This is a genomic window from Phenylobacterium deserti, from assembly GCF_003254705.1.
Classification (GTDB): Bacteria; Pseudomonadota; Alphaproteobacteria; order Caulobacterales; family Caulobacteraceae; genus Phenylobacterium; species Phenylobacterium deserti.
The window spans coordinates 229001-285411 of the sequence record NZ_QFYR01000004.1 but is presented as its reverse complement, the minus strand read 5'-3'; the positions used below and the strand labels follow the sequence as shown (position 1 = coordinate 285411).

The window sequence follows — 56411 nt, the reverse complement described above, 5'->3', positions numbered from 1 at the left end:
CCAGGCGCTGCGGGAATCCCGCGGCGAGCTCAAGTGATATATCAAACGAGATAGACAACAGGCCGCGGTGTCGGGCAGCTTTGCTGTACGGGAGCCGCCAACATGTCGGACGATCGCGACATCTATCGGATCAACGCCGCCACAAGCGCGCGGGCCGCCGCGGAAGCGAGGACGCAAAGCGCGCGCGAGCTGCACCGTGAAGAAGAGGAGCTGTGGCTGGCTCTGGCAGAAAGGTCCGACGCCATCGACGGCTTCGCCAAGTCCGCCATCGCCGCGCTGGACACCGACGACTAGCATTTCGCGCCGAGGCGGCCCGCGGCTGAGCCGGGACCGCCAGGGCGCTGAAGATCCCTAGAATTCTTCCCAGCTGTCGGGTTGAGACTGGGCGTCGGCCTTGCGCAGGGCGCCGCCGCCGCCCGCGTGGGTGGAAAGCGTCTTCATGGCAGGCTGTGGCGCGTGCGCCGGGCGGTGAGCGGCAGGTGCGCGCTGGCCTGGCGAGACCACGTGTGAGCCGCCCACTTCGAAGCGGCCCATCAGGCGCGAGAGCTCCTGCGTTTCCTTGGCCAGGCTGTGGGCGGCTGCGGTGGATTCCTCGACCATGGCGGCGTTCTGCTGGGTCACCTGGTCCATCTGGTTCACCGCGGTGTTGACCTGCTGCAGGCCGGTGGCCTGCTCCTGGGCCGAGGCGGCGATCTCCGAGACCACGCTGTTGATGTCCGTGACCTGGGCGACGATCCGGGTCAGGGCCTCGCCGGTCTGGCCAACTAGGGCGACGCCCTGTTCGACCTGAGCACTGGAGGCGGAGATCAGGGTCTTGATCTCCTTGGCGGCGTCGGCGGAGCGCTGGGCCAGCGCGCGCACCTCGGAGGCGACCACGGCGAAGCCCTTGCCGGCGTCGCCCGCGCGGGCCGCTTCCACCCCGGCGTTCAGGGCCAGGAGGTTGGTCTGGAAGGCGATCTCGTCGATCACTCCGATGATGTTGCCGATCTGGCTGGACGACTGCTCGATGCCCGACATGGCGGCCATGGCGTCGCGCACCACCCGGCCGGAGTGTTCGGCGTCCTGTTTGGCGGTGGAGACCACGGCGCGGGCGTGGGTCGCCCCTTCCGAAGTCTTGCGGACCGTGGCGGTGATCTCGTCCAGGGCTGCGGCGGTCTCTTCCAGGCTGGCGGCCTGCTGCTCGGTGCGCTTGGACAGGTCGTCAGACGCCTGGGTGATCTCGTCGGCGCCGGAGCGGATGCCCAGAGTCGCGCCGCTGATCACCTTCATGGTGTCCTGCAGGGTGGTCATGGCCCCGTTGAAGTCGGCGCGGAGCTTTTCGTACTCGGGCGCGAAGGCCTCGTTCAGGCGGAAGGTCAGCTCGCCCGAGGACAGCTTCTCCAGGCCGGTGGCGATGCTATCCACCACCTGCGCCTGCTGGCGGGCGGCTTCGGCCTTCGCGGCTTCCTGGCGGCGGCGGTCTTCTTCGGCGGCCTTGGCCTGCTCGGCGGTCATGCCCTGGAGGCGCAGCTTCTCGATGGCCGCATCCTTGAAGCTCTGAACCGTGCGGGCCATGGCGCCCACCTCGTCGCGGCGGTCCGCGCCCGGGGCTTCGGCGTCGAGGTCGCCCTCGGCCAGCCGCTGCATGGCGCGGTTGAGGCCGTTGATGGGCGTGGCGATGGCGCGGCTCATCACCCAGGCGATGCCGATCGCGGCGAGAACGCCGGCGATGCCGCCGATGATCAGGGTGAGTTCGGCCCGCGCCTGGTCGGCCTGCTGAGCCGCCGCACGTTTGGTCAGCAGGTCCTGCTCGACCGCGCTGATCTCGGCGAGTGTCGCGCGGACCTGGTCCATGTAGGCCTTGCCGGCGCTGGAGGCTTCCATGCGGCGGGCCCCCTCGACGGTGGCGGGATCCTTCATGGCCTGGATCTCGACCTGGGCGACCTTTTGCAGCCAGCCGTCCGCGGCCTTGGCCAGGGTGTCGATGCGGGCCTGCTGGGCGGCGTTGTCGGCCGTCAGGTTCTTCAGCTCGGCCAGCGCCTCGCCATAGGTCTTACGGCCGGCCTCGAAGGGCTCCAGGAACTTGTCGTCGCCCGCGATCAGGTAGCCGCGCACGCCGGTCTCCTGGTCCACCAGGCTGGCGCCCACCTTAGCGGCGGCGGCGAGAACCTCGTGCGTGTGGTTGTTCCAGCGGGTCGCCTGCGCAACGCCACGCATGTTGGTGATGCTGGCTGCCGAAGAGATGACGCTGATCGCCACAAGCACGGCGAACGCACCCGTCAGTTTGCGTGAAATGGACAGGTCGGACAGACGCATGAGTTGAGCCCCGGAAACCAAACTTTCACGCGAGTGCTTGTGGCGGCTGCGCTTAGTCGGAGTATTCTTATGGTGCAGCTTTCAGAAGTGCTAAGCCCGTAACTTCAGGTTGCCAGGTTGTGGCCGAAAAGCTGGAATGAGTCCGCAAGGGCAATGCACGGTGCAGCGCCTCGGCTTTGCATCTATTCGAGATTTCATCGCAAAGGAGCAAAGGCTGCGGCGGATGCGCGCAGGTCCGTTATTGCAACTTGAGATCGGGCGGCTCGGAAGAGTGGCTTTCGAAGCTTGCAATCTACTCGGGTGTTTCGACCTTGAAACCGCGGGCGCGAAGACGATCCAAGACCCCATCTTCAGCGAGCAGGGGGCGGAATTCCACCAACGCCACGGACTTGCCCGGAGTTTTCAGGGCGTCGGCGATCGCCGCCGTGGAGGCCACAATGCCGGCGCGGATCTCGCCGGCGATACGGGGCGTGTTGGCCAGGCAGCGCCCGAAGCCTCGGTCGGCCTGGGACAGGAAGGCGGCGTCGCCCACGGCCCAGCGCTGGCTGACTTCGCGCAGGCCGCCGGCGCCGCTTTCCGCCTGCCGCAAACCGTCTTCCAGGCAGGCCCGCTGCTGGGCCGGCGGCAGGCCGGCCAGGGCTGACAGGTTGGCCGGCAGGTCGTAGCCATCGAGCTTCCGGATGCGCGGCCTGTCCCGGATCTTCGACGAGCGGGCGATCTTCTCGACCTTGCGGCTGACGCCCGACAGCTCGATCTGGATGAAACGATCGTCGCCGCTGTTGGCCAGGACGAAGCCGGCGAAGGCGGGCTTCAGGTTGTCCATCTCGTCGGGTTCGGCGCCCATGGCCCTGAGGCGGGCCTCGAGCCTCTGGCGCAGCTCGGGCGGCAAGGTGCGGGACATCGGCTCCTTGGAGGCGAACGTCTTGCGGCCGGTCATCAGCAGGGCCATCAGCCGGACCGGGTGAGGCTCGATCTGCCCGCCGATGATCAGGTGCTCGGCGCCTTCCAGGCAGCGCTCCAGCACGGAGGTGTCGAAGGTCAGGTCCTTGGTCGCCAGGGCCGGCGTGGCCATGACGTAGACGGTGCTGTCTTCGTCGCTGACCTTCCACCAAGCCGGGCCGGTCAGGCGGGCGCTGACGACCAGCTCTTCCACCAGGACGCCTTCCGGGTCGAGCGGCGCGGGCTGGGCGAGCGCGGGCGTCGATCCGACCAGCAGGGCGGCCGCCACCATCCACTCCCATCCACGCATGTGACGCCCCCCAACGCTTCGTTTGCAGTGGAGCCGGGGAGGGGCGGGCGGGCAACTTAAGGATCGGCAATCCACGGCGCCGCTTGACTCGCCTGGCCGAAGCTCCAACACTTAAGCGAATGCTACAGTATCAATCCGAACCGCTCGACCTGGCGTTCCAGGCCCTTTCCGATCCGGGCCGCCGCGCCATGGTGGAGCGCCTGAGCTTTGGTCCGGCCTCGGTCAGCGAACTGGCGAAGCCGCTGCCGATGACCCTGTCCGCGGTGGTCCAGCACCTGAAGGTCTTGGAAGAGGCCGGGCTGGTGAAAAGCGAGAAGGTGGGCCGCGTGCGCACCTGCACGCTGGAGATCAAGACGATGACCCAGGTCGAGCGCTGGATCGCCGAGCGCAAGCGCTTCTGGGAGCAGCAGTACGACCAGCTGGAGGCCTATCTGGCCCAGACTGCCGCGGAGGAGAACGACCGATGAGCATCACCAACGCCACCTTCGTCATCGAGCGGGTGCTGAACGCATCGCCGGCACGGGTCTTCGCCGCCTACGCGAGCCTTGAGGCCAAGAGCGCCTGGTTCAAGGCGCCTTCCGACATCGTGACCCTGGACCGCGACTTCGATTTCCGGGTCGGCGGCAAGGAACGCTTCCGCGCCCGCTGGCCCAGCGGCATGACCAGCGACTTCCAGGCGACCTACCACGACATCGTGGAGAACGAGCGGATCATCTTGGTCTATGACCTGTTCCACAACGACGAGAAGCTGTCGGTGTCGCTGCAGACGCTGGAGCTTCGCCCCGAGGGCGGGCGGACCCGCCTGATCCACACCGAACAGGGCTCGTACTTCAGCGGCGGCATGGAGGCGGTGAAGGGTCGCGAGCACGGCACGGCCTGGCACGTCGACAACCTGGTCGCATTGCTGGAAGGCAAGGATGCGAGGGCTTTCACGTGAGCCTGGAGCTCTTCGCCCATCCGTTCTCGTCGTACTGCCAGAAGGCGCTGATCGCCTTCTATGAGAACGACGTGCCGTTCACCTATCGGATGCTGGAGGAGCCTGGGGTCGGCGAAGAGTTCGCCGCCCTGTGGCCGATGAAGCGGTTTCCGATCCTGCGCGACGAGGGGCGCGTGGTGCTGGAGGCCTCCACGATCATTGAGCACCTGCAGGTGCGTCACGCCGGGCCTGTGAAGCTGATCCCGCAGGACCCCGACCTCGCAGTCGAAGCGCGGATGCTCGACCGGGTGTTCGACAACTACGTCATGACCCCGCAAGGCAAGTTCGTCTACGACGCCCTGCGGCCGGCGGACCAGCGCGACCCGTTCGGGGTCGAGGAAGCGCGCAAGATGCTGGACACCAGCTATGCGTGGCTGGACGCGCGTATGGCGGGGCGCACCTGGACGGTGGGCGAGACCTTCACCCTGGCCGACTGCGCCGCCGCGCCGTCGCTGTTCTATGCCGATTGGACCTATGAGATCCCGGCGCGGTTCGAGCACCTGCGGGCCTATCGCGCGCGGCTGTTGCAGCGGCCGTCCTTCGCCCGGGCGGTGGATGAGGCGCGGCGCTTCCGCCACTACTTCCCGCTGGGGGCGCCGGACCGGGACTAGGCGCGAACCCGGGCAGGGTTGCCGACGGCGGTGGCGCCTGGGGGAACGTCGCGGGTGACCACGGCGCCGGCCCCGATCAGGGCGTCATCGCCGATGGTGACGCCTGGCAGGATGATCGCTCCGGCCCCGATCCAGACATTGCGGCCGATCCGGATGGGGCGGCCGAACTCCAGGCCGGAAGCCCGCTCGGCCGGATCGCGCGGGTGGTCAGCGGTGAGGATCTGCACGCCGGGGCCGATCTGGGTTCCGTCGCCGATGACCACCTCCACCACGTCCAGGATGACGCAGTTGAAGTTGAGGAAGACGCCGGCGCCGATGCGGATGTTGAAGCCGTAGTCGCAGTGGAAGGGCGGGCGGATCACCGCCCCTTCGCCGACCTCGCCAAACAGCTCGCGAAGGAGTTCGCGCTGAGCCTGCGCACCGGCCGCCAGTGAGGCGTTGTAGCGCGCCAGCCATGCGTGGCAGGCGGCCTGGTCCGCCTGAACTTCCGGCGAGTTGGCGTTGTAGAGCTCGCCGGCGAGCATCTTTTCCTTCTCGGTACGCATCAGCGTGTTCCCTCTTTTTGCAGATCGGAACGCGTCATTGGTTTAGCGATAAACCACAAGCGGCTGTTCAGGCGGACGCACGTTCCACCAGCGTGAACTCGAGGACCACGTCGCGCTGACGAGGGGCGCCCCCGAGCTCCTGCGTCATCAGCTGGAGCGCCTCACGAGCCATGGCCGCGACCGGCTGCCGGATAGTGGTCAGGGCCGGCCAGACCCGAGTGGCCAGCAGGGTGTCGTCAAAACCCGCAACCGCCAGATCGTCAGGAAGAGAGAGGCCGCGCTGGTGCGCGGCCCAAAGCGCGCCTGCGGCCATGTCGTCGTTGGCTGCGACGATGGCGGAGGGGCGAGGCGCTCGGTCGAGCAGCCGCTCGGCGGCGGCGCGGCCGGTCTCGAAGGTGAACGCGCCCTCGACCACCAGGTCCGGATCATGAGCCAGACCAAAGGCGCGCAGGGCGGCCCGATGGCCGGCTTGCCGAGCAAGGCTGTCGGAATGATCCGGCGGCCCGGCGATCAGCCCGATAAGGGTGTGACCCTGGCTGATCAAACGGGCGGTGAGGGCACGTGCCGCCGCGGTGTTATCGATGCGAACCGTCGCCATGTCGGGCAGGGCGCTGGCGGTCGCCATGGCGGCCACAGCGACGTTCAGGCGGGCGAGCCGCTCGCTTCCGCTTAGCCGTTCGGCGAATGGCGGGATGAGCAGCAGGGCGTCCGCCCCTGAGCGCACCAGATCTTCGGCGGCCCCTTCAGCGGAAGCCCTCGACGGGTCCTCCAGCCGACGGATCATCAGCTGCAATCCCGCTTCGGCCGCCTCCATCGCGACCGCCGCGATGGCCGAGTTGATGAACACGCCGTTCGTGCTGGGGCAGATCAGGCCCAGGCGCGTGGCGCGCGCACCGACCAACCTACGCGCGGCAAGGTTCGGCACGTAGCCAAGCGAGTGAATGGCCGCCAGCACCCGCTCCCGGGTCTCCTTGCCGACACGCCCGGAGCCATTGACGACGTTCGAGACAGTCATGGCGGAGACGCCGGCCACATCCGCGACGGCCTGAAGCGTGCTGCGGCTCGCCCGTGTTCGCCTGTTCATCGGATTTGCCCGCCACGCGCTCGCCACCGCCGAAAGCTGGTGTAGCGCTAAAGCAATCGAGCGCGAAACGCCCGCGCCACATCGGAGGTGGCGGCTGAAGCTGAAGTTCGGTCGTGAGCTTGATCCCGCATTCATTGAATCGCGCCATACTTCGACCGTAAGTGGCGGCGAGCGTGGTTTTGAGTAGCCTGTCCGGGGGGATGGATGCAGGGGTATGGAGTTGCGGCTGCGGCCGCGGCGGTGCTGGCCGGTCCGATGGCGCACGCACAGGCTCAGAGCACGGGGCAGGCTACGACGCCGGCGCGTCCGACGACCCCGGCGCCCGCCAGCTCGAACGCTCAGCGCGCGGCCGAGCCCGGCACCGTCAGCGGGATCACCGTGACGGCGCAGGGGAACGAGACCCGCACCTCCATCGATCGACGCAGCTACAGTCTGGCCAACGACCTGCAGGCGACCGCCGGATCCATCGGCGACGCCCTGCGCAACGTGCCCTCGGTGCAGGTGGACCTGGAAGGCAACCTGACGCTGCGCGGCGACGCCAACGTCACCATCATGATCGACGGCAAGCCGTCCGGCATGTTCCGAGGCGAGAGCCGCGCGACCGCCCTGCAGCAGCTGCCGGCCGACCAGTTCGAGCGGGTGGAGGTGATGACCAATCCCTCCGCCGCCATCCGGCCGGACGGCTCGGGCGGGGTGATCAACCTGATCACCAAGAAGGGGCGGGGCGGCGGGCAGACGGGCTCGGTCCGGGTCGCCCAGGGCAACGAGGGCCGCTACAACGGCGGCGTCAGCTACGCCTACAATTCCAAGAAGATCGGCTTCAGCGCCGATGCGGGCGTGTGGCACGACGAGCGGGACGTCACGTACCTGGACGAGCGCACGCGGCTCTACAACAACCGCTTCTTCGACAACCGCAACCTCACCGACATCCGCAGCCGCAGCGACAGCCGCAACGCCCGCGCGAGCCTCGACTACGACAAGGACGACCTTACCCGCTTCAGCGGCGAAATCCGGCTCACCACCAACGAGAACGAGAGCACCTCCCTGGGCGTCGGCGCGGGCCTGGACAACGAAGGCCAGCTGTTCAACTCGGCGACCACCGAAGGCCTGACCCAGAACCGGTTCTCCAACGGCGAGCTGTCGGCCGGCTACCGCCGCAAGTTCTCCGGCGACGAGCACCTCTTCACCTTCGACGTCAGCCAGGAGCGGACCACCCGCAAGTTCCGCGCGGCCTATTTCACCGACGCCACGCCGGCGCTGGCCGGGCCCTACGCCCAGTTCTACCGCACCGATGACCTCGACAAGACCGAGGCCAAGGCCGAGTACAAGCGGCCGGTGGGCGAGGCGGACCGGCTGGTGGCGGGCTACAATCTCGAGATCAGCCGCTCCGACTACGACAACTACCAGTTCCGGGGGACCGAGCCGCTGCCGCGCACGGCGGACCTTCGCTACACCTACCGCTTCAAGGTCGACCAGCAGGTCCACGGGCTCTACGGCACCTACGAGCACCGGATGGGCGACTTCGGCGTCCTGGGCGGCTTGCGCGTCGAGCTGACCGAGCTGGACGCCGACCAGCTGACCGATCGAGTCAGCGGCGGCAACGACTACCTGATGGCCTATCCCAGCCTGCACCTGCAGTACCGGATCAGCGACGCACAGCAGGTCACGGCCAGCTACAGCCGGCGGATCCAGCGGCCGCAGCTGCAGGACCTCAATCCCGCCCGCCAGTTCCAGGACCCGTTCAACTACAGGCAGGGCAATCCTGGGCTGAAGCCGCAGGAGACCGACAGCTACGAGGCCATCTGGCAGTACCGCAAGAACGGCGCGTTCCTGCTGGGCACACTCTACTGGCGTGACAGCCGCAACGGGGTGACCGACGTCACCCGCGACATCGGCGACGGCATCCTGCTCACCCGGCGCGAGAACCTGACCGGCAGCCAGGCCGGCGGCCTGGAGCTGGTGGCCAATGGGCGTCGTGGGCCGAAGATCTTCTACAGCCTGAGCGGCAACGGCTACTGGACTGAGGTCGAGGGCACCACCTTCGGCTACACCCAGACCCAGTCCGGCTGGACCTACCAGGGCAACTTCTCGGTCAGCTGGCAGGTGACGGCGGCGGACCAGATCCAGGTCAATGGCTTTGGCCGGGGCAAGGTGTTCACGCCCCAGGGCTATCAGAAGCCCAGCGGGATGGTGATGGTCGCCTACCGGCACAAGTTCAACAAGAACTGGACCGGCGTGGTGCAGGTGCAGGACCTGTTCGAAACCATGCGCCAGGAGACGGTGATCGACACCCCGGTCCTGCGCGCCCGAACCAAAGTGGACTTCGCCAGCCGCGCCGTCTTCGTCAGCCTGCGCTACAGCTTCGGCTCGGGGACAAATTCGCGCCGACCGCAGCAGTCCATGGAAGAGGGGCCGCCGGCCGGGGGCATGGGGCCGTTCTAGCGGGGCTCCCCCGAGCCGGATCAGCCCACCGCCTGCAGCGTCTGGGCCGGCTTGGCGCTGGCCGGCAGGGGCATGCGGAAGTCGAAGCGGGTCTCGCGTTCGTCGGAGGTGACGTTCAGGGAGCCGCCATGCGCGGCGGCGATCTGGCTGCAGATGTAGAGGCCAAGGCCCAGCCCCTCGCGCACCTCGCCCGAGCCCTTGCGATTGAAGGGCTGGAACAGGCGGGGGCGGATGTGGTCGGGGATCGGTTGGCCGTGGTTGGCGACGGACAGCTCGAACAGGCGGTCGCCGGCGCGCACGTCAAGCCGAACCGGGTGGCGCGGATCGCCGTGGGTGACGGCGTTGGCCAACAGGTTGGACGTCAGCTGCGCCAGCCGGTCGGGATCGCCGGACACGGGCGAGGCGATCTCGATCGAGGTCAGGATGGTTGCGTGCGGATGGGCGGCCCGAACCTCCTCGACCACCTGCGCCAGCATCTGCGGCAGGTCGTCGGCGTGGCGGCGGCGAAGGCTCAAGCCCCCGCCCAGGCGGCCGCGGGCGAAGTCGAGCACGTCGTTGATCAGCCGCTCCATGCGCCGCACCGAGTTGCGCATCTCGCCCAGGATCGAGTCGGTCCTGCTCTCCGGCTCGGGCTGGGCGAGCAGGGCGGTTCCGGCGTCGATGGCGGCGAGCGGATTGCGCAGGTCGTGGCCGAGTACGGCGATGAACTGGTCGCGCAGGTCGGCGGTCTCGCGCGCATCGAGAAGGGCCGCTTCAGAGACCGCCAGGCGGCGGCTGGCCTCAAGCTGGGCGGCGATCAGCTTGGCGAACAGCTCGAACATCGCGACGGTTTCGGGCGCCGACGCTCGCGCCGGCTTGGGGTCGATGGCGCAAAGGGTGCCGAAGAACTCTCCGTCCGACAGGATGATCGGCACGGCGATATAGCTTTCCAGGCCGTAGGCCTTGGGCGTGTGGTGGTCGCGCCAGCGGGGGTCGGCCGAGGCGTGATCGAAGGCGATGGTCTCGCGGCCGGCGCGAACTTCGTCGCAGAGGGTCGTCTTGATGGGCAGTTCGCCGCCGACGGGCAGACCGAAATCTACCTCGTCTAGGACGGCGCAGGCGAGCCACCGCTTGTCCGTGACGTGCGCGACCACGGTGTAGCGCATGCCTGTCACCCGGGCGCAGACCTGCAGGATCGATTGCACATCCGGCAGGTGGGCGATGTCCTCCAGGGGAGACGACGCCGTGGCGGGTTCTGGCGAAGCGTTGCGATCTAGCACGAGTAGCACCCTAACGGCTTCGTCCGGTTGTTCAATCGTTTCACGGCCATAGCCGTTGGATGCGCCCCAGAAGCAACGCCGATGCCGCAGCCCCATGCACGTTGACCGCAGAGCGGCTAAATAGGCGCAATGCTGCGGATCTCGGAACTCAAGCTGCCCCTCGACCATGCACCGGAGGCTCTGCCGGCGGCGATCGCCAGCAAGCTGGGCGTGGGCGAACGCGACCTGCTGCGCTGGTCGGTGTGGAAGCGGGCGCATGACGCGCGCAAGAAGACGTCGATCCTGAAGGTCTACATCGTCGACGCCGAGGTGAAGGGCGAGGCGCAGGTGCTGAAGCGGCTTGCGGGCGACCCGCACGTGCGGCCGACGCCGGACACCGCCTATCGCCATGTGGCGAGCGCGCCGCCGGCCAGGAGCCTGCGGCCGGTGGTGATCGGGGCGGGGCCATGCGGCCTGTTCGCCGGCCTGATCCTGGCGGAGATGGGCTTTCGGCCGATCATCCTGGACCGGGGCAAGGTCGTGCGCGAGCGAACCAAGGACACCTGGGGCCTTTGGCGGCGCAGCGAGCTGAACCCCGAGAGCAACGTCCAGTTCGGCGAGGGCGGGGCGGGGACCTTCTCCGACGGCAAGCTCTACAGCCAGATCAAGGATCCGCGGTTCCTGGGCCGCAAGGTGCTGACCGAGTTCGTTCAGGCCGGCGCGCCTGAGGAGATCCTGACCGAGGCGCACCCGCACATCGGCACCTTCCGCCTAGTGACCATGGTGGAAAGCCTGCGAGCGAAGATCGAGGGGCTGGGCGGTGAGTACCGCTGGCAGAGCCGGGTCACGGACCTGGAGCTGGAACGTGGCCCGGACGGCCACAAGCGCGTGCGCGGCGTGCACCTGCAGACCGGCGAGTTCATCGAGGCCGATCAGGTGGTGATGGCGGTGGGCCATTCCTCACGCGACACCTTCCAGATGCTTTACGATCGGGGCGTCCACATCGAGGCCAAGTCGTTCTCCATTGGCTTCCGAATCGAGCACCCGCAGTCCTGGATCGACCGGGCGTTGTTCGGGCCCTGCGCCGGGCACCCGGACCTGGGCGCGGCGGCCTATTCGCTGTCGCACCACTGCCGCAACGGGAGGACGGTCTACAGCTTCTGCATGTGCCCGGGCGGGACGGTGGTGGCGGCGACAAGCGAGCCCGGCCGCGTTGTGACCAACGGCATGAGCCAGTATTCGCGCAACGAGCGGAACGCCAATTCCGGCTTCGTCGTGGGCATCTCGCCGGAGGACTATCCGAGCGACCATCCGCTGGCCGGGATCGAGCTGCAGCGGGAGCTGGAGAGCCGTGCCTTCGTGGCGGGCGGCGGAAACTATTTCGCGCCGGGCCAGCTGGTGGGCGACTTCCTGGCGGGCCGCCCTTCGACTGCGCTGGGCGAGGTGATCCCGAGCTACCGCCCGGGAGTGACGCCCACCGACCTCGCGGCCATCATGCCGGACTATGTGGTCGAGGCCATGCGCGAGGCGCTGCCGGTCTTCGGGCGCAAGATTCCCCGCTATGACGACGCCCAGGCGGTGCTGACGGGCGTGGAGACGCGTACCTCCGCGCCCGTGCGGATCACGCGCGGGGCGGACTTCCAGAGCCTGAACGTGCGCGGGCTGTTCCCGGCCGGCGAAGGCGCGGGCTACGCCGGCGGCATCCTTTCGGCGGCGGTCGACGGCATCAAGGTCGCCGAGGCGCTGGCCCGGGCTGTGGTGGGCGAAGCGGCCGCGGCCTGAGGGCGCCGCAGACGGGCTGAGCGTTGCTGCACCTGCCGGAGCTAGATACCTAGGAGCTGTCGGTTGGGGGAAGCCGTTCGCATGCGCGGGATCATCGTTCTGGCTTTCGCTCTGCTGGCCTTCGCGGGGCAGGCGCAGGCTGCGGGCCTCGAGGTGCGGATCGATTCGCGGGCGGCCCATGCGGTGCTCGCCGCTGTCCGGAACGAGAATCTGACGACCGCGCAGGCGTTGGAGATCGCCCGGCTGCCGGGCAATCAGGGCCTGATCCGCAAGGCGCTCGGTTATGGCCGTCCCGCGGACGAGACGATCTTCGCGCAGGCGCTGATGGCGGCCGCGCATCGGCAGGCGGGCGCGCCGGATCCTGGCGTTTTCCGTTTCGATCGGTTGCGTGACAACGCCGAACCTGTGGCCAAGGCGCTCGCCGACCTCGAGGACCCGGCCCAAGGGCTTCTCGAGCGGGGCAAAGCCGACATGGCGCCCTTTGTCCCCGCGGAAGCGACCGGGCAAGTCACCGGCTATCTGGTGGTCGGCGGCACGTCCGGCGGGTTCGCCTTCGGGGAGCCTGCGTTCTACCTCAACATGGAGCGGGTCCCGTCAGCGCGCCTGGCGGCGACGATCCTGATCCACGAGCTTTTCCACGCCGTTCAGACGCAGGCGCAGGCCGGGCGGGCTTCCACCGCCGAGGGAAAGGCGTGCGCTGTGCGTCGCGAGCAGAGCCCGGCGATGTCGGATCTTTTCACCGCCCTCGCCATGGAAGGCGTCGCCAGCCGCGTGGCGGACCTGATCGCCTTGCCGGACACGGTTGATCCCGCCACCGACGAGGAGCGGCGGCGCATGCTGCGCAATGTGCGGATGGTGGGGCGCAGCATCACGCAGTTGGAGCTGTCGGTGCATGGCCTCGCGACAGGCGCCAAGGTCAGCTACCAGGATATCTACGAGCTTGGGTTCTATGGCGACGAGGTGCTCTACGCGCTGGGGTATGTGATGGCCAAGGCGATCGCCGCGGAGCAGGGGGCGGGCGCCCTGGCGGATCTGACCGGCCGTCCGGGCGCTGCGTTTGTGGCCAGGTACGTGGGCCTGAAGTCTTATGGTGGCGAAGACGCGCCCCGGCTCGGAGAGGAAACCGTGAGCTGGGCGCGCCGCCTTTGGCCGTGCACCGGCGCCTGAAGGCGCCGACGTCTAACGGCCTTCCGAAACCCAGACGAAGCCGTCGCCTTGCGGCTTCACGCGGCCGACGCCCGGGTAAGGAAAGTGGATGGCGTATAGGCGCAGGTTCTGGTCGGCCGCACGCTGCAGCAGCGCCCGGCGGCTGGCCTCGGCGGTCGGCGCGTCGCGGTCGAACTGGATGGTCCAGTTGGGCTGGCGCACCGAGATCACGTGGTGATGGGCGCTGTCGCCGATGTAGAGCAGCCGCTCCGCGCCGGACGCGATCTCGTAAGCGCTGTGCCCCGGCGTGTGGCCGGTCACCGGCACGGCGGTGACGAGGCCGGGCAGGACGACCGCGCCTGGTGCGAAGGTCGCAACCTTGGGCGTGATGGCCGTCACCAGCCGCGCCTGTCGGGCGTCGGCCTGCAGCGCCGCCCATTCCGGCGCGGACATGCGGATCGCGGCGTTCGGGAAGGCGAGGGCGCCCGCAGGCGTCAGCAATCCGCCCACATGGTCGCCGTGGGCGTGCGAGATGAAGATGTCGGTGACCTGACCGGCGCTGGCGCCGGCGGCGCTCAGCGCGCTCTGCAGCCGACCCGTCGTCGGGGTGACGCCTTCGCCCATGCCGGCGTCGAACAGCAGGGTGCGGTCGCCGCTGCGCACCAGCAGCGGCTGAAGGCTGAGGTGCAGCTGATCGGCCTGCAGACCCGCCGCCTGCAGCGTCGCGGCGACGTCGGAGGTCGGCCGCCCCACGCCGAAGATCTTGCCGTTGTTGGGAACGGTCATGGTCCCGTCGAGCAGCGCCACGGCGTCCAGCGCGCCGATCTTGAAGCGGGCCGGCGCCTCGACAGGCGCGACCTGGGCCGCGACCTGCGCAGGCTGTGCGGCCGAGGAGACGGCGGGCGCCGAGATAGCGAGCAGGGCGGCCAGGGCCGCAGAGGTGGCGAGGCGGGGCATGGCGGCTCTCAACTGCAGAAGGACGTGCAGGGCGCGCCGCAGCGCGCCCTGGGGGTTTGGTCTACTTCTGCGCCTGGCGGTGGCGCTCGATGGCTTCTTCGATGGACTTGCGGGCGGCGTCGGCATCGCCCCAGCCCAGCACCTTCACCCACTTGCCGGGCTCCAGGTCCTTGTAGCTGGCGAAGAAGTGCTCGATCTGCTTCAGCGTGATCTCGGGCAGGTCGGTGTAGTTCTGCACGTTGTCGTAGCGCTTGGTCAGCCACGCGGACGGAACGCCCAGCAGCTTCTCGTCCTGGCCGCCTTCGTCTTCCATCAGCAGGACGCCGACGATGCGCACGCTGATGATCGAGCCGGGCATCAGGGCGCGGGTGTTGGCGACGATCACGTCGGCCGGGTCGCCGTCGCCTGACAGGGTGTGCGGGATGAAGCCGTAATTCCCCGGGTAGCGCATGGAGGTGTAGAGGAAGCGGTCGACGACCAGGGCGCCGGACTTCTTGTCCATCTCGTACTTGATCGGCTCGCCGCCGATCGGCACTTCGATGATGACGTTGACGTCGTGCGGCGCTTTGGAGCCGATCTCCACTGCATCCAGGATCATTCGTACTCTCGTCCCTGTCTTGGAAGGCGCGCGCAGACGACTGCCGACACCACACCTGTTGGTTGGCTCCCTAAGGGCGATTTCGCCCTCAAGCTAGTGGAGTCGTGCGACAATCCGTCACTTCAGCCTGCCGCCGAGGCGCAGCAGAGGCCAAAGACGCCTAGCGCCGCTGGCCCCAGCGCCACCGCCAGGGCTTGCCGTCGCCCTTCAGCAACACCACTGCGATCAGGGCCGCGGTCTCGGCTGCCAACGCCAGCGGCACGATCCACGAAGGGGCGCCTAGCCGAACCGCCAGCAACGGCGTCGCCGCAAGCGTGACCACATAGGCGAGCAGGGCCGCCCAGCCTTGGCCCGAAGTGGGCGAAAGGCCAATCCCGTAGCGCTTCACGCCGAACCAGGGCCTGCTCATGGAGGAACGATCCGTCGGCCGGAGCGGGAAGTCCAGCCCGTCTTGCCGTCGAGCCGGTCCGGCGCCCTTACGGCGCAAGGCAAAGGTGGGGCCCATGGGCGAGTCGGCGCATCGCAACGAGCATCTGGCGCAGGAACTGCTGGGCTGCGGCTATGGCGAGCTGAGCCCGGTCCAGAAAAGCGTCATCGACCTGATCGCCACAGAGCAGCCGACCGGCGTTTCGCGGGAGCTGAGGGTGGACGACCGCTCGTTCGGCGAGCGGCTGGCGGACAATGTCGCGGCGGTGGGCGGTTCATGGACCTTCATCGTCGCCTTCGCCGTGCTGCTCGCCGGCTGGATGGCCTGGAACGCCTGGGGCAAGGGCCACCACCTGGCGTTCGACCCGTTCCCCTTCATCTTCCTGAACCTGATGCTGTCGATGATCGCCGCCCTGCAGGCTCCGGTGATCATGATGAGCCAGAACCGTGCGGCGGCGCGGGACCGGCAGGCGGCCGAGCACGACTATGTGGTCAACCTGCGGGCCGAGCTGGAGATCATGCGCCTGCACGACAAGATCGACGTGCTGCGCCAGCGCGAGATCCTGGAGCTGCTGAAGCGGCAGAGCGAGACCATCCGATTGCTGCGCCAGCAGGTCCAACAGCTGACAAAGGACTAGAGGTGTCCGGCGATGCGGGTGGCAACAACCCTGCGGTGCGCTGTGATCTTCGAATTGTATTCAGCTGGTCTTGGAGGCTGACGCCCAATCGAGCTGCGACTTTCGCGAAGGCAATTGTTCACCCTCCTCCGGTAGAGCTTCGCTGAAGTTTTGTTCGGGTGGGGGCCCTTGCGAGTTGACCATCTCGGTTACTGAGGAATTAACCCGCCCGGTGGGCCACATGTCGCGCATGCGCCGCCTTACGGCGGAGTTGTGCCTAATCGGCCTGCTGTTGCTCACGGGCGGGGTGATCGCGCTTCAGCACGAGATCTTCGGCCGCGACATCGAGGTCGCGCCCGGGCGGACGAACGCCTTCAGCTTCAGCGGGTACGCCGACGAGGTGGGCGGCGGCGCCTCGACCATGACGAGCCCTGGTCCTCTGTCCTGGAACTGCGACGTGCGCGAGTCCGCGCTGTCGGCCCGCTACTGCGGCTACGAGGTGGTGCTGGACGGCAACGGCAGCCTCCCCGGCGTCGATTTGCGCAATCTCGAGAAGATCGCTCTGACGCTGGACTACCACGGTCCCGCCAAGACCCTCCGGTTCCAGCTGAAGAACGAGGATCCCCGCTACAGCACTCACGGCGACCGTTCGACCGCCAAGGTCAACAAGGTGGAGTTCACGGTTCGTGAGGGCCGCCAAACCATTGTCTTCGAACCGCAGGACTTCAGCGTCGCGGAGTGGTGGCTGATGGGCAAGAACATCCCCGTCGAGCTCGGCCGCCTTCAGCTGGACAATGTGGTGGCCGTGGAAGTCGCGACCGGCACGAGCCCGCCGTCCGGGCACTACAGCTTCCGCATCGAGTCCATGACGCTGCAGCGTTCAAGCGTTGGGCCAGCCCGACTGTACCTGATGATCATGGGCGTCTGGGCGGTCGTGATTGCGCTCTACATGCTGCTGCGCATGCGGCGCACGCGCCAGGACGCGCTGGAGAAAGATCTCGCCCAGGCCGAAGCGCGGGTCGCGCTGGCGAAGGCCAAGCAGGCCGCTGAGCGGGCAAGCGAGGCCAAGTCCGCGTTCCTGGCCAGCATGAGCCACGAACTGCGCACGCCCCTCAACGCGGTGCTGGGCTACGCGCAGCTGCTGGAGCGGGCGCGGCTTGCGCCGGAGCACCTGGCTTCGGTGCGGACCATTCACCGGAGCGGCGTGCACCTGTTGTCGCTGATCACCGACCTGCTGGACCTATCGAAGATCGAGGCCGGCAAGATGGAGCTGCATCCTGCGCCGGTCAGCGTTCGCGGCGCCATCGCCGCCGTCGCCGAGATGATCGAGGTGCGGGCCGAGGAAAAGGGACTGGCGTTCAACTGCGAGGTCGAGGACGCGGTGCCGGAGGCCGTGTCGGCGGACGACAAGCGCCTGCGCCAGATCCTGCTGAACCTGCTGAGCAACGCGGTGAAGTTCACCAACGAAGGGCGCGTGTCGCTGCGTGTCGGCCTGGTGGAGCGCACCCGTGAGACGGCGCGCCTGCGCTTCGAAGTGCAGGACAGTGGGACGGGCATCAGCGAAAACGAGCTCGAGCAGATCTTCCGGCCGTTCGAACAGGTGGGCGGGCTTGAGGGGCGGGAAGCCGGGGCGGGCCTTGGCCTGGCCATCAGCCGGCAGCTGGCCGGCCTGATGGGGGCCACCATCCAGGTGCAAAGCCGGGTCGGGCACGGCTCCAGCTTCTGGTTCGAGGCGAGCTTCCCGCTGGCCGACGCCGCGCCGGTGGAGGAGCACGTCGCTTCCAGCAAGATCGTCGGGTACGCGGGCGAGCGGCGCCGGGTGCTGGTGGTCGACGACAACCAGGACAACCGCGGCCTGTTGTGCGACCTGCTGGAGCAGTTGGGCTTCGCCACGGAAGTGGCTTGCGAGGGGCGCGAGGCCGTGCGGCTGGCGCAGCTCACCTCGCCGGACATCATCCTGATGGACCTGAAGATGCCGGGGATGGACGGGCTGGAGGCCACCCGACTGATCCGTGTGATCGAGCCGCTCAAGGCGGTGCCGATCGTGGCGGTGTCGGCCAACAACGCCGAGGAAGGCGAGGCGTCCGCCCGCGCCGCCGGCGCCGACGCCTATGTCAGCAAGCCCATCAACAACTGCGAGCTGCTGCGTACGGTGGGCGAGCTCCTGGCCGTGGAGTGGCTGTGGGAAGACGCCAAGGGCGGAAAGACTGCCGCGGGGGCGGCGTCGGCTGAGACGCCGACGGCTGCGGCCCAGCCCGGACGCGTCCTGCGCATCCTGGCGGCGGAGGACAACGCCATCAACCAGCGGGTCCTGCGGGCCATGCTGGACGCCCTGGACGTGGAGCTGGAAATCGCCGCCGATGGCGCCCAGGCCGTGCGCGCGGTGGAGACCGCCGCTTTCGACCTGGTGCTGATGGACATGCAGATGCCCGAGATGAACGGAACCGAGGCCACGCGCGCCATCCGGCAATGGGAAGCCAAGACCGGCCAGGCCCGCACGCCGATCATCGCGCTGTCGGCCGACGCCGGCGCCGAGCACGTGGCCGGCTACTTGGCGGCCGGCATGGACGGGCACCTGGCCAAGCCGATCGAGATTTCCGAACTCTACGGGCTGCTGGCGCAGTTCACGCCAGGCGCGCCCGTAGAGCTGAAGCTGGCCGGCTAGGGCCTTCAGGCGGCCGCTTCGGCCAGCGACGCGCTGTCGATGACGAAGCGGTACTTCACGTCGCTCTTGAGCATGCGCTCGTAGGCGTCGTTGATCTCCTGAGCCTTGATCATCTCGATGTCCGAGACGATCCCGTGCTGGGCGCAGAAATCGAGCATCTCCTGGGTTTCGGCGATGCCGCCGATCAGCGAGCCAGCGATCGACTTGCGGCCGAAGATCAGCACGCCGACGGTGGGGGAGGGGTGCGGATGCTCCGGCACGCCCACTAGGCACAGGGTGCCGTCGCGCTTCAGCAGGGCCGTGAAGGCGTCGAGGTTGTGGCTGGCGGCGACGGTGTCGAGGATGAAGTCGAAGGAGCCGGTGTGGGCTTCCATCTCCTGCGGATTGCGGGAGACGACCACTTCGTCGGCGCCCAGGTCCAGGGCGTCCTGGCGCTTGGACTCGGAGGTGGTGAAGGCCACCACGTGCGCGCCCATGGCGTGGGCGAGCTTCACCCCCATGTGGCCGAGACCGCCGATGCCGACGACGCCGACCTTCTTGCCCGGGCCGACGTTCCAATGGCGCAGGGGCGAGTAGGTGGTGATGCCGGCGCAGAGCAGGGGCGCCACCGCGGCGAGCTGGTCTTCCGGATGGGAGATCTTCAGGACGAAGCTGTCCTTGACCACGATGCGCTGGGAGTAGCCGCCCATGGTGTAGCCGGGGGCGTCTTCGGTCGGGCCGTTGTAGGTGCCGACGAAGCCGTGGGCGCAGTACTGCTCCAGCCCGTCGTCGCACTCGTGGCAGTGCTTGCAGCTATCGACCATGCAGCCGACGCCGACGATGTCGCCCACGGCGAACTTGGAGACTTCGCCGCCGACGGCGGACACGCGGCCGACGATTTCGTGGCCGGGAACGCAGGGGTAGAGCGTGCCTTCCCATTCCGAGCGGACGGTGTGCAGGTCCGAGTGGCAGACCCCGCAGTAGGCGATCTCGATCTGGACGTCGTGCGCCCCAACGGCGCGTCGCTCGATGTCGAGGGCTTGCAACGGCTTGTCGGCGGCGAAGGCGCCAAAGGCTTTCACGGGCATCGGATTGCTCTCGCTAGGTGATTGGGGCAGGCGGGGGAGGCCCGCAGCAGCGGTCTAGTCCAGCTCTCGTTCAGTGATTAGACGGCGAAGAGCGCATGTGGTTATGAGTGCAGCTCATCAATCCTCCTGGCTCACATGGCCCGCACCAACTTCGACGACCTCGCAGCGTTCCTTGCGGTGGCGCGCGAGCGCAGTTTCACGCGGGCGGCCGCCAGGTTGGGCGTCTCCCAGTCGGCCCTCAGCCACACGGTTCGCGGGCTTGAAGAGCGGCTGGGGCTGCGGCTGCTGACCCGCACGACGCGCAGCGTCACGCCGACGGAAGCGGGCGAGCGGCTGATGCAGACCCTCGCCCCCCGCCTGGAGGAGATCGAGAGCGAACTGGCGGTTCTGGTGGAGAACCGCGACAAGCCCGCCGGCAACATCCGGATCACCGCCGGCGAGTTCGCGCTGGAGACGGTGATCTGGCCGGCGCTGCGCAAGCTGTTGCCGGAGCACCCGGACATCAGCGTCGAGGTGTTCACCGACAACACGCTCACCGACATCGTGGCGGAGCGGTATGACGCCGGCGTGCGGTTCGGCGAGCTGGTGGCCAAGGACATGATCAGCGTCCGGATCGGGCCGGACATCAGCATGATCGCCGTGGCCACGCCGAGCTATTTCGCGACCCGGCCCAAGCCGAAGGTCCCTCAGGACCTCACGGCGCACAGCTGCATCAATCTGCGGCTGCCGACCTATGGCGGCCTCTACGCCTGGGAGTTCGAGAAGGACGGGCAGGAGCTGCGCGTACGGGTGGAAGGCCAGCTGGTGTTCAACAGCATCGGGCCGATCCTGACGGCGGCGCTGGACGGGCTGGGCATCGGCTTTCTGTTCGAGCCGCAGGTTCGCCCGTACATCGAACGGGGCGAGCTGGTGCAGGTGCTGGAGGACTGGTCGCCGCCGTTCTCCGGCTTCCACCTCTACTACCCGAGCCGGCGGCAGGTGACGCCCGCCTTCGCCCTATTGGTGGAGGCGCTTCGCTACCGTCCGGACGGCCGCTAGAGACTGGAGCTTTCGACCACGGGCGTCGCGGCGGCGAGGGCGAACGTCGGAGTCTTGCGGCGCTGCGGACGCTGTAGGTCCTGACGCGGCGAGACGCCGAACATGCGCGAATAGTCCCGGCTGAAGTGCGAGACGCTCTCGTAGCCCACGCCATAGGCCGCAAGGCTCGCCGACAGGCCCTCCGCCTGCATCAGCCGGCGCGCCTCCAGCAAGCGCAGTTGCTTCTGGAACTGCACCGGGGTGAGCGAGGTGACGGCCTTGAAGCGACGATGGAAGGCCGAAACGCTCATGCCTGCCGCGATCGCCAGCCGCTCCACCGGCACGGTTTCGGCATAGTCGGCGCGCAGAATGCGGACCGCCTTGGCGATCCGCTGCGCCTGGCTGTCAGGGCGAGCCAGGCGGCGGATCTCGGCTCCGTGGCGACCGGCCAGCAGCCAGTAATGGAGCTCCCGCGAGATCGCCGGGTAGAGCACGGAGGTCGCCTCCGGGCGGTCCAGAAGCCGCATGAGCCGCAGGGCGCAGTCGAGCACGGCCGCTTCGGTATCCTCCACGAATAGCGGCGAGAGGCTTTCGGAAGCGGGCTCAACGCCGTCGAGCTCCAGGGCGAGATCGCGCACCAGGCCCATGTCCAGCTCGATGGCCAAGGCGATGTAGGGCGCTTCGACCGACGCCTGCACCACCTGGGCGACCAGCGGCGTGTCGAGGGCGACCACCAGCGATTGGCCGGCGGAGAAGACCTGGGTCTCGGCGCCGATGGTGAACTGCTTGGCGCCCTGCAGGATCAGGCAGGCGAGGGGCTTGTAGACGCAAGGCATTGGTCCGCTCGGCCGGCGTCGGCACATGAGCCGCAAGCCGGGCAGCGGTGTCAGCGCGGAGCCCTCCGTATCTGCGTGCCGGTCGGCGTACCGGACGATGGCCTGCTTGAGGGTGTCCATGCAGCAGCCTCCTTGGCGCAGGTTCCACCATTCACGGTAGATAGAAAACGCGCCAGCGGCAGGATCAGGCAAGTCTTACGCAGACTTCGGCAAACAGCGCTCTGCGATCGCGAGTTATGGATTCTGGGGCGGCGGAGCTGCGTGCGGCGACCGTCCCGATGGGCCTCACCGCTGGGAGCTTGCGATCGTGGAGACGCCGAAGATTTCACGCCGCGGCCTGCTCGGCGCCTCGCCGGTGGTGGCGGTGAGCGCGAAGGCCGCTTCGGCGCAGACACCGGAGGCCGCCGCTCCGGCCTTACCTGATGCGCCGGTGCGCCGGCGCGTGGTGCTCAAGGTCAATGGCGAGAGCCGGGAGCTGGACCTCGACACCCGCACCACGTTGCTGGACGCCCTGCGCGAGCACCTGCATCTGGCCGGCACCAAGAAGGGCTGCGACCAGGGCCAGTGCGGCGCCTGCACGGTGCACCTGGACGGCGAGCGGGTGCTTTCGTGTCTGACGCTCGCCGCCCAGGCCGAGGGGCGCGAGGTGGTGACCATCGAGGGGCTTGCGCGGGGCGGCAAGCTGCATCCGATGCAACAGGCCTTCATCGACAACGACGCCTTCCAGTGCGGGTACTGCACGCCGGGCCAGATCATGTCGGCGGTCGCCTGCGTGCAGGAGGGCCACGCGCGCACGGACCATGAGATCCGCGAGTACATGAGCGGCAACCTGTGCCGCTGCGCCGCCTATCCAAACATCGTGGCGGCCATCAACCAGGCCAAGAGCCAGATGGGACGGGCCTGACATGCGCCCCTTCACCTATGAGCGACCGAAGGCCATCGCCGAAGCCGTGTCGATGGCCCGCAGCGAGGGGGCGGGACATGTGAACGCCCCGGTGCAGTATCTGGGCGGCGGCACCACCCTGCTCGACCTCATGAAGCTGGACGTCATGCAGCCGACGCGGCTGGTGGACATCAGCCGGCTCGACGATCGCCTGTTGCGGGGGGTGAGCCGCAACCGCGAAGGCCTGCGGATCGGCGCCCTGTCATCCATGGCCGAGCTGGCGGACAACGGCATGCTGGCCCGGGACTATCCCGTGCTGCAGCAGTCGTTGTGGCTGGCCGCCTCCCAGCAGTTGCGCAACATGGCGCGCGTGGGGGGCAACGTTCTCCAGCGGACCCGCTGCCCCTACTTCCGCGACACCAGCTACTCCGAGTGCAACAAGCGCATCCCGGGGTCGGGCTGCGCGGCCATGGACGGCGTGAACCGTCTTCACGCCGTGCTGGGCGTGTCCGACAAGTGCATCGCGGCCTATCCCGGAGACTGGGCTCAGGGGCTGGCGGCCCTGGATGCGGTGGTGGAGGTGCTGGGCCCCGGCGGCGCACGGAGCGTGCCGTTCGGCGAACTACACCGCCCGCCCGGCGAGACGCCGCACATCGAGACCAGCCTGCAGCCCGGCGAGCTGATCACCGGCTTTGTGGTTCCGGGCGAGCCCTGGCCGCGCTCGCTCTATCGCAAGGTTCGCGACCGGGAGAGCTACGCCTTCGCCAACGCCAGCGCCGCAGTGGCGCTGCGCATGCGCGGGGACGTAGCCGAAGACATCCGCATCGGCTTGGGCGGGGTGGCGACCACGCCTTGGCGGGCGCGCACCGCCGAAGGGATGCTGCGCGGCAAGCCCCTGACGGAGGCGGCGATCCGCGCGGCGGCCGAGGCCGAGTTCGCTCAGGCTCGGCCGCGGGAACACAACCGCTTCAAGGTGGCCCTCGGCCCGGCGACGATCACGCGAGCGCTTCTGGAAGCCAAGGCGATGGAGGTCTGAAGATGCTGCAGCCCACTCCGCCCGTGCCGCAGCCCCTGGAGAACATGGGGCAGGCCATCCCGCGATACGAAGCGACCGCCAAGGTGACAGGACAGCCGCTCTACGCCGCCGACGAGCCGATCGCACGGCCGCTGTACGCCTTCTTCAAGACCAGCGGCGTGGCGCGCGGGACAATCGCAAGCCTCGACGTGCGCAAGGCCGAAGCCATGCCGGGCGTGATGAAGGTCTACACGCACCGCAACGCTCCGCCCCGCAAGGCGGTCAAGCACATCATGACCGGCGGTTACATGTCGGACACCAATATCCCGTTGGCTGACAATCGCGTGCGCCACGACGGCGACATCGTCGCCATGGTGGTGGCCGACAGCTACGAGATCGCTCGCGACGCGGCCAACCGAATCGAGGTCCGCTACGCCGCGCAGGCGCCGGCGGCGACGTTCGGCAGCCCTGGAGCGGTGAAGAAGGTTCCGGAGCAGGCGCAGAAGAACGCCAAGAAGGCGGGCGACTTCGCTGCGGGCTGGAGCCGTGCGCCGGTGAAGGTGGATGCGCGCTATTCCACGCCGACCCAGCACCACAACCCCATCGAGCTCTACGCCACCACGGCGGTGTGGAACGGCGACCAGCTGACGTTCTACGAACCGAGCCAGTTCGTTTATTCAACGGCCAACGGACTGGCCGAGCAGATTGGGGTGGATCCGGCCAAAGTCCATCTGGTGAACCCCTATGTGGGCGGCGGTTTCGGCGGCAAGGGCATCCTGACCCAGCGGACCGCTCTGGTGGCGCTGGCGGCGCGGGACCTTGGCCGTCCGGTGAAGCTCGTCCTCCATCGCAAGCAGGCCTACGGACTGACCACCTACCGGGCCGAAACGCGCCAGCGGGTGCGCCTGGGCGCTGATCGGAACGGCAAGCTCGTGGCCTTCGCCCATGACGGCGAGGAGGTCACCAGCCGGGCCGACGACTACATGGTGGGCGGCGTTGAGAACACCGTCGAGATGTACGCGTGCCCGAACATCGCCACCTCCGTCACCCTGGTGAAGGCCGACCGCAACACACCGGGCTTCATGCGCTCCCCGCCCGAGACGCCCTACATGTTCGGCCTGGAAAGCGCGATGGACGAGCTTGCCGTCGCCTTGAACATGGATCCGGTTGAGCTGCGCCGGATCAACGACACGCAGAAGAGCCCGATCAGCGGAGCGCCCTACACCAGTCGCTCGCTGATGCAGTGCTACGACCAGGCGGCGGCGGCCTTCGGCTGGAGCCGGCGCAACCCTCGGCCTTTGAGCATGAGCCAGGGCGACTGGTTGATCGGCTGGGGCTGCGCCACGGCGACCTACCCGACCAACATGATGGCTTCGACGGCCCGCATTCGGCTGACCGCCGATGGCAAGGCGGTCGTGGAAGTGGCGGCCCACGACATGGGGCAGGGCGCCTACACGGCCATGCAGCAGATCGCGGCCAAGCGGCTGGGCCTCGATCCACGCCAGGTGACGGTGAGAATGGGCGACAGCGCCCTGCCGCCGGGTCCGGTGGCAGGCGGTTCCATGACCACCGCCAGCGCCGGCTCGGCGGTGCACACCGCCGCCGGCAAGATCGCCGCACGTTTCGGCGGCGCGATGCCGGCGCCGAACGACCTCGACGACGCATTCCGCCGATTGGGCGTCACCCAGATCGAGGAGTATGCCGAGTGGTGGCCGCCGGGGCAGGGGCCCCAGGCCGTTCGCGCCCTCTACAAGGGCTCGATGGGCGGCGGCGGCGGCGAGGAAGGCGAGCAACAGGAAGGCAACGCTGGCGGCGGCAAGCCGATGATGGCGGCCTTCGGCGCCGAGTTCGTGGAGGTGCGCATCCACCGCCTGACCCGCGAAATCCGGGTGCCGCGGATGACAGGGGCCTTTGCGGCCGGCCACATCGTCAATCCGCGAACCGCCCGGAGTCAGTATCTCGGCGGCATGATCTGGGGCATGGCCTCGGCCCTGCTGGAAGCCACCGAGGTGGACGCCAAGCGGGCGCGCTACGTCAACGACAACATCGCCGAGTATCTGGTGGCGGTGAACGCGGACGTGCCGCAGGTGGACGTGATCTTGGTGCCGGAGGTGGACACCAAGGTGAACCCATTGGGCGTGAAGGGCATCGGGGAGCTCGCCAACGTGGGCACCGCCGCAGCCATCGCCAACGCCGTCTACCACGCCACGGGCAAGCGGATCCGCGACCTGCCGATCACCATGGACAAGCTGCTGGTCTAGGTGGCCGCAGGTCGCGCCGAGCGCGCAGCTCGGCAAAACCGCACGCATCCCGAGCCATAAGCGCGTCTAAAGCCACGCTCAGAAGTTCGGCCTATGAATCTCTACTTAGCCTATGGGAGTTGGCGAGCATTGTAGCTGAAGGGGGTAGTACCCATGGTGTCGCCGCTCGCCCGTGTCCTGTTGATCTCCACGCTTCTGTCGCCCTTGGCGCTGGCCGGTCCCGTGCTGGCGCAGGACGGCGCGACCTCGGTGGGCGAGGTCGTGGTCACCGCCCAGAAGCGCGCCGAGCGCCTGCAGGATGTGCCGCTGGCGGTCACCGCCCTGTCCGGCGAAACCCTGACCGAGCGGCAGGTCAACGACACCAACGCCCTGGCGACGGTGGTCCCCTCCCTGACTTTCACTCAGAACAACAACGTCTCGAACTCCACATTCCGGATCCGCGGGGTGGGCACCTCGCTGTTCAACCAGGGCTCGGAAAGCTCCGTCTCGACGGTGATCGACGGGGTGGTGCTGGCGCGCCAGGCCCAGGGCTTCGTGGACCTCGCCGGCCTGGAGCGGGTGGAGGTGCTGCGCGGGCCGCAGGGCACCCTGTTCGGCAAGAACGCCACGGCCGGGGTGATCAACGTGGTGACCTCGCGTCCGTCCGAGACCCTGCGTGCGCGGGTGGACGCCACCCTCGCCGAACAGGACGAGTATCGGGTGAAGGGCGTTGTCTCCGGGCCGCTCGCGCCGGGGCTCAAGGGGCTGCTGAGCGGCTTCTACAATGACGTGGGCGGCCACATCACCAACGTCGCCACGGGCAAGGACAAGAATGGCTTCGAAAGCTGGGGCGTGCGGGGCAAGCTCGAGTGGGATCCCACCGAGACCCTGAACCTGCTGCTGACCAGCGACTACCGAGAGACCGACGCGGACTGCTGCCAGCCGCAGTACCTGCAGGTGACGACGCCGCTGCTGGCGCAGCTGCTGGCGCCCGTCGTGGCCAGCAAGCGCAACCGGCAGGTCAACATCGACGTGCCGTCGTTCAACAACACCGAGCAGTGGCTGACCTCGCTGCAGGCCGACCTGCAGCTGGGCGATTTCACCGTGACCTCGATCACCGCCTACCAGCGGTTCGATTTCGACAACAACGTGGACGTGGACGGGCTGAACACGCCACGTCCGATCTTCGTGCCGTTCAGCAACGGGCGCGGCATCCTGAACGGTGGGCCGGCTGGCGTGCGCCAGTGGAGCCAGGAGCTGCGGCTGACCTCGCCGGCGGGCGAGCGGCTGACCTATGTGGCGGGGCTCTACTACCTGAACTTGGACGTGACCCGCGGCTTCCGCCGCCGTCTCGGCAACTGCGTGGCTGGCGGGGCGAACGGCCCGGCGGTGTTCGGCCAGCCGTGCAACGTGCCGACCTACACCTCCACCTTCCACAGCGCCGAGTCCGAGACCGACCAGATCGCCCTGTTCGGCCAGGGCGAGTTCGCGCTGACCGATCGGCTTCAGCTGCTGGCCGGCGCCCGCCTGCAGCGGGAGAAGGTGAGCTACAGCGCTAATCGCCCGGGCCTGGCCCTGGTGGCCGGCGACGTGCCGCAGCTGGCCGCCTCGCGCGGCTCCGGCTCGACGGAGGACGATGATCTCTCCGGCAAGGTCGGCCTGAAGTACGAGATCAGCGACACGGCGCAGAGCTACGTGACCTGGACCCGCGGCTACAAGGGCGCGGCCTATGACATCGAGGTCACCGCCAACTTCGCCAATCAGACGCCGGTGGCGCCCGAGACGGTGGAAGCCTGGGAAGCGGGCCTGAAGCTGGAGCTGTTCGACCGTCGCCTGAGCCTCAACACGGCGGCCTTCTACGCCGACTACGCCAACCTGCAGGTCCAGGCGGCGCGGGTGGATGCGGTGAGCGGCATCACTTCGTTTGCGCCGACCAATGCCGGCAGCTCGGTGTCCAAGGGCGTCGAAGTCGAATGGTTCGGCCAGGTGGCCCAGGGTCTGACCGTGAGCGGAGGCGTGACGTACCTCGACACCAGCGTCGACGTGGACGGCCTGACCTGCCCGACGCCGCTGCAGAACAGCGCGACGGTCTCGACCGGCTCCCCGCTGAACGCTTGCTACCGCACCACGCCGACCGGCTCGGCCCTGCTGAATGTGCGCGGCGGGCGGCTGCCCAATGCGCCGGAGTGGCGCGGTTCGCTAACGGTGCGCTACGAGCGTGACCTGACCGCGGACCTGAACGGCTTCGTGCAGGTCACCGCCTCCGGCCAATCGGGCGTGAACTTCACGCTGGAGCAGGATGCCGACCTTCGGCAGCCCGCCTATGGCACGGCGGACGCCAGCATCGGCGTGCGGCGGGCGGACGGGCGCTGGGGCGCCAGCCTGTTCGTGCGCAACCTGACCAACGAGCACTTTCTGTCCGGCATGGGCCGTGCGGGGCAGCTGACCAACCCGGCGAACCCCTACAACATCACTGGCTTCATCCCGAAGGACGCCGACCGCTATTTCGGCGTGACCCTGACGGCGGCGTACTGAGAGGGCAGGGGACCATGAGCCATCCAACTTTCGACCGCCGCACGGTGCTGTCGGCCGCTGCGGCAGCCGGCTTCGCCGCCGCTCTCGACGAGGCGTCCGCCGCGCCTGGCCCTAAGCCAAACATCCTTTGGCTGGTGAGCGAGGACAACAATCCCTTCATCGGCGCCTACGGGGACAAGCTGGCCCACACGCCGACCATCGACGCCCTGGCGAAAAAGGGCGTGCTGTACCGCAAGGCCTATTCCAACGCCCCGGTCTGCGCGCCCTCGCGGTTCGCGATCATCACCGGCGCCTATCCGGAAAGCGCCGCGCCGGCCAACCAGATGCGGGCGATCGCCAAGATCCCCCGCGGCTGGCAGGCCACGCCGCAGTTCCTGCGCAGGGTGGGCTACTACTGCACCAACAACGAGAAGACCGACTACAACTGCGAGATCGATCCGGCGCAGGCCTGGGACGAGAGCAGCGCCGAGGCGCACTGGCGCAAGCGGCCGGCGGGAGCGCCGTTCTTCGCCGTGTTCAACCACATGGTCACTCACGAGAGCCGGCTGTTCCAGCCGCAGGAGGGGCGGGTGAAACCCCAGGACGTGGTCCTGCCCAGCTACCTTCCCGACACCCCGGCCATCCGCCAGGACGTCGCCACCTACTACAACGTCATGGAGATCATGGACGGCCAGTTGGCGACCCGGCTCGCGGAGCTGGAGGCGGACGGCGTCGCAGACGACACCATCGTCTTCTACTACTCGGACAACGGCGGCACGCTTCCGACCTCCAAGCGGTACTGCCACGAGCAGGGGCTACGTTGCGGCCTCGTCGTCTATGTGCCGGAGAAGTGGGCCCATCTGGCGCCGGGTAAACCAGGCACGGTGGTGGAAAGCCCCGTCACCCACATCGACCTGCCGCCCACGGTTCTGGCCATCGCCGGCGTGCCGCAGCCGCCGCAAATGGCCGGCCGGCCGCTGTTCGCCAGCAAGGCCGCCAAGCCCCAGGCCTACGCCTTCGGCATGCGAAACCGCATGGACGAGGTCTACGACTTCGTCCGCACGGTCTCGGACGGTCGCTTCCGCTACATCCGCAACTACCTGCCGCATCTCCCGCAGGGTCGCTACGGCGCCTTCCAGTGGCAGGCCAAGGGCTACCAGTCACTGGAGACCGAACTGCTGGCGGGGCGTCTGACGCCCGTGCAGCGGCGGTTCTTCGAGCCGCGGCCTTACGAGGAGCTCTACGATGTGGAGGCCGACCCGGACCAGGTGAACAACCTGGCGGGCGAAGCAGGCAGCCGCGCCAAGCTCGCCGAGCTGCGCCGGGCGCTGGACGCGCACATGATCGCAGTCAACGACAACGGCTTCATTCCAGAAGGCTCACCCCTGGAAGGGTACGAAGCCAGCCGCGCGCCAGGGGCCTATCCGCTTAAGCGGGTGATGGCGCTGGCCGAGGCGGCGGGTCAGCGGGACGTGAGCAACCTGCCGGCCTTCGTCAAAGGGCTGAGCGATCCCAATGAGGTGATCCGCTACTGGTCGGCGCAGGGGATCATCATCCTGGGGCCGCAAGGGGCGGGCGCCGCAGAGGCGCTCGAGGCGCGGCTCGCCGCCGAGCCATCGCCGCAGGTGCGAGTGGCCCTGGCCGAGGCGCTGAGCCAGGGGCGGCCGGAGGCTGGCGTTGAGGTCCTGACCCGGCTGCTCGACACCGAGCCCAGCTCGAAGGTGAAGCTGCAGGCCCTGAACGCCCTGACCAATCTTGGCCCGGCGGCGAAGCCGGCCTTGCCGTTGATCGAGCGCCTGCGCGACACCAGCCGGCATACCTATGTGAAGAGCCGCAGCACCTACCTGGCCCTGAAGCTGTCGGGCAAATACCAGCCGACGACCAAGGTGTTCGACATGGCCTGGTTCCGGCTGACGGAGGCGGAGCGCTGATGAGCGAAGCGGCGGCGCGAGCCGGCATGGTCTTCATCGCGGGTCGCCGTTTCACCATGGGCTCGGAACGGTTCTATCCGGAGGAGGCGCCGCTTCGTCCCGTCGAGGTCGACAGCTTCTGGATCGACGAGACGCCGGTGACGAACGCGCAGTTCGCCGCGTTCGTGGCCGCGACCGGCTATGTCACCGAGGCTGAGGAGCCGCCGTTGTTCGCTGAGCAGCCGGACCTCGTCGTTGCGCCAGGGGCGCTGGTGTTCGGGCCGCGAGAGGATGGGGAGGGCTGGTGGAGCTTCGTCGCCGGCGCGAACTGGCGGTCGCCGGCGGGGCCGGGCTCCTCCATCGGAGGGCTGGAAAGCCACCCAGTGGCGCAGGTCAGCTTCCGCGACGCGCAAGCCTACGCCGCCTGGGCCGGAAAGGCGCTGCCCAGCGAGGCGGAGTGGGAGCTTGCAGCCCGTGGCGGACTGGACGACGCGGACTTCGCATGGGGCGACGAACTGGCGCCTGGCGGGGCGATGATGGCCAACTACTGGCAGGGGGCCTTTCCGCACGAGAACCTCGCTCTCGACGGCTTCGAGCGCACCTCGCCGGTGAGGAGCTTCCCGGCCAACGGGCACGGCTTGTTCGATATGATCGGCAACGTCTGGGAATGGACGGCCGACGACTACGCAGAGGACCTGCCGACCCGCCCCTGCTGCGGGAGCCGGGTGTCCGCCGGACCCCGCACCTTGGTGCTCAAGGGCGGGTCGCACCTGTGTGCGGAGAACTACTGCCAGCGCTACCGGCCCGCCGCCCGCATTCCCCAGAGTGCGGACTCGGCCACCTCGCACATCGGCTTTCGTTGCGTGGTGCGGCCCGTCTGACACGGCGGGCGGCTCTCGATAGCAGAACTATGCGAATGACTCGCAATCGCATTGACCGCCAAGGCGACGCTGGCTAGTAGCTGCGACTAATTCGCAATTGCAACCGGTTGGAGCGCCATGTCCCCTCGTCTTTCGCTGTTCGCCAGCACCTTCCTCGTGGCGGCGGCCTGGTGCGGCGTCGCATCGGCGGAAGCGGTCGTCGCTGCGGCGGCGGACGTGTCCGCTTCCGAGGTGCAGGAAGTCGAAGGTCTGGTGGTCACGGGCGACCGGGCGCGCACCTCCGCCGTGATTGGTCTGGACCTCTCCCTGCGCGAGACGCCCCAGTCCGTGACCCAGATCACCCAGGAGCGCATCCGGCAGTTCGCGCTGACGGACGTGAACACCCTGCTGGTGCAGTCGCCGGGCGTGAACGTGGAGAAGGTCGAGACCGACCGGACCTATTACAACTCGCGCGGCTTCGACATCACCAACTTCCAGGTGGACGGCATCGGTCTGCCGCTGATCTGGGGAATTCAGTTCGGCGACCTGGACACGGTGCTGTTTGACCGCGTCGAGATCGTGCGCGGCGCCAACTCCATGATGACCGGCACCGGCAATCCGTCGGCCACGGTCAACTACATCCGCAAACGCCCGACGGCGGAGCGGCGGGGCAACCTGGCGGTCCAGTACGGTTCGTGGAGCGACCTGCGGCTGGAAGCGGACGTGTCGGGGCCGCTGAACGCGGACGGCAGCGTGCGCGGCCGGCTGATCTACGCCAACCAGGACCGTGAGAGCTACCTCGACCACTACCGGCAGAACCGCAACGTCTACGGAGCGCTGCTGGCCTGGGACGCGACGCCGAAGCTGACGGCGACGGCGGGCTGGTCGATGAACGACAACCGCTCCAAGGGCAATCTGTGGGGCGCCTTGCCGCTGCTCTACTCGGACGGCACGCGGGTCGACTATCCGGTGTCGGCCTCCACGTCCGCCGACTGGACCTACTGGAACGTCCGGGACCAGACCGCCTTCGGCGAACTCGACTACCGGTTCGACAACGGCTGGAGCCTGAAGGGCGTGGCCACCTACAAGCGCTTCGAGGAAGAGGCCAAGCTGCTCTACGCCTACGGCAATCCGGACCCGGTGACGGGCCTGGGCGTCGCCGGGATGAGCGGCATCTATCCGTCGGAATACGAGAGCTGGATCGTCGACGGCTATGCGTCGGGCCCGTTCGAGCTGTTCGGGCGCACGCACCAAGCCGTGATCGGCGGTCAGGCGTCGGAATCCAATTCGGTGGAATACGAGAACTTCTCGCCCGACACGGTCATCTATCCGGCGATCGGCCAGCTTGGTCGCGCGGCCCTGCTGGAGCCCAGCTACCCGGGCGCCTACCGGGCCGAGGACGAGCTCGACCGGCTCTACCGGCTCTACGCGGCGGCCCACCTCGAGGTCACCGACAGGTTGAAGCTGGTGGTCGGCGCCAACTGGCTGAAGGTGAAGACCAAGGGCTTCTCCTATGGCGTGGACGCCGGGCGCGACGAGTCGCAGGTGAGCCCGTACCTGGGTGCGGTTTTCGACCTTTCCGACCAGGTCTCGCTCTATGCGAGCTACACGGACATCTTCAATCCGCAGTCCGAAGTGGACGTGAACCGCCAGCGCCTGCCCCCCGCCCACGGCAAGAGCTATGAGGCGGGCGTGAAGAGCGAATGGTTCGACCGCCGGCTCTACGCCACGGCGGCGGTGTTCAAGGCCGAGCAGGCGGACCTTGCGGAGTTCGCCGGGACCTTCGCCGACAGCGCCAAGAGCTACTACGCCGGCGTCGACACGGAAGTGACCGGCTATGAACTCGAAGCGGTCGGCGCGCTGAACGACAACTGGTCGGTGAGCGCCGGCTGGACCCAGCTGGAGATCGAGGGCGAGGACGGAAGCGAGATCCGGCTCTACACCCCGCGCAAGACCCTGAAGCTGATGGCCACCTACGCCGTTCCGGAGCTGCGCGACCTGACCCTCGGCGCCGCTCTGCGCTGGCAGGACGACATCGAAGGCATGGACCTTCTGCCTGTCACTCAGGACGCCTACGGCCTGCTGGACCTGTCGGCCGCGATCAACCTGACCGAACAGGTCCGCGCGACCGTGAACGTACGCAACGTCACCGACGAGAAGCACCTGAACAGCCTGATGTGGGCGCAGTCCTACTACGGCGCGCCGCGCAGCGTGTTCCTCCGGCTGGACTACAACTTCTAGAACGAGGCCAGGAGGTTGAGGGACAGGTAGGTCTCGTCGCCGCTGCGGGGCGCGTTCGGCGCCTCGCGCAGGAAGCGGCCTTTGTCGAGCCACAGGGCGTCCACCTCGCCACGCAGCCGGTCCTCGATGAACCAATAACGGACGCGGCCTTCGACCTGATTGCCGGCGAAGCGGCCCGACCGGCCGGAGGCGTCGCGAACGGCGGTGGTGGAGAAGGAGTCCTCCTGGACCTCCAGCCACATGCTGCGGGCGCTGATGAAGGCGTCCATGCGGTCCGACGGCTCGAACTCCAGACGCAAGCCCGGAGTGACGATGTTGCTGCGGTGAATGGCGGCGTAGATTCCGGACGGACCGAAGTCGGCCCGGCGCATGCCGAACAGGGTGTCGAAGCGGTCGAACTTGCCGCCCCGCTCATCACCGGTGGCGAGGTCGAACTCGGCCGACAGGCGCGGCTTCCAGGCGTGGGCGAAGGTGTAGCCTGCATCGGCGTGGACGAAGTGCGCCTTGGCCTCCAGCTCCCGGGCCGTGGGGGTCAGGTCTGCGCTGATCGTTCCAGTTTGACCGATGGCTTCCACCTCGAAGTCGAAGCGGCTCTTCTTCGGCTCGACGAACAGACGACCGCCGTAGGTGTCGAGCTTGCGATCGCGGGTCGCCGCATACCGCGTGTCGGTCTCGTCCAGGCGGAAGTAGTAGCCCTCCAGGGTGGCGGGACCGACGGTCTTGGGCTTGGCCGCGAGCACGCCCCACAGCACTTGCTGGCTGCCTTCGCGATCGACGTGGTGGCGTGCGTCGAGGAGGTTGTCGATGCCGTCCGGGAGGCGGACCTGCGGCAGGACGTAGATGAAGGTGGTCCTGACGCCGGCCGGCTGGGCGTCCAGGCGCAGGCCCGTGTAGCTGTTGGTGGTGTTGCGGTAGTCGTCGGCGGCCACCAGGCGGCGGGAGCCGAGGTTCAGCATCATGCGACCGGCCGTGAGGCGGCTCTTACCCAGAACGCCGGCCTCGCCCTGGAGGGAGGCGTAGGCCTGCACGACTTCGAAGGTGTTCACCTCGTTGGTGCTGATCGGGCTGCGCCTGTCGCCCTTGAAGACGCGGCTGTCGTACATCTCCGCAGCCAGGGTGAGCGGGCCGCTATTGTACTCGGCGCCGAGCGTGGTCCGCAGGCTGACGAGGTCTTCGGACTGGTTGAAGCCGGGGCGCACCTGGTTGTCGACCGTCTCGTGACGCAGACGCATGGAGCCCGAGAAGGACCAGCCCTCATCGGCTTGGGCCGCCAGAGCGCCGGCTGGCGCGCAGGCGAGGGTCATCGCGATCGGGGCGAGGGCAAGCTTACGCAGCACGGAGGACTCCAGGTGAAACCGTCAGGGTCACACCCAGCCGACGTCCGCCGGCGGGCCGCCCCGCGCAATAACCATAGATGCGGAGTCGTTCGTTTTTCGTTTCAGGCGCGCGCCATGCGGCGCAGGGCCTGAGGCGGCTGGCCGAAGGCGCGCAGGAAAGCCCGGCGCATACGCTCCGGATCGCCAAAGCCGGTAGTGAGCGCCACGCGGTCGATAGGCTCGCCTCCGGCCTCCACCAGCGTGCGGGCCGCGTCCAGCCGCAGGCGCTCCACCGCCTTGGCGGGCGTCGTACCGGTCTCGGACACGAAGGCGCGGGCGAAGTTGCGCGGGCTCATGCAGGCCTGCTCGGCCAGCTGCTCGACCGTCAGGGGCTCCGAAAGGTTGTTGCGGATCCAGTCGGTCAGCTCGGCGAAGCGGCCGGTCGCGCCGCCCGCGTCCAGCAGGGCCGAGAACTGGGACTGACCTCCGGGGCGGCGTTGATGGACAACCAGCTGCTGAGCGGTCCGGCGGGCGATCTCCAGACCAAGGTCCTCCTCGATCAGCGCCAGGGCGAGGTCGATGCCGGCGGTGATCCCGGCGGAGGTCCACACGGAGCCGTCGCGCACGAAGATGCGGTCGGGCTGCAGGCGCGCCTGCGGGAAGCGGCGCGCGAACTGATCCGACAAAGCCCAGTGGGTGGTGCAGCGGCGCTGCTCCAGTAGTCCCGCTTCAGCCAGCAGGTAGGCGCCTGAGCAGACGCTGGTCATCCGTCGCACCTGCTGGAACTGACGCTGAAGCCAAGCGGTGGTGGGGACGAGTGCGCCGAAAGCGCGGGTTCCCTCGCCACCTGCCACGATCACTGTGTCGTAGGGCCCATCGCCGAGCGGCTCGGCTTCGAAGGACACGCCGGAGGAGCTGGCGACCGGGCCCGGCTCCTGCGCCACCACTTCCATGGAGTAGGCGCCCGGCGAGAACCGCTCGGCGACTTCAAAGGCGGTGATCGGCCCAGCGGCGTCCAGCAGCTGGAAGCCCGGGAAGATCACCATCGCCAGGTGGCGCGTCATGGCAGAATCCGAGGGAACAATGTCATCGCTCCTTGCAGCTAAGCCTGGAATGCTTCTGGCGTCAAACGAGGGAACTGACATGAAGAAGCTGACGATCGTGATCGCGCTGTACGACGGCGTCACGCACCTCGACTTCACCGGTCCGCACCAGGTGCTGAGCCGCGCGCCGTTCGTGGAGGTGAAGGTGGCGTCCATGCACGGCCGGGACATCACCGCCGATGGCCTGACCTTCGCGCGGCTCGACGACCTGCTGGCCATCGAACGGTGCGATGTGCTCTGCGTGCCCGGCGGGTTCGGGACCACGGACGCCATGCTGGACGAGGCGTTTATGGCCGAGATCCGTCGGCTGGGCTTCTCCGCCAGCTACCTGACCAGCGTCTGCACCGGCTCGCTGATCCTGGGGGCGGCGGGCTTCCTCCATGGCAAGCGGGCGGCCTGCCACTGGGCCTGGCGCGAGCTGCTGGTTCCCTTTGGCGCGATCATCGACGACAGCCGGGTGGCGCGAGACGGGCGGATCATCACCGGCGGCGGCGTCACCGCCGGCATCGACTTCGCACTGGTGCTTCTGGCCGAGCTGTTCGGCGATGATCTGGCCCAGACCGTTCAACTGGGCCTGGAGTATGCGCCCGCCCCGCCGTTCAACGCCGGCCGCCCCGAGCTTGCGCCGCCCCGCGTGCGGGAGATCTACGACAGCCTGCTGGGCGATCTGCCGCGCCAGCGGATGGAGGCGGCGCTGGAGGCGGCGCGGCGGCTCGAGCCCGCCTGAGCGGGAGGCCGCCAACCCAAGGTGGCGAATGGCCGCCCCTCATGCCAAGCTTGGCTCTGACAAGGAGCGTGGCATGGGCGAGGGGGAGCAGCCGGCGGCGCGGCGGTTGATCGCGGTTCGGCTGGCGATCGGAGCGGTCCAGGGCCTGGCGCTGTACGCCCTCTCCAAAGCGCCGGAGGGCGGGCCGCGGGCGCTGCTGGCGGGGCTGAACCTTGCCGCCCTGTTCACCCCGGTGGTGCTGCTGGGCGGATACGGCGTCCTGCGGGCGCGCGTGCTGATGATCTGGAGCCTGGCCGCCGCCGCGCTCTGCGGCGCGCTGGCCGCCTATGACGTCGCGTTCGGACAAGGCCCCGAGCAGGGCGCCCACTGGCCCTCCGCGCCGCTGATCCTGTTCCTGGGCGCGGCCCTGTTCATCGTCCATCATCTGATCGGGCCGGCCGATGGTGAGGGCCGGTGGCGAGCAAGCTACGGCCGCTACTTCGACGACGGTTGGCGCGACGGCGTGCGGCTTGTGCTCGCCGCCGCCTTCGTGGGCGCCCTTTGGCTGCTGCTGGCCCTGGCCGCGGCGCTTTTCGGCCTGATCGGGCTGGAGATCGTGGGACAGCTGATCCAGCGCGGCTGGTTCGCCATTCCGGTGACCACCCTGTTCTTCGCAATGGCCATTCACCTCACGGACGTTCGGGCGGCGCTGGTGCGTGGCGCGCGGACGCTCGGCCTGACCCTGCTGGCGTGGCTCGCGCCGGTCATGACCCTGATCGCCGCGGGCTTCCTGTTGAGCTTGCCGTTCACCGGACTTGCCCCGCTCTGGGAGACCGGCAAGGCGAGTCCGATCCTGCTGGGCGCGGCGGCCGCCCTGATCATCCTGATTAACGCGGCCTATCAGGACGGAGAGCGTCCGGACTTCCCGCCCGCGGTGCTCCGCTGGACCGTTCGGGCGGCGAGCCTGGTGCTCGTGCCGCTGGCGCTGATCGCCCTCTACGGCGTGGGCTTGCGGGTGGCGCAGCGGGGTCTGACGCCGGACCGGATCTACGCCCTGGTCTGCCTCGTGCCCGCGGCGGTCTACGGCTTTGGCTACGCCTGGGCGGCGGTGACCCGAGGGCCGTGGATGCGCCGGCTGGAGCCTACCAACATCGTGGCGGCGCATCTGGTCGTGGCGCTGATCGTGCTGGTCTTCTCGCCGGTGATTGATCCGGTGCGGCTGTCGGTGAACGACCAGGTGGATCGCCTGCGCAGCGGCAAGGTCAGCGCCGAGCTGTTCGACTACAGCTTCCTACGCTGGGATGCGGGCGACCGGGGCAAGCGAGCCCTGCAGACCCTGGCGCGAGACGGCGCGGGCGCCGATCCGGCCGCCGTCCGCGCTCGCGCCGCCGCCGCGCTGGCGCGTCAGACACGCAGCACGCAGGAGGTGGTGGCGACCGCCGTCACGCCGGCCAAGCTGCAGGTGGTCGGCGCAGCCTTGCCTGCCGATTTCCTCAGCCAGACGGCCTGGCCGCAGTTCGAAGAACCGACCCGAAGTTGCGGCCATGGCGAGAACCGATGCCTGGCCTTTGTCATCGACCTTGCGCCCAACCCAGGAGCCGAAGTGGCGATCCTCGGCGCCATGCAGCAGGGCGTCTACGGGCGGACGCCGGAAGGCTGGCGGCAGGTCGGCTCCATGCGGCTATGCGCTGGCGAGTTGCAGGCGCTGAAGGCCGGCCGCTTCCGCTGGGCGCAGCAGACCCGGCCGGTGCTCGAGATCGCGGGTCGGGCGCGAGCCTTCGAACCGTTGCTCGACTGCGATCGAGCAGCCGCTCCCTAGGCCGCAGGCAAGGCGACGGTGAAGGTGCTGCCCTGGCCGACCTGGCTGTGCACGGTGATGGTCCCGCCCATCTGCTCGGCCAGGCGCTTGGAGATGGCGAGGCCCAGGCCCGTGCCGCCGAACTTGCGGGCCACGGTGGCGCCGCCCTGCTCGAACCGCTCGAACACCTTGTCCAGCTGGTCGGCGGGGATGCCGATGCCGGTGTCGGAAACCTCGGCCAGCACCTGGGAGTCCGCTTTGCGGATGCGCAGGGTGATCTCGCCAGCCTCGGTGAATTTCACGGCATTGCCGAGCAGGTTCACCAGCACCTGGCGCAGGCGGGCGGCGTCGCCGCGCACGTCGATCTTGCCGGCGGCGATGTCCGCATTCAGGCGCAGGCCCTTGTCCGCCGCCCGCTGGCCGAACAGCTCGAGGGCGGAGACCGCAACCTCGCCCACGTCCACCGTGTCCTGCGGGAGCTCGACCGCGCCGGCCTCCAGGCGGGCGAGGTCCAGGACGTCGTTGACGATTGTCAGCAGCTTCTCGCTGGCGACCTTCGCCTTGTTCGCCAGATTGCGCTCGCGCTCGCCCAGATCGCCGGTGCCGGCCAACAGGCTGGTGAAGCCGATCACGCTGGTCAGTGGCGTGCGCAGTTCGTGGGTCATATTGGCCAGGAACTCGCTCTTGGCCTCCGTCGCCGCTTCCGCCCGACGGCTCATCAGCGCGTAGCGCTCGTTCATCAGCCGCAGGTCCATCTCGTTGACGACGATGGCGGCCAGGGTGGCGAGCCGCCGCTTCTGGTCCTCGGTGAGCGGCTCGCGCGGCGAGCGGTCGATCACGCACAGCGAGCCCAGACGCTGTCCGCTGCGCAGCCGCAGGGGCGCGCCGGCGTAGAAGCGGATCTTGGGCGCATCGGTCACCAGCGGGTTGTGCCGGAACCGCTCGTCCATCTCGGCGTCGGTCACGACGAAGACGTCGTCGTTGACGATGGTGTGGGCGCAGAACGCCTGCTCGCGCGGAGTCTGCCGCGTGTCCAGGCCCACCACGGATTTGAACCACTGCCGGTCCTCGTCGACGAGGCTGACGGCTGCGATCGGCGCGTCGAAGAGCTCGGCCGCCAGGGCGGTGATGCGGTCGAACGCGGCTTCGGGCGGTGTGTCGAGGATCTGGTACTCGCGCAGGACCGCCAGGCGCTGATCTTCGTCTTCGCTGAACATTGGACCCGTACCTCCCCGACGAGCCGGGAGTTTACGGCGCTTCGCCCCAGCGTGTCACCGAAGCCTCAAAGCAAAACGGCCGGGCAGGAGCCCGGCCGTTCATCGTCGCGCGAATGCGGTCCCGTCAGGGCTTGGCGCGTTGCTCGCTGTTTTCCTGGTGCGTGCGCTTGGCGCCGTCGTCATGGGCGTGGCGCCGGTCGCGTTCGCCGCCGCCGCCGGAGCTGTGGCTGTAGGCGGTGTTGGTGGCTTCGCCGTCCGCCCGATGATCGTCGCGGGGCGGCTGCGGCTTGGAGCGATCCTCATGGCTCGCGCCCGGGCCGCCCCATCGTTCGGTGTTGGGGTGCTTGTCAGGCATTTAGCGGTCCTGCTGATAGCCCTGGTGATGGGTGTTCTGATTGATACCGCCGTGACGACCCTGCTGGTCGATGTTCACGTCGTCATCGCCCGGCTGGTTGGATTGCAGGTCCGTGACGTTGTCGCGAGGGTCGCGGTTGGCCCCGGCGATGTCCGGCTTCTCGCCCGGATAGGACCGCTGTTCCGGCGGAATGGGGGGAGCTTTCGACATGGTGTGGGTCCTCCTTGTCCGGGAGTGAACCCGACGCGGGAAGGCCGGTTCCTACGGCTCAGATGGCTAGGCGGGGCCGAGGGGAGGACGTCCGGCGAACCTCCAAGCACCGCCGGCGGTTGTAGAGCTGAGCCGCTGGAGATCCTGCGATGTCCACCCAGGTGCTGATCTGCGGAGCAGGGCCGACGGGGCTCGTGCTGGCCCTATGGTTGACGCGGCAGGGCGTGCGGGTGCGGATCGTCGATCGGCTGGCCGAAGCGGGCACGACCTCGCGCGCCGTCGCCGTGCAGGCGCGCACTCTGGAGCTCTACACCCAGCTCGGACTGACCGACGCGGTGGTCGCCGGCGGGCACAAAACCCCCGGCGTGAACCTCTGGGTTCGGGGCGAGCGCGCGGCTCGGGTCGGCTTTGAGGACGTCGGCGAAGGTCTGACGCTCTATTCCTTTCTGCTGACCTATCCGCAGGACCGGCACGAGCGGCTGCTGATCGAGCGCCTGGCGCAGTTGGGCGTGGAGGTCGAGCGGGAGGTGGAGCTCGCCGGCTTCGAGGCCTCGGGGGCGCGGGTGCAGGCCAGGCTTCGCCGCGGGGACAGCGAAGAGGTCTGCGATGCGGACTTCCTAGTCGGATGCGATGGCGCGCGGTCCGTGGTGCGCAAGTCGCTGGACGCCGGCTTCGAGGGCGGCACCTACCGCCAGCTGTTCTATGTGGCGGACATCGAGGGCGACGGCGCCGCGATGGATGGCGAGCTGCACATCGACCTGGAGGAGGCCGACTTCATGGCCGTCTTCCCGCTGGGCGGAAACGGGCGGGCCAGGCTGATTGGAACGGTGCGGGACGAGCGGGCCGACGCCGAGACCCTGCGCTGGGAAGATGTCAGCCAACGCGCCATCGAGAACCTGAAGCTGCAGGTGCGGCAGGTGAACTGGTTCTCGACCTACCGGGTGCATCACCGGGTGGCGGAGCGGTTCCGCTGGGGCCGCGTGTTCCTGCTCGGCGATGCGGCGCACATCCATAGCCCCGCAGGTGGGCAGGGCATGAACACCGGACTTGGCGACGCCATCAACCTGGCCTGGAAGCTCGCCATGGTGCTGGGCGGCCGGGCGCCCGACAGCCTGCTGGACAGCTTCGACGAGGAGCGCCGGGCCTTCGCCCGCCGGCTGGTGTCCAGCACGGATCGGGCGTTCACCGCGGCCACGGCGGAGGGCTGGATCGCCGATCTGGTGCGAACCCGTCTCGCTCCGCTGCTGGTTCCCCGCGTCCTGGCCATCGAGCCGCTGCGGGAGTTCGCCTTCCGCACGGTGGCGCAGATCACCCTGAACTATCGCGGCATGGCCTTGAGCGCAGGTGAGGCCGGCAAGGTGAAGGGCGGCGATCGGCTGCCCTGGGTGCGGGCCGCCAACAACTACGGACCCTTGCGGCAGATCGGCTGGCAGGCGCACGTCTATGGCAAAGCGAGCGCGGAGCTCGCAGACACCTGCGCCAGGCTGGGCGTGCGCCTGCACGTCTTTCCGTGGCAGGCCGCCCATGGCGAGGCGGGATTAGCGCAAGACGCGCTCTACCTGCTTCGGCCGGACACCTATGTGGCGCTAGCCGATCCGAAAGCCGATCCTCAGGCCCTCGCCGGCTACCTGTCGAGCCGGGGACTGCGCCCTGCCGACTAGGCGGCGTCCAGGCCGATGTCGAGCACGCCCACAGAGTGGGTGAGGGCGCCGACGCTGATCACGCCCACCCCGGTCTCTGCGATGGCGGCCACGGTCTGAAGGTTCACCCCGCCTGAGGCTTCCAGCACCACCTTGCCGGAGGCCCGGCGCACCGCCTCGCGCAGGTCATCCAGACTGAAATTGTCCAGCATGATGGCGTCGGGCTTTTCGGGCAGGGCTTCGTCCAGCTGGTCCAGCCGGTCCACCTCCACCTCGACCTTCATCAGGTGGCCGGCGGCGGCTTTGGCGCGGCGCACGGCCTCGGCCACCGAGCCGCAGGCGGCCACGTGGTTGTCCTTGATCAGGATGGCGTCATCCAAACCGAAGCGGTGGTTCACGGCGCCGCCGCAGCGGACCGCGTACTTTTCCAGCGCGCGCAGGCCAGGCGTGGTCTTGCGGGTGTCGACGATGCGGGCGCCCGTGTGCTCGACGGCGGCGACATAAGCGCGTGTCAGGGTGGCGATGCCAGAAAGGCGGCCCAGCAGGTTCAGGGCAGTGCGCTCGGCCGACAGCACGGCGCGCGCGTTGCCGCTGACGCGGGCCAGGACCGCTCCGGCCTCGACGTGGTCGCCGTCACGGACCTCCTCGATGAATTCGGCCGTTGGGTCGAGCTCGTGGAAGGCGAGGCGGGCGCAGGCCATGCCGGAGATGGTCCCCGGCTTGCGCACCACGAAGTCTGCGGTCAGCCGGGCGTCGGCGGGGATGCAGGCCTGGGCGGTGACATCGCCGGCGCGGCCCAGGTCCTCGGCCAGGGCGGCCTGGACGATGGGCCGGATCAGGACGTCGGGAAGCGGTTCGATCATTCGGCGGCGATCCGCAGGGCGGTTGAAACCGCCAGCTGCTCGAGAGTGACAAAGGTGCGGCGCGGCTCGGCTTCAGCCGTGGCGTCGCTGCGGAAGTGACCGCCGCGGCTTTCGGTGCGAGCGAGGGCGCAGGCGGCCACCAGGCGCGCAGCGACCAGGGCGGGGGCTTGGCCGTGTTCGGCTTCCAACGCCTCGATGAGGTCCAGCAGGCGATGCAGGCCATGGGCGTCGCGGACCACGCCGGCCTCCCGGCTCATGGCTTGGCGCAGGGACTGGAGCGCGGCCTGCGGCAGGACCGGCGCGGCCTGCGCCGGCTGGATCTCACCCGTGAGCGGCTCTGCATCGCGAGCCGCGCGTCCGGCCCGGGCGCCGAACACCGCCGCCTCCAGCAGGGAGTTCGAAGCCAGGCGGTTGGCCCCGTGGACGCCGGTGCTGGCGCACTCGCCGGCGGCCAGAAGGCCGGGCAGGCTGGTGCGTCCGTCGGTGTCCGTGACGATGCCGCCCATGTGGTAGTGGCAGGCTGGCGCCACGGGGATCGGCTGCACGCGAGGATCGATGCCGGCCGAGAGGCAGGCGGCGAACACGGCCGGGAACTCGTGCGGGAAGTGTTCGCCCACCGCCTCGCGGGCGTCCAGGAAGGCGCCGCGCCCGGCTGCCCTTTCGGCGTGGATGGCGCGGGCGACCACGTCGCGCGGCGCCAGTTCCGCGGCCGGATGGTAGCGGGCCATGAAACGCTCGCCCGATCCGTTCACCAGCACCGCGCCTTCGCCGCGAAGGGCTTCGGTAGCCAGCGGGGCTGGGTCGCGGCCGATGTCGATCGCCGTCGGGTGGAACTGAACGAACTCGGGATCGCCGATCACCGCGCCGGCCATGGCGGCCAGGCCGAGGCCGTCGCCGGTCAGCTCAGCAGGCGTGGTGGTGACGGCATAGAGGCCACCGATTCCGCCGGTGGCCAGGATCACCGCACGGGCCTGGATCTGGACGAGCTTGCCGTCCTGTTCCGCCACCACGCCCCGAACCGCGCCGTCGGCGTCTTGCACGAGACCGCGCAGGGCGACCGGCGTGCGGACCTTGATGTGCGGCGCGGCCAGGGCGGCGGCGGTGACCGCCTCCATGATGGCGCGGCCCGCTTGGTCGCCCTTTACCCGGGCGACGCGCGCCCGCGAGTGCGCGGCTTCCAGGCTTTGGGCGAAGGCGCCCGTTTCGGTGCGGTCGAACGGCGCGCCAAGGGCGGCGAGCGCGCGAACCGCGTCCGGGCCTTCCTCAGCCAGCAGGCGCGCCATCTCGGCGTCCACCAGCCCTGCGCCAGCCGCCAGCGTGTCGGCGGCGTGGAGCGCGGGATCGTCGCCCTCCGACAGGGCGGCGGCCATGCCGCCTTGCGCCCAGGCGGACGAGCAGCCGTGGTTCAGCGGCGCGGTCGCGAGCAGCAGGACCTTGGCCGGAGCGGCCGCCAGGGCCGCGGACAAGCCGGCGAGGCCCGCGCCCACGACGATCACGCCGTCGTGGGTTTCGAGCTTCATCAGATCAGCTCCACCGCCACGTGGTGGCGGGCCTTGATGAGGTCGTAGCGGGCGGGCTGGGCCGGCGGCGGCAGGTCCACCATGCGCTGAACGGCCAGGCGGGCTCGCTCGGCGACGGCCGGATCGACGGTGACCTCGTAGCGGTCATAGAGCAGGGCTTCGTAGATGTTCTGCAGGCTGATCCGCTTCATGTGCGGGCACAGGTTGCAGGGGCGCACGAACTCCGTGCCGACCGCATCGGCGGCCACGTTGTCGGCCATCGAGCATTCGGTGATCAGCACCACCTGCTTGGGCCGCTTGCTGATGACGTAGTCGTTCATGGCCGCCGTCGAGCCGGCGAAGTCGGAGACCTCCAGCACCTCGGCCGGGCACTCGGGGTGCGCCAGGACCTCAGCCCCCGGATAGGCGGCCTTGATCTCCAGGATGTCCTCGGCCGTGAAGCGCTCGTGCACCTCGCAGCGGCCTTTCCAGGCGATGATGCCGACGTGCGTCTGGCGCGCCACGTTGCGGGCCAGGAACTCGTCGGGAATCAGGATCACCCGGTCGACGCCCCACATGCGAGCGGCTTCCTCCACCACCTGCACAGCGTTGGCGCTGGTGCAGCAGATGTCGGTCTCGGCCTTCACGTCGGCCGTGGTGTTGACGTAGGTGACCACCGGCAGGCCCGGGTAGCGCTGCTTGATCAGGCGCACGTCCGCGCCGGTGATCGAGGAGGCCAGGGAGCAGCCCGCGTCGAGGTCCGGGATCAGGATCTTCTTCTCGGGGCTCAGGACCTTTGAGGTCTCGGCCATGAAGTGAACGCCCGCCTGGACGATCACCTCGGCGTCGCAGCGCGCCGCTTCCTTAGCCAGCGCCAGGCTATCGCCCACGAAATCGCCGACGCCGTGGAAGATCTCGGGCGTCATGTAGTTGTGGGCGAGGATCACCGCGTTCTTCGCCCGCTTCAGGCGGTTGATCTCGGCGATCAGCGGCGCGTGGAGGCGCCATTCCATGGGGGTGACGTGGCCCTTCACCTTCTCCCATGCAGGAGCGGTGGCGGCTTCGATCTCAGGCGTGAAGTCGAACTGGAACCCGTCGGCGGCCATGGAACCCTCCTTATGCTCAAATTGAGCATTTCTCTGGCCCAAAAAAGACGCCGGAGTTCGGACCCTCGGCGCATCCCTTTTGCTCATTTCGAGCATAACGGACCAATGACATATAGCGCCGTTCAGCGGAGGCGCAAGGACTTTCGCCTACTCTGGTCGAGCTCACCGGGTTCGCGGCGTCACCTCTCCGATCAGGCGAGCCAGCTCGGCGGCGGCGTAGGGCTTGCGCAGCAGAGGCCAGGGCGCGTCCACCGCCGGATTCAGCGCCTCGCCGGTATAGCCGGATGACAGGATGACCGGCAGGCCAGGACGTAGCTGCACGGCCGCATGCGCCAGGTCCACGCCGGTCCGGTCACCCGGCATGATCAGGTCGGTGAGCAGCAGATCGATCCGCCGGGCAGGCTCGCTCAGGATCTGCAGCGCAGCGGCCGGTCCGTCGGCGCGCAGCACCGCATGGCCGAGGTCGAGCAGCATGGCCTCGACCATGTCGCCGACGGCGCCGTCGTCCTCCACCAGCAGCACCTGCAGCCGAGGCGCTGATCTGGCGGGCGCCTCGAGCGCGGCCGCAGCGTCTGGCGCCGCCACGTCCGCTTGGGCCAGCGGCAGGTAGATCCGGACCGTCGTGCCGCGCCCGGGCGCGCTGTCGATCATCACCCCGCCGCCGCTCTGGCGCGCGAAGCCGTACACCTGGGACAGGCCAAGGCCCGTCCCACGGCCCGGCTCCTTGGTGGTGAAGAAGGGCTCGAACACCCGGCCGACCGTGTCGGCGTCCATGCCCTGTCCAGTGTCGTGGACCAGCACGCAGACGTAATCCCCGCCCGCGACGTCCTCCAGCTCGCCCTGTCGGATGGCGCAGCGGACGCTTTCCAGGCGGATCGTCCCGCCGGCCGGGGTCGCGTCGCGCGCGTTGACCACCAGGTTCATGATCGCCGCTTCGAACTGGCTGGGATCGACGTGAGCGGCAGCGCCGGGAGCTGCGGGCTCCACCACGAAGCTGACCGCCTCGCCTACGGCGCGGCGCAGCAAAGGCTCGCTTTCCGCCAGCAGCTCGTCGATCCGCACGAACTCCGGCCGGAGGGCCTGGCGGCGCGAAAAGGCCAGCAGCTGCTGAGTCAGCCGCTCGCCGCGCCGGGCGGCCGAAAGGGCCGCCTCGATCATGCGCTCGGCCCGGGCGCTGTCGCCGGGGTTCCGCTGGATCAGATCCAGGGCGCCGATGATCACGGTCAGCAGGTTGTTGAAGTCGTGCGCCACCCCGCCGGTGAGCTGGCCCACGGCTTCCAGCTTCTGGGCGCGGCGCAGGGCGGCTTCGGCCTGGTCGCGCTCGGACAGCGCCGCCTCCACCCGCTCGGCCAGCAGGTCGTTGATGCGCAGCAGGTCGGCCTCGGCCCGCTTGGCGTCGCTGACGTCGAACCCGACCCCGATGAAGCCTTCGAACTCGCCCGTCGGGCTGTAGCGCGGCTGGGATACCGAGCGGACCCAGCGGAACTGCCCGTCCCACCGCCGATAGCGCGCTTCCAGTGTGAACGGCTTGCGGGACGTCTCCCCGGCGAGCTGTTCACGCAGCACGCGGTCCAGGTCGTCCGGATGCAGAACCGTGCGCCAGTCGAAGGCGATCGCGGCCTCGTAGTCGACCCGCAGGAAATCGACATAGGCGCGATTGGCGAACTCCCGCCGCCCGTCGGTCCGCGACACCCACATTAGGATCGGGGCGCTGTCCGCCAGCACCCGAAAGCGCGCTTCCGACTGCAGCATTTGCTCGAAGGCGAGGCGGCGCTCGGTGACGTCGATGTTGACGCCCAGGGCCCGCACGGGCTTGCCGGCGCCGTCACGCAGCACCTCGCCGCGGGTCAGCAGCCAGCGGGTCGAGCCATCCGGGTGCACGACCCGGTACTCCACGGGCTCGAGATGGCCTTGCGTGCGGGCGTTCTCCTGCGCCCGGTAGAAACTTTCGCGATCGTCCGGATGGATGGCGGCCAGCAGGGTGTCCAGACCTGGCGGATCGCCCGGCGGGATGCCGAAGTTGCGGTAGACCACCGTCGACCAGCGCCGGACGTTGCTGGCGAAATCCCAGTCCCACAGCCCCACGCCGCCGACGTCCTGGGCGAGCGTGAGCCGCTGCTCGGTGGCGGCGAGCTCGGCCTGGGTGGACTCCTGATCCACCCGCGCTTCCTCCAGCCGCACCAGGGCGTTGCGGAAGGCCGAGGTGACCCAGATTGCGATGATGGCGGAGAGGGCGAACATCACCGTCATGGCCATGGCGTCGCGGCCGTCGACCAGACGCGAGGGCGAGAGGAAGTTCAGCAAAAGGGCGAACAGCAGGGACGCCAGGCCCCAGCGGCCGCCGCCGTACAGGGTGGCGACGATGAACGCCGGCAGAAAGGTGACCGAGGGGCCGAAGCCATGTTCCGGCCCCAGCAGGATCATCCGCACCAGCACCGCTACGGCCAGGGAGCCCAGGCTGACGGCCACGGCGCTGCCAAGAGGCGGGGAACGGCGTGCGATCAGCCGCAGGGGCAACATGAGGGCGCGCTTTCCTCGGACTGCGGGCTGAACAAGCCCCGGCCGCAACGGGCGACCGGCTGCACCATGAGGGCGGTGGCGGAGGATCGCAACGGGCGATATGTGGCGGCGGACGGCCTTTGTAGGGAGCCGAACGCCACCTGGGCTGTTTCAGCCAGTCAGCTTGGACGCGGTCAGGGGATCAGATGCGCTTGCGGTGCGCGACAAGACGGGCGGCGAACCTGGCGCTGGCGGCGGCCGGCGCGGGCTTGGCGCTGGCCGGTTGCGCGGGCGAAGAGGGCGTGGAGCTCACCTCGCGCGAGCGCCGTCTGGTGGCGGGCGGGATCTCCGACGCGGCCCTGCAGCAGATCGCCAACCAGCTGGACCCTTCCGCGCGGCAGCTGGCGGAACGTCACGACCCCTGGCTGCGCCGCAAGGACTTCTGGGGCCGGCCTACAGGGTGGGAGACCTTCGACACGCGCGAGATCCCCGACATCGGCCTCGGCTACCTGGACGGACCGGACGCGGTGGAGGTCAATGCGCTCAAGCCCTTCGCGCCCCTGCCGATCCGGCCCATGCGCCCGTTCGTGCTGAAGGCGGCGGCGGGAGATCGCGACCGGGCGCTGAGGTGCCTGGCTCAGGCCGTCTACTACGAAGCCGCGCGCGAGCCCCTGAAGGGGCAGGAGGCGGTGGCCCAGGTCGTGCTGAACCGCGTTCGCCATCCGGCCTATCCGAAGTCGATCTGCGGCGTGGTCTACCAGGGCTCGCTGCGCGCCACCGGCTGCCAGTTCACCTTCACCTGCGACGGCTCGCTGGCCTGGGCGCCCGAGCCGGCTCTCTGGAACCGCGCCATGAGCGTGGCCCGCCGCGCGCTCGGCGGCTACGTCGCCAAGGAGGTGGGGCCGGCCACCCACTACCACGCCACCTATGTGGCCCCTTACTGGGCGCCGACCCTGGTGAAGATGACCCAGGTGGGCGCGCACATCTTCTATCGCTGGACCGGGCCCTGGGGCGAGCCGCCCGCCTTCACTGGACGCTACACGGGACGCGAGGCGGATCTGACGCCGCAGCTGCTGGCCGGGCTCGATGCGCGCACCCAGGGCGGACTTCTCGCGCCCGAAGCGCAGGGCCTGCCGGCCGGCAAGAAGGTGACCTTGAGCGTGGCGGGCGAGGTGAAGACCTACGCCGTCGCCGATCCGAACGCTCCAGACGGCCAGCGCACCCGGGTCATGGGAACGCTGCAGCCCAGCCGCCGCCAGCCGACCCCGGAAGAGATCAAGCGGATCAACGAAAGCCTGGCCGCCATGGAGAAGGGGGACGCTGCGCCCGCCGCCTCGCCCGCCAAGGCCGAAGCTGACCCCGCCGCCCCGCCGCACTGACGCGGCCGGCTGCGCGCTCAAACCACCTTTGCCAATTTCCCGGAACGGGTAAGCTCCGCCACAGCAACTGGGGGTGGTGCATGCGTTGGGCGTGGCGGCTTGTTCTTGCGTGGCTGATCTGCTGGCCGGCCCAGGCCTTGGCCGACTGGCGCGAGGTCACCACCGACCACTTCATCGTCTATTCGGAAGAAGCGCCGCAGGCGGTTGTCGCCTATGCCGAGAAGCTCGAGCTCTACGACCGCATGCTGCGGCATATGCTCGACATGCGGAACGAGGCGCCGGCCAAGTCCGGCAAGCTGACCGTCTTCGTCCTGCCCTCGGAAGCGGCGATTCGCTCCATGTACGGCAAGGGCGGCGACTCCGTGGGCGGGTTCTATTTGCCGCGTGCGCGCGGCGCGATCGCCTTCGTGCCGCGGCCGACCAGGGTGAAGGGCGAGAACGGCTGGAGCGGCCAGCTGATCCTGCTGCACGAGTACGCCCACCACTTCATGCTCTCGAACTTCAGCGCCGCTTATCCGTCCTGGTACGTGGAGGGCTTCGCTGAGTTCTGCGCCACCACCGTGTTCGAGGACGACGGCTCGCTGGTGGTCGGTCGCCCGCCGCAGTTCCGCGCCTATGAGATCCTCGCGCCGACCGCGCTGACGGTGGAGGAGATGGTGCAGACCGGGCGCAAGTACTCGACGGTGGAACTGTCGCAGCTCTATGGTCGCGGCTGGTTGCTGACCCATTATCTGAACTTCACGCCCGCGCGCGACGGCCAGCTCGCCAAGTATCTGACCGGCCTGAACACCGGCACGCCGTCCCTGCAGGCGGCCCAGGCCGCGTTCGGCGATCTTCGGCAGATGGATCGTGACCTGCGCGCCTACGCCGCCGGCAAGCTGGCGGCTGGCCGACTCACCTTGCCACCGGTCAAGGCCAGCGACGTGAAGGTCCGGGAGCTGACAGCCGGTGAGAACGCCACGATGCCGGTGCGCATGCGCTCCACCCGCGGAGTTTCGCTGGATGAGGCGCGCAAGCTGCTCCCCGACGCCCGCCGCGCCGCCGGCAGGTTCCCGAACGACGCCATGGCCCAGCGCGTGCTGGCGGAAGCGGAGTTCGACGCCGGCAACCTGGCCGAGGCCGAAGCCGCCGCCGACCGCGCCTTGGCGGCGGATCCGACGCTCACCGAAGCGATGATCTACAAGGGCATGGTCCGGCAGGCGCAGGCCATCGCCACGAACGACCCCAATTCGCCCCTGTGGCGGGAGGCGCGGCGCCTCTTCCTGCAGGCGAACCGGCTCGACTCCACCCATCCGGAGCCGCTGATCCATTTCTATACGAGTTTCCCCACCGCCCCGACCGCGAACGCCGTCACCGGCCTGATCGCAGCGTTCCGTGCCGCACCGCACGATCGCGGAGTCCGCCTGATGCTGGCGCGGCAACAGCTGATCGAAGGCAAGACCAAGGATGCGCGCCGTCTGCTGCTTCCGCTCGCCTTTGCGCCGCACGAAGGCGGGGCCAAGAACCTGGCTCAGCAGGTCGTGGAAGGCATCGATCAGGGCAAGAGCGGCCCGGACCTGGCGGCTATGCTGTTGGGGGCGCAGCCCGACGGCGAGGGGGAGGGCAAGCCCGCCCTGCGCCGGCCGCACGCCTGACGCGTCCGGGTTCTGTCGTCAATCCTGGCTCAGGTCGAAGGAGCGTTTCTCGCGCTCCAGGCGCTGGTAGTCGTCGCGCGAGCCTTCGTTGCGCAGGACTTCTGCAGCCAGCCTGCGCCAGCCCTCGGCGATGCTCAGGTACACCTCTCGCTCTGCGCCGCTTTCCGCCCGCGCAGCCATGCGCAGCACCGTTTCGGCCTGCGCCAAGTATCGCTCGCTGTCCCGCATAGAACGACGTCCCTGGTGGCGGCGGCGCTCCTAGCGTGAAGGTTGGGCGAAATCTTGAACTGAGCTGTAGCGGCCTTGCCCGTCAGGCGGCGACAGTTTCCAGCGACGGCGCGCCATCCAGAACCAACTCGATGACCCCGCGACCGGGGCGGGCAAGCCGCACGGGTCCGGCCCGTTCGTCCAGCCGCCGCCGCAGCAGGATCAGGCGGGTCTCCAGATTGTCCTTCAGCTCCGGCAGGCGCAGGGACGCATCGAGCCGGATCTCCCGGTTCGTGAAGGTGCGCCGCCCATCGGCCAGGTGCTGGCGCAGGAAGTGGGCGAGCAGCCGGCCGGGCACGCCCTTGATGACGTAATCGCCGTCAATGAAGACGCTGTCGTCAAAGGCGTAGTGACGGACCTGGAAGCTGCGTTGCGCCTGGGCCGGGGCGGCCGGGGCGGCCGCCGCTGCGCGCGCTGAGCGCGCCTCGAGTTCGGCCAGCCGCAGGCTTGCGGCGAGCTGGGCCCCCAGCAAGCTGAGGATCTGCTCGTCTTCCCGTCCGAAGCGGAACCGCTCCGAGGCTTCGGCAAACAGGACGCCGCTCACTTGGCCCTGCACCAGCATCGGGGCCGCGAGCTGGCTCTGCGGTTCGGCAAGGCCGGGCAGGGGGATGGTGCGGCCCTCGTCGAGCTCGGCCTGGCTTTCCACCGCCCGCGCCAGCCGGCGTCCGCGGCTCATGTCGCACAGCCGAACCGCCCGTCCGGTCTTGGCCGCGATGCCGACCGCGCCGCGGCCCATCGGCGTTTCGGCGCCTGCGCCGCCCGCGTGGTAGCCGCGGCTGGCCAGGGTGATCAGGCGGTCCGCCTGCAGTTCGGGCACCAGAACCATGGCGTGCTCGTAGCCGAACGCCTCGCCCAGTCCGTCCAGCAGGCGCTGGATCATGGCGTCGGCGTCCGTCTCGGCAGCGATCTCGCCGGCCAGCCGGGCCGCCGCCGGCAGTCGATCGCCACGGGCGTGCGCCTGCTCCTCCGGCAGCTGGATGGGGTTGCCCGGAACGGGGGAGCAAATGCGCACCCGATAGACCTCGGCGCTGCGCAGCTGCATCACCTGCTCGGTGCCGTGCACGGTGCTGATGGCCTCCAGGTGGGCGGCCATGCGGTCGAAGAGGTCGCCCGCCGCCTCGGAGCGAACCCAGGCGAGGTCCAGCATGTACTGGGCGCCCGTGCGGCCATCGACCACCAGCACCGTCGCCTGCCCGGTGGCGGCGACATTGGCGGCGGTCTTGGAGAAGAACTGGTTGGAGAGCGCGACGTGCTCGTCGTCCACGAACCACACCTGGGAGAGGTATGAGACGTTGGGCGTGCCGTCCGCATCCACGGTGGCGATCACCGAAGGGATGACGCCTTCGAAGCAGTCGAGGATCTGGCGCAGTCGGACGCTCATCCGAACGCCATGGGCGATCCGGCGTGCGGGCCGGGGGTTTGTTCAAAGGCTTCCTGTGGGGTGAACGTCACCTGGACCAGATCGTCCGTCCGCAGCCACGGCCGCATCTGGCTGGCGTCCACGCCCAGCGCGCCGAGGTGAGCGCCGGTGACCTCGGCGTAGCCGTGCGCCACGGCCGCGCCCGCAGGGTCCGCGCGGACCAGGGCGGTCACCGGGCCTTTCAGCTGCAGGGTCTGATAGGTGGCCGGCCGGCACAGGGTGAGCGCCAGCGCCTGGCCCACGCGGACGGACTCCACCATCCGGGTCCACTGGCCGCCCGCTATGAACAGGTCCAGCGATGCGGGCGGGGCGCGACGCACGCCCATGACCCGGCCGATGGTGGCGGCTCTGGCTGCTGGATCGGCCACCGATGCGACAAGCATGACCGGCCCGGCCAGAAAGGCCGCCAGCTTCGCCTCTGCTGCCTGGCCGATCGCCACGACGTCACCGCTCCCCGCGTCTTGTTAGGATCAATTTAGCAAGCCGATCGCCCGCTTAGGAACAGCTTAGGAAGCATCAGGGCGAACGCCGGTTTACCAGGCCCCTCACATATCGCCGGTCTGCAGACGCGCCGGCAGGAGAGGGAAAATGTACGATCTGGAATATGAGCCGGCCGTCGCCAACGTCGGCCGCTGGGACCTCTATGGCCCGGTGCACAAGGGACTTCGGCTGGGCCACGCGCAACTGCTCGCCCGGCTGGGATCGGCCGATTGGGGCGGCGACGTGTCCGAGCTGCTGTCCGACCTGAAGGCGCACCTTCGGCTCGGAGCCAGTCACATCGCGCACGAGGACAGTCATATCCACCCGGCACTGGAAGCTCGCGATGCCGGCGCGACAGCCCACCTCGAGGAAGAGCACACGGCCCACCGGGCCCGCTTCGCCGCCCTCGATGCACAGATCGCTGGTCTCGAAGTGGCGTTCCAGTCCGATCGTCCAGCCCTGGGCCGCCAGCTCTATCTGGCGTTCGGCAAGCTGGTGGCTGAGGACCTGGCGCACATGCATGAGGAGGAGACGCAGGTCTGGCCGCGGCTTTGCGCGACCCACACCGACGCCGAGCTTCAAGCCATCGAAGGCGCCATCATCGGCAGCCTGCCGCCGACGGACGTGGTCGCCTTCATGCGCCTGATGATCCCGGCGATGAACCGCGCCGAGCGGGCGGGAATGCTGGGTGGGATGAAGGCGGGCGCGCCGCCGGAAGCCTATCGGGGCGTGCTGGAAGCCGCCGCCCGACCGACGTTGAGCGCCGACGACTGGGCGCACCTGGAAGCCGAAGGCCTCGCCTGATGCGAAGAGGGCGGAGCCTTGCGGCTCTGCCCTTGAAGCTTACCAGGCGCCGATCTTCTCGGCTTCGGCGTGGCTGATGGGATGGTTGGCCTTGCGGTGGTCTTCCTCGGCGAGGAAGCGGACTGCCTCCAGGGCGGCCATGCACCCCATGCCGGCGGCGGTGACCGCCTGCCGATAGACGTCGTCGGTGACGTCGCCGGCGGCGTAGACGCCCTGGATCGCGGTGGAGGCCGAGCCCGGCTTCACCTTCAGATAACCCGAGCTGTCCATCTCCAGCTGGCCGGCGAACAGCTGGCTGGCCGGAGCGTGGCCGATGGCGATGAACACGCCGTCGCAAGGGATCTCGCTCACTTCGCCGGTGTTCGCGTCCTTCAGCTTCACGCCGGTGACGCCCATGGGATCCTGCTGGCCGACCACCTCGTGGATCGCCGCGTTCCAGACCACCTCGACCTTCGGGTGGGCGAACAGGCGCTCCTGGAGGATCTTCTCGGCCCGCAGTTCGTCGCGCCGATGCACCAGGGTGACCTTGGAGGCAAAGTTGGTGAGGAACAGCGCCTCTTCCACGGCGGTGTTGCCGCCGCCGACCACCACCACTTCCTTGTTGCGGTAGAAAAAGCCGTCGCAGGTGGCGCAGGCCGACACGCCGAAGCCCTGGAACTTCTGCTCGGACTCAAGGCCCAGCCACTTGGCTTGCGCGCCGGTGGCGATGATCAGGGTCTCGGCGAGCCAGACCGCGCCGCTGTCGCATTCCAGCCGGAACGGGCGCTTGGACAGGTCGGCGTTCACGACGATGTCGTTGACGATCTCTGTGCCGACGTGACGGGCCTGCGCCTCCATCTGCTCCATCAGCCAGGGCCCCTGGATGACGTCGGCGAAGCCCGGGTAATTCTCCACGTCCGTGGTGATGGTCAGTTGGCCGCCCGGCTGAATGCCTTGGATCATGACCGGCTTGAGCAGGGCGCGCGCCGCGTAGATGGCGGCGGTGTAGCCGGCGGGGCCGGAGCCGATGATGAGGCAGCGGACGGAGCGGGGTTCGGAACGATCTTGGACCATCTCCGTAATGTAGGAAGATTCTGGAGCGGTGCGATGGATGACCATCTGAAGCAGGCAGGTATCTGGGCTGGCGTCGGCGCGGCCGTAGGCGTTGGGCTGGCGATCGGCTTCGGAATGCGCCTTCTCGCCATGACTGCTCTGGCCGGCCTGGGCGCCGGCGCCGCCTTGGGGATCGCCAGCGGCGCCAAGCGGCGCACCGTTCAAGGGCCGGGCGCCTCGCAGCCCCTGGTCGAGAGCTACGAAGCGCCGGCCGCCCTGCACTAGGCCTTAAGCCTTCTCGATCGTCGCCGCCGCGTCGTCGATCGCCTTGACGATGGCGTCCAGCTGTTCGGGGCTGACTTCGCGCCCGGACAGGCGGTGGCGCAGCGCGAGCTGCAGGTTGCCCATGGCCCGGGCGATGCGCGGCCGGGTGGTCTCGGAGCCTTCCGCCGCTTCCGACATGCGCGACAGGATGGTGTCGGCCATGTCCTTTTGGGTCTCCAGCGCTTCGCGCCCGGCGTCGGTCAGCTCGAACAGCTTGCGTCCGCTCTCGCCGTCCACCTGGCGGATCAGGCCTTCGTCCTCCAGCAGGTTCAGGGTGGGATAGATGACGCCCGCACTGGGTCGGTACTCGCCGCCGGAGCGGGTCTCCAGCTCCTTGATCAGGTCATAGCCGTGGCGCGGCTGCTGGCCGATCAGGGCCAGGATCACCGAGCGCAGCCCGCCGTGTTCCATGAAGCGTCCGAACTTGCCGCCGCGGCGGCCGCGACCTTCGAAGTCGCCGCCCTGGCCATGACCGTGGCCGCCCCAGGGCCCTCGTCCGCGGCAGTGGCGCTCCCCGAACCCATGATGGTGATGGTGGTGGTGTCTCATGCTTGTTCCTATCTCGATATATCTAAAGCGATGGCGATCAGATATATCGCGGCCGATCGCTGCGCAAGCGTATTTAGATATATCTAGAACTATCGGATTGCGCTGGCGAGGTTAACGCCCGTTTCAGCGCCGGTGCGCTAGACTGGCCGGACGTTGGAGAGTGCGCGCATGTCCGCCCAGATCGAGATCGCCGGTCGCCCGATCGGCGCCGACCACGAGCCGTTCGTGATCTGCGAGCTGTCGGGCAACCACAACGGCAGCCTGGATCGGGCGCTGGCCATGATCGATGCGGCCGCCGACACCGGCTGCGACGCCATCAAGATCCAGACCTACACCGCCGATACCATCACCATGGACGTGGATCGGCCGGAGTTCCGGATCAGCGGCGGGCTGTGGGACGGGCGCACGCTCTACGACCTCTACCAGGCGGCCCAGACCCCCTACGAATGGCACGCGGCCCTGTTCGAGCGCGCGGCCCAACGGGGGGTCATCCTGTTCTCCAGCCCATTCGACGAGAGCGCCGTCGATCTGCTCAATGAGCTCGGCGCGCCGGCCTACAAGATCGCCTCGTTCGAGGCCGTGGACCTGCCGCTGATCCGCTATGCGGCGGCGCGTGGAAAGCCGCTGATCATCTCCACCGGCATGGCCAACCTCGCCGAGATGGAGGCCGCCAAGGCTGCCGCGCTGGACGCGGGCGCGCCCGGCGTGGCGCTGCTGCATTGCGTGTCGAGCTACCCCGCGGCGATCGAGGACGCCAACGTCCGCACCGTCGCCGACATGGCCCATCGCTTCGGATGCCCGATCGGCCTCTCCGACCACACCCACGGCTCGGCCGCCAGCGTCGCGGCGGTGGCCCTGGGCGCCTCGGTGATCGAGAAGCATTTCACCCTGGCCCGCGCTGACGGCGGCCCTGACGCGGCCTTCAGCCTGGAGCCGGCGGAGTTCTCGTCCCTGGTGCGCGACTGCAAGGACGCCTGGAAGGCGCTCGGCCGCGCG

The 56411-nt window shown here is 68.8% G+C and carries 50 protein-coding genes (2 of these 50 running past the window's edge); 26 read left to right on the top strand and 24 right to left on the bottom strand.

Annotated elements, in window-relative coordinates; genetic code table 11:
• Positions 1-37, top strand: partial view of a response regulator gene (locus DJ018_RS16090; protein ID WP_165842950.1) — the final stretch only. 332 nt of this gene lie to the left of the window's left edge; the window shows 37 of its 369 coding nt (coding positions 333-369); its start codon lies off the left edge, out of view; its stop codon occupies positions 35-37.
• A gap of 65 nt (positions 38-102) precedes the next feature.
• A complete protein-coding gene (locus DJ018_RS16085; protein ID WP_111515989.1) occupies positions 103-294 on the top strand; it encodes a hypothetical protein in 192 nt (63 codons plus the stop codon).
• Between the two features lie 57 nt (positions 295-351).
• Here DJ018_RS16085 and DJ018_RS16080 read toward each other — a convergent pair whose 3' ends face one another.
• Positions 352-2295: a methyl-accepting chemotaxis protein gene (locus tag DJ018_RS16080; protein WP_111515988.1), complete on the bottom strand. Its 1944-nt coding sequence runs from the start codon at positions 2293-2295 to the stop codon at positions 352-354.
• Positions 2296-2587: 292 nt separating this feature from the next.
• Positions 2588-3544: a TraB/GumN family protein gene (locus DJ018_RS16075; protein WP_111515987.1), complete on the bottom strand. Its 957-nt coding sequence runs from the start codon at positions 3542-3544 to the stop codon at positions 2588-2590.
• 119 nt (positions 3545-3663) lie between these two features.
• Between DJ018_RS16075 and DJ018_RS16070 the strand changes: the two genes are divergently transcribed.
• The 3 genes from DJ018_RS16070 to DJ018_RS16060 are packed head-to-tail and all read left to right on the top strand — an operon-like array spanning position 3664 to position 5131.
• Positions 3664-4011 (top strand): ArsR/SmtB family transcription factor, encoded by a 348-nt coding sequence (locus tag DJ018_RS16070; RefSeq protein WP_111515986.1) that lies wholly within the window; start codon positions 3664-3666, stop codon positions 4009-4011.
• Positions 4008-4481 carry an SRPBCC family protein gene (locus DJ018_RS16065; protein WP_111515985.1) on the top strand — a complete coding sequence of 158 codons (474 nt, stop codon included), beginning with the start codon at positions 4008-4010 and terminating at the stop codon, positions 4479-4481. The genes DJ018_RS16070 and DJ018_RS16065 overlap by 4 nt, the downstream gene beginning before the upstream one ends.
• The gene (locus DJ018_RS16060) at positions 4478-5131 is read left to right on the top strand and encodes a glutathione S-transferase family protein (RefSeq protein ID WP_205853791.1); all 654 of its coding nucleotides are present in this window, start codon (positions 4478-4480) and stop codon (positions 5129-5131) included. Before DJ018_RS16065 ends, DJ018_RS16060 begins: the two co-directional genes overlap by 4 nt.
• On the opposite strand, the gene DJ018_RS16055 is transcribed toward DJ018_RS16060, so the two are convergent.
• Positions 5128-5676 carry a sugar O-acetyltransferase gene (locus DJ018_RS16055; RefSeq protein ID WP_111515984.1) on the bottom strand — a complete coding sequence of 183 codons (549 nt, stop codon included), beginning with the start codon at positions 5674-5676 and terminating at the stop codon, positions 5128-5130. The two genes, DJ018_RS16060 and DJ018_RS16055, sit on opposite strands and share 4 nt — an antisense overlap.
• 67 nt (positions 5677-5743) lie before the next feature.
• Positions 5744-6760: a LacI family DNA-binding transcriptional regulator gene (locus DJ018_RS16050; RefSeq protein WP_111515983.1), complete on the bottom strand. Its 1017-nt coding sequence runs from the start codon at positions 6758-6760 to the stop codon at positions 5744-5746.
• Between the two features lie 204 nt (positions 6761-6964).
• Between DJ018_RS16050 and DJ018_RS16045 the strand changes: the two genes are divergently transcribed.
• Positions 6965-9202 carry a TonB-dependent receptor domain-containing protein gene (locus DJ018_RS16045; RefSeq protein WP_111515982.1) on the top strand — a complete coding sequence of 746 codons (2238 nt, stop codon included), beginning with the start codon at positions 6965-6967 and terminating at the stop codon, positions 9200-9202.
• Between the two features lie 20 nt (positions 9203-9222).
• Here the strand turns inward: DJ018_RS16045 and DJ018_RS16040 are convergent, their stop codons facing one another.
• Positions 9223-10470: a GAF domain-containing sensor histidine kinase gene (locus tag DJ018_RS16040; protein ID WP_205853790.1), complete on the bottom strand. Its 1248-nt coding sequence runs from the start codon at positions 10468-10470 to the stop codon at positions 9223-9225.
• Between the two features lie 120 nt (positions 10471-10590).
• Between DJ018_RS16040 and DJ018_RS16035 the strand changes: the two genes are divergently transcribed.
• The gene (locus tag DJ018_RS16035; protein WP_111515980.1) at positions 10591-12222 is read left to right on the top strand and encodes an NAD(P)/FAD-dependent oxidoreductase; all 1632 of its coding nucleotides are present in this window, start codon (positions 10591-10593) and stop codon (positions 12220-12222) included.
• Between the two features lie 63 nt (positions 12223-12285).
• Entirely contained in the window at positions 12286-13389 is a 1104-nt protein-coding gene (locus DJ018_RS16030) for a DUF5700 domain-containing putative Zn-dependent protease (RefSeq protein ID WP_165842949.1), read from the top strand.
• Between the two features lie 12 nt (positions 13390-13401).
• On the opposite strand, the gene DJ018_RS16025 is transcribed toward DJ018_RS16030, so the two are convergent.
• From DJ018_RS16025 to DJ018_RS16015, 3 genes are all read right to left on the bottom strand, one after another.
• Complete coding sequence (locus DJ018_RS16025) at positions 13402-14325, bottom strand: MBL fold metallo-hydrolase (protein WP_111515978.1); 924 nt, start codon at positions 14323-14325, stop codon at positions 13402-13404.
• A 61-nt stretch (positions 14326-14386) separates the two neighbouring features.
• The gene (ppa, locus tag DJ018_RS16020; protein WP_111515977.1) at positions 14387-14923 is read right to left on the bottom strand and encodes an inorganic diphosphatase; all 537 of its coding nucleotides are present in this window, start codon (positions 14921-14923) and stop codon (positions 14387-14389) included.
• Positions 14924-15083: 160 nt separating this feature from the next.
• Positions 15084-15332 carry a hypothetical protein gene (locus tag DJ018_RS16015; protein ID WP_111515976.1) on the bottom strand — a complete coding sequence of 83 codons (249 nt, stop codon included), beginning with the start codon at positions 15330-15332 and terminating at the stop codon, positions 15084-15086.
• A 94-nt stretch (positions 15333-15426) separates the two neighbouring features.
• Here DJ018_RS16015 and DJ018_RS16010 point away from each other — a divergent pair, with 94 nt between their 5' ends.
• Entirely contained in the window at positions 15427-15987 is a 561-nt protein-coding gene (locus DJ018_RS16010) for a DUF1003 domain-containing protein (RefSeq protein WP_111515975.1), read from the top strand.
• Between the two features lie 220 nt (positions 15988-16207).
• Positions 16208-18631 carry a response regulator gene (locus DJ018_RS16005; protein ID WP_111515974.1) on the top strand — a complete coding sequence of 808 codons (2424 nt, stop codon included), beginning with the start codon at positions 16208-16210 and terminating at the stop codon, positions 18629-18631.
• A 5-nt stretch (positions 18632-18636) separates the two neighbouring features.
• Here the strand turns inward: DJ018_RS16005 and DJ018_RS16000 are convergent, their stop codons facing one another.
• On the bottom strand, positions 18637-19698 hold the full coding sequence (locus DJ018_RS16000) for an NAD(P)-dependent alcohol dehydrogenase (RefSeq protein ID WP_111515973.1): 1062 nt from the start codon (positions 19696-19698) through the stop codon (positions 18637-18639).
• A 135-nt stretch (positions 19699-19833) separates the two neighbouring features.
• Here DJ018_RS16000 and DJ018_RS15995 point away from each other — a divergent pair, with 135 nt between their 5' ends.
• On the top strand, positions 19834-20736 hold the full coding sequence (locus DJ018_RS15995) for a LysR family transcriptional regulator (RefSeq protein WP_111515972.1): 903 nt from the start codon (positions 19834-19836) through the stop codon (positions 20734-20736).
• Here DJ018_RS15995 and DJ018_RS15990 read toward each other — a convergent pair.
• Entirely contained in the window at positions 20733-21671 is a 939-nt protein-coding gene (locus DJ018_RS15990) for an AraC family transcriptional regulator (protein ID WP_111515971.1), read from the bottom strand. The genes DJ018_RS15995 and DJ018_RS15990 overlap by 4 nt on opposite strands.
• A gap of 187 nt (positions 21672-21858) precedes the next feature.
• Here DJ018_RS15990 and DJ018_RS15985 point away from each other — a divergent pair, with 187 nt between their 5' ends.
• From DJ018_RS15985 to DJ018_RS15955, 7 genes are all read left to right on the top strand, one after another.
• On the top strand, positions 21859-22455 hold the full coding sequence (locus DJ018_RS15985; protein WP_240609584.1) for a (2Fe-2S)-binding protein: 597 nt from the start codon (positions 21859-21861) through the stop codon (positions 22453-22455).
• 1 nt (position 22456) lies between these two features.
• Positions 22457-23470: an FAD binding domain-containing protein gene (locus tag DJ018_RS15980; RefSeq protein ID WP_111515969.1), complete on the top strand. Its 1014-nt coding sequence runs from the start codon at positions 22457-22459 to the stop codon at positions 23468-23470.
• Positions 23471-23472: 2 nt separating this feature from the next.
• Positions 23473-25710: a xanthine dehydrogenase family protein molybdopterin-binding subunit gene (locus DJ018_RS15975; protein WP_205853789.1), complete on the top strand. Its 2238-nt coding sequence runs from the start codon at positions 23473-23475 to the stop codon at positions 25708-25710.
• 153 nt (positions 25711-25863) lie between these two features.
• On the top strand, positions 25864-28224 hold the full coding sequence (locus DJ018_RS15970) for a TonB-dependent receptor (RefSeq protein ID WP_111515968.1): 2361 nt from the start codon (positions 25864-25866) through the stop codon (positions 28222-28224).
• 14 nt (positions 28225-28238) lie between these two features.
• Positions 28239-30134 carry a sulfatase-like hydrolase/transferase gene (locus DJ018_RS15965; RefSeq protein WP_111515967.1) on the top strand — a complete coding sequence of 632 codons (1896 nt, stop codon included), beginning with the start codon at positions 28239-28241 and terminating at the stop codon, positions 30132-30134.
• On the top strand, positions 30134-30994 hold the full coding sequence (locus tag DJ018_RS15960; RefSeq protein WP_205853788.1) for a formylglycine-generating enzyme family protein: 861 nt from the start codon (positions 30134-30136) through the stop codon (positions 30992-30994). The genes DJ018_RS15965 and DJ018_RS15960 overlap by 1 nt, the downstream gene beginning before the upstream one ends.
• Positions 30995-31111: 117 nt before the next feature.
• Entirely contained in the window at positions 31112-33214 is a 2103-nt protein-coding gene (locus DJ018_RS15955) for a TonB-dependent siderophore receptor (RefSeq protein WP_111515966.1), read from the top strand.
• Here DJ018_RS15955 and DJ018_RS15950 read toward each other — a convergent pair.
• Both DJ018_RS15950 and DJ018_RS15945 read right to left on the bottom strand, forming a co-directional pair.
• Positions 33211-34551: an alginate export family protein gene (locus DJ018_RS15950; protein ID WP_205853787.1), complete on the bottom strand. Its 1341-nt coding sequence runs from the start codon at positions 34549-34551 to the stop codon at positions 33211-33213. The two genes, DJ018_RS15955 and DJ018_RS15950, sit on opposite strands and share 4 nt — an antisense overlap.
• Before the next feature lie 101 nt (positions 34552-34652).
• A complete protein-coding gene (locus DJ018_RS15945) occupies positions 34653-35594 on the bottom strand; it encodes a GlxA family transcriptional regulator (protein ID WP_111515964.1) in 942 nt (313 codons plus the stop codon).
• Positions 35595-35673: 79 nt separating this feature from the next.
• On the opposite strand from DJ018_RS15945, the gene DJ018_RS15940 reads away from it, so the two are divergent.
• A complete protein-coding gene (locus DJ018_RS15940) occupies positions 35674-36360 on the top strand; it encodes a DJ-1/PfpI family protein (protein ID WP_111515963.1) in 687 nt (228 codons plus the stop codon).
• Positions 36361-36433: 73 nt separating this feature from the next.
• Positions 36434-38158 (top strand): DUF4153 domain-containing protein, encoded by a 1725-nt coding sequence (locus DJ018_RS15935; RefSeq protein WP_165842948.1) that lies wholly within the window; start codon positions 36434-36436, stop codon positions 38156-38158.
• Here DJ018_RS15935 and DJ018_RS15930 read toward each other — a convergent pair.
• The 3 genes from DJ018_RS15930 to DJ018_RS15920 form a co-directional block, all read right to left on the bottom strand.
• Positions 38155-39354 (bottom strand): GAF domain-containing sensor histidine kinase, encoded by a 1200-nt coding sequence (locus tag DJ018_RS15930; protein WP_111515961.1) that lies wholly within the window; start codon positions 39352-39354, stop codon positions 38155-38157. The two genes, DJ018_RS15935 and DJ018_RS15930, sit on opposite strands and share 4 nt — an antisense overlap.
• A 124-nt stretch (positions 39355-39478) precedes the next feature.
• Positions 39479-39709, bottom strand: coding sequence for a hypothetical protein (locus DJ018_RS15925; RefSeq protein ID WP_111515960.1), 231 nt, complete (start codon positions 39707-39709; stop codon positions 39479-39481).
• Positions 39710-39919, bottom strand: coding sequence for a hypothetical protein (locus tag DJ018_RS15920; protein WP_111515959.1), 210 nt, complete (start codon positions 39917-39919; stop codon positions 39710-39712). It lies immediately after the preceding gene.
• 149 nt (positions 39920-40068) lie between these two features.
• Here DJ018_RS15920 and DJ018_RS15915 point away from each other — a divergent pair, with 149 nt between their 5' ends.
• Entirely contained in the window at positions 40069-41580 is a 1512-nt protein-coding gene (locus DJ018_RS15915) for an FAD-dependent monooxygenase (RefSeq protein ID WP_111515958.1), read from the top strand.
• Here the strand turns inward: DJ018_RS15915 and nadC are convergent.
• The 4 genes from nadC to DJ018_RS15895 all read right to left on the bottom strand — a co-directional run bounded on the left by nadC (position 41577) and on the right by DJ018_RS15895 (position 47547).
• Positions 41577-42422 carry a carboxylating nicotinate-nucleotide diphosphorylase gene (nadC, locus tag DJ018_RS15910; protein ID WP_111515957.1) on the bottom strand — a complete coding sequence of 282 codons (846 nt, stop codon included), beginning with the start codon at positions 42420-42422 and terminating at the stop codon, positions 41577-41579. The genes DJ018_RS15915 and nadC overlap by 4 nt on opposite strands.
• A complete protein-coding gene (locus tag DJ018_RS15905; RefSeq protein ID WP_111515956.1) occupies positions 42419-43942 on the bottom strand; it encodes an L-aspartate oxidase in 1524 nt (507 codons plus the stop codon). Before DJ018_RS15905 ends, nadC begins: the two co-directional genes overlap by 4 nt.
• Positions 43942-45027 (bottom strand): quinolinate synthase NadA, encoded by a 1086-nt coding sequence (nadA, locus tag DJ018_RS15900; RefSeq protein ID WP_111515955.1) that lies wholly within the window; start codon positions 45025-45027, stop codon positions 43942-43944. Before nadA ends, DJ018_RS15905 begins: the two co-directional genes overlap by 1 nt.
• A gap of 162 nt (positions 45028-45189) precedes the next feature.
• On the bottom strand, positions 45190-47547 hold the full coding sequence (locus tag DJ018_RS15895; protein ID WP_111515954.1) for a hybrid sensor histidine kinase/response regulator: 2358 nt from the start codon (positions 47545-47547) through the stop codon (positions 45190-45192).
• 185 nt (positions 47548-47732) lie between these two features.
• On the opposite strand from DJ018_RS15895, the gene DJ018_RS15890 reads away from it, so the two are divergent.
• Positions 47733-48905, top strand: coding sequence for a cell wall hydrolase (locus DJ018_RS15890; protein WP_111515953.1), 1173 nt, complete (start codon positions 47733-47735; stop codon positions 48903-48905).
• 80 nt (positions 48906-48985) lie between these two features.
• Positions 48986-50539 (top strand): hypothetical protein, encoded by a 1554-nt coding sequence (locus DJ018_RS15885; protein ID WP_111515952.1) that lies wholly within the window; start codon positions 48986-48988, stop codon positions 50537-50539.
• 18 nt (positions 50540-50557) lie between these two features.
• Here DJ018_RS15885 and DJ018_RS15880 read toward each other — a convergent pair whose 3' ends face one another.
• The 3 genes from DJ018_RS15880 to DJ018_RS15870 form a co-directional block, all read right to left on the bottom strand.
• On the bottom strand, positions 50558-50746 hold the full coding sequence (locus DJ018_RS15880) for a hypothetical protein (protein WP_133254315.1): 189 nt from the start codon (positions 50744-50746) through the stop codon (positions 50558-50560).
• Between the two features lie 103 nt (positions 50747-50849).
• Positions 50850-52187, bottom strand: a complete 1338-nt coding sequence (locus DJ018_RS15875; protein ID WP_111515950.1) for a GAF domain-containing protein — start codon at positions 52185-52187, stop codon at positions 50850-50852.
• On the bottom strand, positions 52184-52666 hold the full coding sequence (locus tag DJ018_RS15870) for a hypothetical protein (RefSeq protein ID WP_111515949.1): 483 nt from the start codon (positions 52664-52666) through the stop codon (positions 52184-52186). The genes DJ018_RS15875 and DJ018_RS15870 overlap by 4 nt, the downstream gene beginning before the upstream one ends.
• Positions 52667-52814: 148 nt before the next feature.
• Between DJ018_RS15870 and DJ018_RS15865 the strand changes: the two genes are divergently transcribed.
• Positions 52815-53510: a hemerythrin domain-containing protein gene (locus DJ018_RS15865; RefSeq protein ID WP_111515948.1), complete on the top strand. Its 696-nt coding sequence runs from the start codon at positions 52815-52817 to the stop codon at positions 53508-53510.
• Positions 53511-53549: 39 nt separating this feature from the next.
• Here the strand turns inward: DJ018_RS15865 and trxB are convergent, their stop codons facing one another.
• On the bottom strand, positions 53550-54563 hold the full coding sequence (trxB, locus tag DJ018_RS15860) for a thioredoxin-disulfide reductase (RefSeq protein WP_111515947.1): 1014 nt from the start codon (positions 54561-54563) through the stop codon (positions 53550-53552).
• A gap of 33 nt (positions 54564-54596) precedes the next feature.
• Between trxB and DJ018_RS15855 the strand changes: the two genes are divergently transcribed.
• Positions 54597-54827: a hypothetical protein gene (locus DJ018_RS15855; RefSeq protein WP_111515946.1), complete on the top strand. Its 231-nt coding sequence runs from the start codon at positions 54597-54599 to the stop codon at positions 54825-54827.
• Between the two features lie 3 nt (positions 54828-54830).
• On the opposite strand, the gene DJ018_RS15850 is transcribed toward DJ018_RS15855, so the two are convergent.
• Complete coding sequence (locus DJ018_RS15850) at positions 54831-55415, bottom strand: PadR family transcriptional regulator (RefSeq protein WP_111515945.1); 585 nt, start codon at positions 55413-55415, stop codon at positions 54831-54833.
• Between the two features lie 168 nt (positions 55416-55583).
• Here DJ018_RS15850 and pseI point away from each other — a divergent pair, with 168 nt between their 5' ends.
• Positions 55584-56411: the 5' portion of a pseudaminic acid synthase gene (pseI, locus tag DJ018_RS15845; RefSeq protein ID WP_111515944.1), read on the top strand. Its footprint extends 225 nt past the window's final position; only the first 828 of its 1053 coding nucleotides appear in the window; its start codon is at positions 55584-55586; the stop codon falls past the right edge of the window.

Coding starts and splice junctions, on each gene's coding strand:
- DJ018_RS15920 (WP_111515959.1), bottom strand. CDS start 39,919: ATGTCGAAAGCTCCCCCCATTCCGCCGGAACAGCGGTCCTATCCGGGC.
- DJ018_RS16055 (WP_111515984.1), bottom strand. CDS start 5,676: ATGCGTACCGAGAAGGAAAAGATGCTCGCCGGCGAGCTCTACAACGCC.
- DJ018_RS15955 (WP_111515966.1), top strand. CDS start 31,112: ATGTCCCCTCGTCTTTCGCTGTTCGCCAGCACCTTCCTCGTGGCGGCG.
- DJ018_RS16010 (WP_111515975.1), top strand. CDS start 15,427: ATGGGCGAGTCGGCGCATCGCAACGAGCATCTGGCGCAGGAACTGCTG.
- DJ018_RS15975 (WP_205853789.1), top strand. CDS start 23,473: ATGCTGCAGCCCACTCCGCCCGTGCCGCAGCCCCTGGAGAACATGGGG.
- DJ018_RS16085 (WP_111515989.1), top strand. CDS start 103: ATGTCGGACGATCGCGACATCTATCGGATCAACGCCGCCACAAGCGCG.
- DJ018_RS16080 (WP_111515988.1), bottom strand. CDS start 2,295: ATGCGTCTGTCCGACCTGTCCATTTCACGCAAACTGACGGGTGCGTTC.
- DJ018_RS16065 (WP_111515985.1), top strand. CDS start 4,008: ATGAGCATCACCAACGCCACCTTCGTCATCGAGCGGGTGCTGAACGCA.
- DJ018_RS15940 (WP_111515963.1), top strand. CDS start 35,674: ATGAAGAAGCTGACGATCGTGATCGCGCTGTACGACGGCGTCACGCAC.
- DJ018_RS16070 (WP_111515986.1), top strand. CDS start 3,664: ATGCTACAGTATCAATCCGAACCGCTCGACCTGGCGTTCCAGGCCCTT.
- DJ018_RS15895 (WP_111515954.1), bottom strand. CDS start 47,547: ATGTTGCCCCTGCGGCTGATCGCACGCCGTTCCCCGCCTCTTGGCAGC.
- nadA (WP_111515955.1), bottom strand. CDS start 45,027: ATGGCCGCCGACGGGTTCCAGTTCGACTTCACGCCTGAGATCGAAGCC.
- DJ018_RS15915 (WP_111515958.1), top strand. CDS start 40,069: ATGTCCACCCAGGTGCTGATCTGCGGAGCAGGGCCGACGGGGCTCGTG.
- DJ018_RS15970 (WP_111515968.1), top strand. CDS start 25,864: ATGGTGTCGCCGCTCGCCCGTGTCCTGTTGATCTCCACGCTTCTGTCG.
- trxB (WP_111515947.1), bottom strand. CDS start 54,563: ATGGTCCAAGATCGTTCCGAACCCCGCTCCGTCCGCTGCCTCATCATC.
- DJ018_RS15865 (WP_111515948.1), top strand. CDS start 52,815: ATGTACGATCTGGAATATGAGCCGGCCGTCGCCAACGTCGGCCGCTGG.
- DJ018_RS16050 (WP_111515983.1), bottom strand. CDS start 6,760: ATGAACAGGCGAACACGGGCGAGCCGCAGCACGCTTCAGGCCGTCGCG.
- nadC (WP_111515957.1), bottom strand. CDS start 42,422: ATGATCGAACCGCTTCCCGACGTCCTGATCCGGCCCATCGTCCAGGCC.
- DJ018_RS16000 (WP_111515973.1), bottom strand. CDS start 19,698: ATGCCCGTGAAAGCCTTTGGCGCCTTCGCCGCCGACAAGCCGTTGCAA.
- DJ018_RS16025 (WP_111515978.1), bottom strand. CDS start 14,325: ATGCCCCGCCTCGCCACCTCTGCGGCCCTGGCCGCCCTGCTCGCTATC.
- DJ018_RS15990 (WP_111515971.1), bottom strand. CDS start 21,671: ATGGACACCCTCAAGCAGGCCATCGTCCGGTACGCCGACCGGCACGCA.
- DJ018_RS16005 (WP_111515974.1), top strand. CDS start 16,208: ATGTCGCGCATGCGCCGCCTTACGGCGGAGTTGTGCCTAATCGGCCTG.
- DJ018_RS15980 (WP_111515969.1), top strand. CDS start 22,457: ATGCGCCCCTTCACCTATGAGCGACCGAAGGCCATCGCCGAAGCCGTG.
- DJ018_RS16015 (WP_111515976.1), bottom strand. CDS start 15,332: ATGAGCAGGCCCTGGTTCGGCGTGAAGCGCTACGGGATTGGCCTTTCG.
- DJ018_RS15945 (WP_111515964.1), bottom strand. CDS start 35,594: ATGACGCGCCACCTGGCGATGGTGATCTTCCCGGGCTTCCAGCTGCTG.
- DJ018_RS15925 (WP_111515960.1), bottom strand. CDS start 39,709: ATGCCTGACAAGCACCCCAACACCGAACGATGGGGCGGCCCGGGCGCG.
- DJ018_RS15875 (WP_111515950.1), bottom strand. CDS start 52,187: ATGAGCGTCCGACTGCGCCAGATCCTCGACTGCTTCGAAGGCGTCATC.
- DJ018_RS16045 (WP_111515982.1), top strand. CDS start 6,965: ATGCAGGGGTATGGAGTTGCGGCTGCGGCCGCGGCGGTGCTGGCCGGT.
- DJ018_RS15890 (WP_111515953.1), top strand. CDS start 47,733: ATGCGCTTGCGGTGCGCGACAAGACGGGCGGCGAACCTGGCGCTGGCG.
- DJ018_RS16075 (WP_111515987.1), bottom strand. CDS start 3,544: ATGCGTGGATGGGAGTGGATGGTGGCGGCCGCCCTGCTGGTCGGATCG.
- ppa (WP_111515977.1), bottom strand. CDS start 14,923: ATGATCCTGGATGCAGTGGAGATCGGCTCCAAAGCGCCGCACGACGTC.
- DJ018_RS15905 (WP_111515956.1), bottom strand. CDS start 43,942: ATGAAGCTCGAAACCCACGACGGCGTGATCGTCGTGGGCGCGGGCCTC.
- DJ018_RS16035 (WP_111515980.1), top strand. CDS start 10,591: ATGCTGCGGATCTCGGAACTCAAGCTGCCCCTCGACCATGCACCGGAG.
- DJ018_RS15935 (WP_165842948.1), top strand. CDS start 36,434: ATGGGCGAGGGGGAGCAGCCGGCGGCGCGGCGGTTGATCGCGGTTCGG.
- DJ018_RS15850 (WP_111515945.1), bottom strand. CDS start 55,415: ATGAGACACCACCACCATCACCATCATGGGTTCGGGGAGCGCCACTGC.
- DJ018_RS15885 (WP_111515952.1), top strand. CDS start 48,986: ATGCGTTGGGCGTGGCGGCTTGTTCTTGCGTGGCTGATCTGCTGGCCG.
- DJ018_RS15965 (WP_111515967.1), top strand. CDS start 28,239: ATGAGCCATCCAACTTTCGACCGCCGCACGGTGCTGTCGGCCGCTGCG.
- DJ018_RS15855 (WP_111515946.1), top strand. CDS start 54,597: ATGGATGACCATCTGAAGCAGGCAGGTATCTGGGCTGGCGTCGGCGCG.
- DJ018_RS15995 (WP_111515972.1), top strand. CDS start 19,834: ATGGCCCGCACCAACTTCGACGACCTCGCAGCGTTCCTTGCGGTGGCG.
- DJ018_RS15960 (WP_205853788.1), top strand. CDS start 30,134: ATGAGCGAAGCGGCGGCGCGAGCCGGCATGGTCTTCATCGCGGGTCGC.
- DJ018_RS15930 (WP_111515961.1), bottom strand. CDS start 39,354: ATGTTCAGCGAAGACGAAGATCAGCGCCTGGCGGTCCTGCGCGAGTAC.